The following is a 57,671-nucleotide window of genomic DNA, read 5'->3' as shown; positions in this document are numbered from 1 at the left end:
TTATTAGCGACATTGGTTTTGATATGAGCTTTAGCTTTATTTACAGTGCACGCCCAGGTACACCAGCGGCAGATTTACCAGATGACGTAACAGAGCAAGAGAAAAAAGAACGCTTATACTTACTACAAAACCGTATTACACAAATGGCGCAGCAAATTAGCCGCCAAATGTTCGATACAGAGCAACGTATACTTGTTGAAGGTCCTTCTAAAAAGAACCCAATGGAATTACGTGGCCGTACCGAAAATAACCGTGTAGTAAATTTTGTTGGCCCACACACAGTGATCGGACAGTTTGTTGACGTACGTATTACCGAAGCACTACCTAATTCTTTACGTGGTGACTTAATTCGTACAGAATCAGAAATGAACTTACGACGTGAAATCGCGCCTTCAGCTATTTTAACTAAAGCTGCAGCTGCAGAGCCAAAACCAGACACTGTTAACGAAATTGGCGTAGCTACTTTCGTTCCTTAGTCAAAATTATTAGCGCCAGTTAATACTGGCGCAGTACTATAGGAAGCAATTTTGAGTAATCAGTTAAAAACGTTAGAGATTTATTTAGAACCTGCCGATAACAAACGCCTTTCTTCTTTATGTGGCCCGTTTGACGAAAACATCAAACAAATTGAACGCCATCTGGCTGTTGAAATAATTCACCGTGACAACTTTTTTAAAGTAACCGGTAAATTACACAACTGCGCCGGCGCTGTAGAAATCTTAAAAAACCTTTATGTTGATACTCAGCCAGTACGTGGTGTGTTAGGCGAAATAGAACCCGACGCCGTTCATTTAGCTATTACCGAATCAAAAGCCCTAGAGCAAGACGCATCAAGCAGCGCTTATGGCAAAGATATGGTGATTAAAACACGCCGTGGTGTAATTAAACCACGTAACGATAACCAAGGTGTTTATGTGGCTAATATTTTACACCACGACATTACCTTTGGTATTGGCCCTGCTGGTACTGGTAAAACCTACCTTGCCGTTGCTGCCGCCGTTGACGCCCTTGAGCGCCAAGAAATACGCCGTATATTATTAACGCGTCCTGCTGTAGAAGCGGGCGAAAAGCTTGGCTTTTTACCCGGCGATTTAAGTCAAAAAATAGACCCATACCTGCGCCCTCTTTACGACGCGCTTTTTGAAATGCTAGGTTTTGAAAAAGTAGAAAAGCTCATCGAAAAAAATATCATTGAAGTCGCACCGCTTGCTTACATGCGCGGACGTACTTTAAACGATGCATTTATTATTTTAGATGAAAGCCAAAATACCACCGCCGAGCAAATGAAAATGTTTTTAACTCGCATAGGGTTTAACTCAAAAGCGGTTATTACAGGCGATATTACACAGGTTGATTTACCACGTGGTACACGCTCAGGCCTTCGCCATGCAATGGAAGTACTTGATGGTGTAAACGAAATTAGCTTTAACTACTTTAAAGCCCAAGACGTAGTACGCCACCCTGTTGTAGCACGCATAGTTGAAGCCTACGAGCGTAACGACGAAAGCGAGCGACTAAAGCGCATTGAAAAGCAAAATGCAAAAGACGCACTTGCTGCTCTTCAACAGCCTACTACTAAAGAGTAATACTTTGACAACCGAACTTGATTTACAAATAGCGTGTGAGTTTGACAACCTCCCAAGCGAAGAGCAATTTGCACTGTGGGCCGACAAAGCCCTTAGCCAATATCGTGATGAGTCAGAGCTCAGTATTGTTATTAGCGACGAAGCGCAATCGCAACAGCTTAATAACGACTATCGTGGTAAAAATAAACCGACCAACGTACTGTCGTTCGAATTTGAAGCACCACCAGGAATAGATATTCCCTTGGTTGGTGATTTAATTATTTGCCCAGCCATTGTATTAGCTGAAGCAATTGAGCAAGAGAAGTCATTTCATGACCACTTTGCTCATATGGTTATTCACGGATGCTTGCATTTGCTTGGATTTGACCATATAAAGAGTGACGATGCTTTAGAGATGGAAAGCATAGAAAAGCAATTACTTGCAGAGCTGAACATAGCAGACCCATACCGGGACGATATTTAAATTAACGGAGCAATTAGACGCAATGAGCGACGGTAACTCGCAATCTAGCCAGGGTTCTTCTGGCAAAACGTGGTTGGGCAGAATAGCTCAAATGTTGCAAGGGGAACCCCAGAATAGAGAAGAGCTGGTCGAAGTTATTGCCGATGCGCAAGAACGAGACGTAATCGATCCAGAAACAAAAGAGATGATAGAAGGTGTGCTTGGCGTGTCTGAGCTTAAAGTGCGAGACATAATGGTTCCGCGCTCACAAATGATCACTCTTGAGATCGACAAACCGCTTGAAGAGCTAATTCCAATGATGGTTGACTCAACTCACTCACGCTTTCCGGTGGTGATTGAAGATAAAGATCATGTAGAAGGTTTTTTGCTCGCTAAAGATTTATTGCCACTGATCTTAAATAAAGACGAGCACTTACCATCAATACGCGATTATTTACGCCCAGCAATGGTAGTACCTGAAAGCAAACGTGTTGATACACTGCTAAACGAATTTCGTCAGCAACGCTACCATATGGCTGTTGTTATTGACGAATACGGCGGCGTATCGGGCTTAGTAACGATTGAAGATATTCTTGAAATAATTGTTGGCGAAATCGAAGATGAGCACGACGAAGAAGAAGAACATCAAGATATTCGTCGACTTGCTAAACATGTTCACGTAGTGCAAGCACTCACACCTGTAGATGACTTTAACGAGCATTTTAAAACAGGCTACAGCACAGACGAAGCCGATACTATTGGTGGAACTGTACTGCACGCATTTGGCCACATGCCAAGCCGTGGGGAAACGATTGACATAGAAGGTTACCAATTTAAAGTAACCAACGCCGACAATCGTCGTATTTTGCAACTGCAAGTCACCGTTCCTAAGGATGATGATAACGACAGTGAAGAAACTGCTAACTAGACTTACCCTATTAGCAAAAGATAAAAAAGCATGGCTCGCACTGGTTGCGGGCCTTGTTTTAACTTTTGGCTATGCCCCCTTTGAAATTTGGCCCATTGTATTTATTAGCCTTGGTGCCATAATTTTTTGCATTAACCCTAATAATACCGGTAAAGCACACGCAAAAACCGCTGCTAAATATGGCTTTATATTTGGTCTAGGTTGGTTTGGTGCAGGTATAAGCTGGGTCCATGTTTCTATTGCCACCTTTGGCGGTATGCCGCTTATAGCGTCGCTCTCGTTAATGGCTTTTTTGTGCTCATACTTAGCGTTATTTCCAGCCCTTGCCTTTTGGGCAACCACACGCTTTGCCACTGGCCCTAAAAGCTTTGGTGCATTACTCATTGCTTGCTTTGCAATTAGTGAGTATTTACGTGGTACCGTACTTACCGGTTTCCCGTGGTTAAGTTTTGGCTATACACAAACCGACGGACCACTCAGGCTGCTTGCCCCTTATATTGGCGAGTTTGGCTTAACCCTCGTGTGTATAGCAATTGGTTTTTCACTTTATCGCTTAACCCAAAAAGATTTTAAAACCCCTGTTGTTACGGCCATTGCTGTTGCGCTCATTTTTACAGGCGCAAATACCACAGGCAGTATTCATTACACAGATAAAAACATGTCGGTATTACTCGTTCAAGGAAACATACAACAACACCTGCGCTTTGAGCCAAGTGAGTTTTGGACCACCATGAGCAAATACCAAGACATGACGCGCCCTCACTGGGATGCCGACTTAATAGTATGGCCAGAAGCCGCAGTGCCCGAAATAGAAATGCTTGCTGATTCCTACCTAGCCAATTTAGACAGTGCAGCCTCGTTTAATAAAACCGCCCTTGTAACCGGTATTGTTGACTACCAACGCGATACTAAAAACATATTCAATACACTTATTGTGGTCGGTAATAAAGAACGCGACGACGAGCATGGGCATTACCGTTACCTAGATAAAAACCGCTATCAAAAACACCAGCTATTACCTATTGGCGAATTTGTACCGTTTCAAGATTTACTGCGCCCTATTGCCCCGTTATTCGATTTACCTATGTCGTCGTTTACGCGTGGCGATAAAGTACAAAACAACTTACGCGCCAATGGCTTTAACCTACTACCCGCTATTTGCTACGAAATTGTTTTTGCCGATTTAGTACGCGGTAATTACAAAAGCGACTCCGACCTACTCTTTACTGTAAGTAACGATGCCTGGTTTGGCGACTCCATTGGGCCTTTGCAACATATGCAAATAGCCCGTATGCGCGCGCTCGAACTACAACGCCCTCTAGTGCGTGTTACTAACAATGGTGTAAGCGCCGTATACGACCCTATAAGCCACACACAACAAACCATGCCTCAGTTTGAAGCTACCATATTAAAAGCCAACATTAAGCTTATAAAAGGCGATAGCGTGTACAGCCAGTATGGAAACATGTTTGTGTGGGGATTTGTGTTGTTGATGGGAGTTATTGGGTTTGGGGCTAGGTTCAGAAAATAAGTTAATACTGATCGCTGTTGAAGTTCAGCTCTCAGTATTAAATTAGAAGTCAAAGCTCAAAATTTATGATGCTAACCTCACCCATACACTACTGTATACTGCTATGAATCCGATAAACATTGGACTATATAACTCTAAAAAGTCACGTTGACGAAATTGTTCCAGAAACCAGTGAGAAAACATAATACCGAGTGCGAATAAATACTGAAATTTATCTTTCGAGTCTATTAAATAAAACTTATATAGACGTGGGTTGCCATGCTCGTCATATTCAGTAAGGTCGATATAAGCATTAAAAAATAACCTTACTTTAAGGTCATAGTCTAAATAGCTATGACTGCTGTGTTTGTATTTATCATCATTAAGATATATTTTTTTTGGTTTAAGCAAATCAGGGATAAATCCATCAACTACATCATTGTAACTGTCATACCTTCTAAAAAACTTATTATCCAAAACTCTTGTAGCGAATTGTTTTTTATAATTATCTGTATAGAAGTGAGATATAGAATTATATCGGAGTAATAAATATCCAATCGATAACAGTAAAAGAGTATTAATACCTGTAGGGTTAGTAAATGTAATTTTAAAAATAAAAGTATTTGCCTCTGTAACCTTCGCGCCTGAGAAAGTAAGGGCTAATAACACTGATGAAATAATTACTAGCGTTTTTTTACAACTTGCTAAAGCAGTATCGATAGGCGGAGCTAAATTTAAATCTGCATTAATTGCTTTGTTTAACTCTTTCACAGGTTCAATCACTTAACTACGCTCCATTTTTTTGTTTAATAATAAAGGTGACTTTAGCTTTAAGCTTAAATAAATTAAAGATCATTAACACTTCATAACTGCAATAATTTTCTCAACCCATAATACCAGCTAAGCGCAGCGACTGTGCCATGAGTTTCACCTTCAAAGTAACGTTGATTTATATGTAAATTATTACTTGAATGCATTTTTAATCTTTTAGCAAACTCTAAGCCCCATTGGTAATTTGTTTTGCCAATCTCACCAAACGCTTCGGCATTATTTGCAAAGGTAAAATACACATTACCTTTAAGCAGCTTATTTATTAGTTGCTTCTCATCAAAATAACGATTGAGATAGTTATTATCCCAAAGATACGTGGCATCAATAATTAAGTAATCTGTAAATAGCGCATGGTTGATAAGCAATACATAGCTGGCAAACAAGCCACCGAAAGACTCGCCAATTAAAACTCGTTTATTTGATGTGCGATATTTTTTATTAATGAGTGGAATGAGTTCCTTTTCAAAAAAGGCGCTGTAATTTGCGGCGTTGCCAATATTTTCAAACTTTTCGAGTAGCTGACCGTTAAATGTCCAATCTACATTTGTAGGGGTAAAGTCGCGCTCTCTTATCGCATTTTTACTGTTAGGAATAGCAACAATAATAGCTTCTTGTATTTGCTGCTCTAGCCGCTCTGTACTGAGCGCTTCCACCAGTCCAGCAACTGCTTTTAAATGGGTTGGGTCACCATCAAGCAAGTAAATCACAGGATATACTTGATTCGGGTTTTCACTGTAGCTTAGCGGTAAATAAACACTATAATTACGCTGTTCATTTAAAATAGTAGATTTTAGCTGATAGGTTTTGGCTAAAATAATAGACTCTGAGGCATTTACATTTACTGTAAAAAATAAATATAAAAATATTATTGATAAGACTTTCATACATATCCTTGTATTAATAACAAACCAAGAAGAAACGTCTGGCTTTCTTTCAACAATCAAAACACCGCTTTTATTGCTATTCCTTAATTCGCGACGCTAACTTTTTATATATCGCATCTTTATCGCGCTTACCAATTGCAAGTACATAAACCACAACTTCGTTGTCAATAACTTCGTAAGCTAAGCGATACCCTGCCGTACGCAATTTTATTTTGTAAACATTATCAAAGCCTCGCAACTTGGATGCAGGCACATGTGGGTTGTCTAAGCGCTCAGTAAGTTTCTTTTTAAACTGACTTTTAAGTGGGGCCGCTAGCTTCCCCCATTCCTTTAACGCCGCAGGTAAAAACTTTAACTTATAAGTCATCTATACTAACTTCAACCGCTTGAGATAAATCACCTCTGCGGCTCTCAACAACTTTAGTTAGTTCATAATCATCCAGTTGTTCCATAATTAGCTCATACATTGGTGCAGGTACTAAGTAAGCAGCAGGCTTGTTATGATTTAATATGGCTATTGCAGCGCCATCTGCTTCATTTAAAAGCGCTGTTGGATTTTTTTTAAGTTCTGAAATACTTGCCGAACAATCAGCTAAAACTTGTCTCATGAAACACCTAAAAAGAACTAAATTAAGCCCTAATTTTAGACCTTTTTTTATTTATAGCTATTCTTTTTTATAATCTTGTTAGTTTTTATTACTCTTTCACTGCATCTACAACGGTTTCAACATCCACAACTTGATTCAAGTTACCTTTAATAACCACTGTCGCCGATATTTTATCTTGAATGGCTTGTCTGTTTGGATCCCAGTATATCTGCAGGAACCCTAATAGCCCGGTTGCAAAGCCTGCGCCGTAGCCGCCATAGCGACCAAAACAATCTAATAAACCTAATGGCTCACCGCTTAGGGCGACCACGCGAATATTACATGCTTTTTTACCTGGTGTTTGCCCGCGCCAAAGTAACGAGAACAACGTAAAGTAAACAGCAGCCCAGCCAAACCCTAAGCCTAGGTCTTGAATAATGCCTTTGCTCCACTGCAAAATACTGTTAGTAGTTGTTTGTGCTGGCTTTTCTTCTATTAACTGTGCCGGTTGTATTTCGTTATTTTCACTGAGCACTAATAGCTGTAAAAATACGGTAGCAAGTTGTGGGCTTTGTAGGTCATTCATTTTTGCTAATTTGGGTACTTCCCCTATTAAATTATCAAGCGCATTTTGCTGGCAAGGTTGATCACAGCTTTCATCGGCTGTTTGCGCTAAATAAGTATTTACCCGTTGCTTTTCTGTGGCGGTAAGCTGAATTTCATCTTGTATTTTTACGCCCTGAACAGCTAGACCTTGATCAGCGTTATCGTCTTCTAGGTAATCTATGCCAATTGAAAGCACAGTAAGTGCGCTTACAAATAAAAAACTTGCTGCAAAAATTTTTAGGGTTCTTCGCCAAAACGACGACATTTTAGGTAAGTACTGTTGCGCAGTGCCTTTATAAAAAGCCATTGCAGCGACAAATGCGATTAAAGCCGCACTGAGCTTGGCTGCTAAAAATATAAGTGCAACATCAATTATAATCGCTAATGCACGCCTACTTGGTGTAGCTAAAGGCAAGCCTAGTAATGCACTGTCAATTTTAAAGGCGTAGGGGGTAACAACTTCTCGGGTTTCAGAATTTGATAATTCTAATTGTTCTATCTCTTTGGCTTTCATTATTTTTCTTGTTATTAAAATAGGTAACCCGGTTAACTTACGCGTTTTTTATTTTTTGCTCAAGGTAAACCTAAAGTAAATAAAACAACGACAACTCCTAACTGTTAGTGAACTAAATGTAATTTAATTACTCATAACAGCACTAATAAGTTGAGGATTTAATGTGAGTAAAGGGAATGCATGGCCGTGGGTCATCTCGTTATGTATACACGCTATAGTGTTGTACTTTTTGTTTTCGCAATCTATTAACGTTGCGCCGCCAAAGGAGGAAAAAAGCGCAATAATACAGGCCTATGTTACGGTTAATTTAGCAAGCCTACCTAAGCCAAGCTCAATTGTTACAACAACTAATGCGCCTGATATAAAACCTGTAAATACTAAAACTGATGCACCAAATGCAGCGACCTCTAACACTACACCTATAAAAAAAGATTCTACAAAAGCCAAAGTAAAGGTGACTAAAAAAACGCAAGCCAAAACCACCACGTTACCACAGGCACAAACTGAGCTTAAAAAAGAGCCTGTAAAACCTGTTGAACCCCAGTTAGCCGCGCCTTCAGAGCCTACAACAAAAGTTTCTCAAACATTTAAAAAGCTAAATCCATACGCGCCGCTATTTGGCTCTCCTGTAAATAATATGACTCATAAAAAAATGGTCTCCTTTGGTGAAGATAAAAGCTCTGAAAATGATGAGATAAACAATAATCCCACTATTAAAACGCCAGTAAAATCTGCTAATTCAGAAGTTATTAGCCAAAATACAGCAGGCACACGACGATTAGAAAAATTTAACGGTAAATGCTATTTAATTGATACTTCAACCGTATTTGGTAGTAATGGCATGCCTCAAGGTAGCGGTAAACCCTGTCCTGAGGATAAAACTGATAAAGAAATTATGTTTGAAAAAATCATGGAAAAATGGAGCCGTAAAAATAATTAGCTTTAAATAAGTGAACAAATAATATGTTTATCCGTATTGGTAAGCTTAAAGTACTTAGGAGTAAACCATGATCACCAAACAACTATCATCACTTTTTGTATTTAATTTATTAGTTGTAAGTGCACAAGCTAATGCAAACCAGCGCTGGTACGTTGTTAACGACTCAGTAATGGGCGGTGTATCTAATAGCCAATTCACACAAACTCAAGAAAGTTTGCTGTTTACAGGCAATGTTTCGCTTGATAATAACGGCGGTTTTGCATCAATACGTACAGAGCTAAATACACAAAGCCAAAATACTAAAGCTATAGCACTGCGTGTTAAAGGCGATGGACAAACCTATCAGCTTAGACTCAGAACTACCAATTACCTTGATGGCGCAGCGTACACCCACTCATTTAAAACAGTAAAAAATGAATGGGTAGATATAAACTTTGCTCCGAGTGATTTTACTTTAACGTATCGCGGTCGCGTGCTTGAGCAACAACCGATTATTGATTTTGATGACATAAAACAGCTAGGCTTTATGATTGCAGGCAAGCAAGAAGGTAGGTTTAAACTTGAAGTGGGTAAAATTGAGTTTAAAAGCTAGCCCACCAGCATGTTGATGGCGCTAAATAGTATAGTCGTCACCTCGCCTTTTCATTTCACTAATAACCAACTCAACCATTTGTTGCTTTACTGCCGCTTGCTCTGATTTTAGCTCTCCAAGTTGCAGCTCTAGCATGTCTATTTGCTCTTGTTGTTGCGTGTTTTTATATTGTTTTGCACCTAGATGCTCTGCATCTAAAGTTAAACTCGCATCACTTTTATTCGGCTCACTTGCAGAAGTATTTATAGTTAAACTACGTTGTACGGGACTTTGTTTAAGCTTGCTAATTTGTTCTTGCAGCGCAATAACTCGCCCAGTAAAGTGCTTGTATACTTTTTCTAGATTTTTATATTGATTGCTAAACGTAGCGTTATCTTCACTATATTCTTGCGCTTTGGTATCTAGAAACTTAGATAACACATATTTTGGCTCTTCTTCATTCTCTTCCTCGCTATTTTCTCCACTCGCTTTTTCAACAGATAGTTTATCTGATTGCGCTAAAGGTTGAGTATTTGGGTTGTGTACTTGGTATGGAATGGGAGTCGGTGAAATCTTCATTATTTTATCCCTAAAATAGCTTTGTAACTATTATAGGTATCGACCTCGTATTAAAATCCTTAAGTAAATTTTATTGTTAGCTAAAAGCAAAAAGCCCCACTTTATTAAAGTAGGGCTTATACCAATTTATTAAACTAACTCGTTACTTAGTGCTCTGGCTATCTTGCGAGAGTGCAATAAGAGCAAGGGCTGCATTTAGGCGAGTATTTAAATTATTATAAATAGTCATGGCAAACACACCGATAATACAAACTATTAAACCCATTTGTAGGTTAACGCTCATCTCTAGTAAAAAAACAGCTGCAATTAGTAAGCATAGCGCTAATGCATAAATAATAGATTGAAAGGTAAAGTTAATATCACCCTTGGCTATTTTAAGTAATTCATCTTTATTCATAATTTACTTCCTTGTTATTTGATCACTAAGACTCAATTGCCAGTAACTCTACTTCAAAAATAAGTACTGAGGCAGGAGGAATACTCCCTACACGTTTTTCGCCGTACGCTAATTGATGCGGTACGTATAACGTGTATTTGTCGCCGGGACTCATAAGCTGTAAGCCTTCAGTCCAGCCTTTAATAACTTGGTGTAAACCAAAGCTAATCGGTGTTTTACGCTCTACTGAGCTGTCAAACACAGTGCCGTCGATTAGCGTGCCATGGTAATGCACGTTAACCATACTTTTTGGGGGTGGTGTGTTTTCACTATCGCTTTTATGGATTACTTTATACTGTAGGCCAGATGCGGTTTCGACCACGCCCTCTACTTTTGCGTTAGCCGCTAAGTAATCTGCACCTATTTGTGCATTTATGCCTGCTTGTTGTTTTGCTTTTTTACTATTTTGAAATATTAAAAAACAAAAAATGGCGATAACCACCGCCAAAATTATATTGATCATCATTAACCTTTTTCGTTGTTTTACTTTTCGTTATCTGGCTCTTCGTCTTTTTCGTCGTCATCATCGCCATTAACTATGTCGGCAATTTCTTTAAGACGAGCAAGCGCAATGCCATTTACTGAGTTTTCTGGATACTGGTCATCAATAATATCGCCAGCTTCTATATCCATTAATAAGTTAAGCGCTTGGTCTACGGTTTCTACTGCGTAAATATTAAATTTACCCGCTTCAACCGCATTAAGTATTTCGTCATCAAGCACTAAGTTAACTTGGTTTGATTTAGGAATAATAACGCCTTGCGAACCTGTTAAACCACGCATTTTACACAGTTTAAAAAAGCCTTCTATTTTTTCGTTTACGCCACCAATGGCTTGAACATCACCATGTTGGTTTATAGAGCCTGTAAGCGCAATTGATTGGCTAATAGGTAGGCTTGTAATAGACGAAATAAGCGCACACAGCTCTGCTAAAGATGCGCTATCGCCATCTATGTAACCATAGCTTTGCTCAATGGCAATATTAGCGCTAAGCGTTAAGCTAAAGTGCTGCGCATATTTATTACCTAAATAACCGGTAAGCAACATAACACCTTTTGAGTGAATTGCTTTACCAAGCTCAGCTTCGCGTTCAACATCTATTACGCCATCGGCGCCAGCATAAACCGTTGCCGTAATACGCGCAGGGGTACCAAATGAGGTATCGCCAATGTGTAATACGGTTAAGCCATTTACTTTACCAATGGCTTGGCCGTCGGTTGCAATAAGTGTGTGGCCTTCTTTTATATCACTGAGCATATTTTCGCTAATTTGGCCGGTACGGTATTGCTTGCCTTCAATGGCTTCGTCAATATGGTGCGCGTCAATAACGGCTAATTTGTCTTGTTTTGCGTAGTAACTCGCTTCTGCAATAAGTTCAAGTACATCAGCAAAACGCGCTGATAATTTATTTTGATGCTCAGCTTGGCGGTAACTAAATTTAAGTAAACGCACCATAGCAGCCTGCGTTGCAGTGCACTTTAATGTTTGCTCGCAATACTCGGTTACTTTAGTAATAAACTGGTATTGCAATTTATCGCTACTTGGCAAGTAGTAATCAAAGTCGGCTAATACTCTAAATAGTTCTGCAAATTCTTCATCGTATTCACCTATGGTGTAGTACAACTCGCGCGAACCTAATAAAATAATTTTAACATCAAGCGGTATAAGCTGCGGGCGAAGTGTAAAGCTAGTCCCTACTGTGCTGTCTTGGTACGGTAAATCGTTTTTAATTTGATGTGTTTTTAACGCGAGTTTTAAACCATCCCACACTTGTGGGTTTGCCATGATTTTTTCAGCGTCCATAATTAAATAACCGCCATTAGCACGATGCAATGCACCAGCCTGAATTGAGCGATAACAGGTAATTAAAGAGCCTTGCGATGTTGAATACTCAATTTTGCCAAATATATTGCCAAACGTTGGGTTGGGCTCGTACACAACCGGTGCTGCGTCGTCCTCTTTAAACTCAACTAAAATGTTAGGTGCAAAAAAGTCGGTAAGCATGCCTTTGCGATCAAAGTCTTCTTTGCTTTCTTCACTTTCATCTTCGTCATCTAGCCATTCAAGTACCGCGTCTATAATTTCAACGCGTATATCTTTTAAATAGCGCAGTACACCAATATGCGTGGCATATTTATGTTCTAAGTCTTTTAAAAGTGGTTTAGTGGCTTGCTCTGCAGTCGATTTTTTAAGGTTGCGTTGTTTTTCTTTTGATTCGCGTTTCCAACGTGGCAGTTCTATTAATGCTTCTATTAATGCATCTTCTAGCTTTTCAATTTTTTCAAAAAACTCTTCACGTAACGTTTCTTCAAGTTCGCCAAATTCGCTGTCGCTTAATTGTTTACCATCTACAAGTGGTGCAAACCCGACTGAATTTTTTTCTTCAACTAATGCAACGCTTTGCTCAAACGCCGCAATTTCTACTGCGGTAATAGCACTGTCGTAGGCGTCGTTAAATTCACGGTCGATTGATTTTTTCTTACGTTGGTACGCTGGGTTGTCAAATGCAGCTGGAAAGGTGTCGAGCACTTCATCTAAAAATGAATCTATATCGTCACTAAGTTGCTTGCTTTGCCCTGGTTGCATAAACAGCGCAATGGGCTCTCTGTGATCATCGTAATTATTTACGTATAACCATTCGTTTGGCGTTGAGCGGTCTTTTGCGTGTTGCTTAAGTTTATCTTTAACAAGCGTAAAGCGCCCGTGAGCAGCCTCGCCCATTACATAAACGTTGTAACCCGGCAGTTCCATCCCTAATGAAAAATCTAAAGCACTTTGGGCGCGTTGTTGGCCTATAAACGTAAGTTGCTCTGGGTATGGATTGCTCATGCACGTGTTTACGTGATTAGTAGAAATACTCGGTGCGAGCTTTGAAACAGATAGTGGCAGCAATTTTTTCGTCATTCTAACTTCTTTTTTTACCAGCATATTCGCTGGCCTTTGGGCGTATTAAGTGGCCCGCAGCCACTTAATACTTATATTTAAGGGTGCAGTGCCTTACGACTAAAATAGATTCCATCACATTCAATACACGGTGTAATTTGTGTAGCGTGATAAACATCGTAACTATGGGTGCAATTCTTACATACTAATGTGCCCATGGCTATCCATTCGCCTGCGTGATACACACCATTGTGCTTAAAATCTTGACTTAAAGATTGCCACTCAAGCTGGGTTTTATCTTCTATATGCGAAAGTTCAAACCAAAGAGACTCTTTAAGCTCTTGCCATGCAAGCGAATTATAGTGTGATTCGTTCTCTACTATATGTTCAATATCATTCTTTAAATAGCTTTTATAGAGCTCATATCTTTCTTGACTTAAATCTTTAAGCGCCTGCTCAGATTCAACAAACCCAGAAACCACATCTTTTAAACCATGCTCTTTTACATCTTTTATCCAATGGGTAAAACTGCTAAGCCATGTTTTGTAATCAGTCATTTTTTACTCCTTCAAAATTGCTGTTAAATCAGTCTGTAACTTATGTCTTTAGCTAACCACACTATAAAAAAGCAGGTTAACCTGCACTGAAAGTTACAATTTAATAAAAGCATGTTTTTGACGCTGTGAATAGTGTTTTATTTGGGGTATCCTAACGGCAATTTTTTATTAGTTTGCAAGAAGTCTGGAACCATAGATGCAAGAGCAATATAACCCGCAAGATATAGAGTCAAAAGTACAAAGCTACTGGGAAGAAAACCAGGTATTTAAAGTCACTGAAGATGAGAGCAAAGAAAAGTATTACTGCCTTTCTATGTTCCCTTATCCGAGTGGTCGACTGCATATGGGTCATGTGCGTAACTACACCATTGGTGATGTTGTTTCTCGTTTCCAGCGCCTGCAAGGCAAAAACGTAATGCAACCTATGGGTTGGGATGCGTTTGGGTTACCTGCAGAAAACGCTGCTATTAAAAACAAAACAGCACCCGCTAAGTGGACTTACGAAAATATTGATTACATGCGTACCCAACTTAAGCAATTAGGTTTTGGTTATGACTGGGATCGCGAAATTGCGACGTGTCATCCAGAATACTACAAGTGGGAGCAGTGGTTTTTCACTAAGCTTTATGAAAAAGGCCTAGTGTATAAAAAAATGTCGACGGTTAACTGGGATCCAGTGGATCAAACCGTACTCGCTAACGAGCAAGTTATTGACGGTCGCGGTTGGCGTTCGGGTGCTGTAGTTGAGCAAAAAGAAATTCCACAGTGGTTTATTAAAATTACTGACTACGCACAAGAGCTACTTGACGATTTAGACAAGTTAGAAGATTGGCCAGAGCAAGTTAAAACAATGCAGCGTAACTGGATTGGCCGCTCTGAAGGGTGTGATATTGAATTTAAACGCACCGATAACGACGAAACATTTAGCGTATACACAACTCGTCCAGATACCTTTATGGGTGTTACGTATGTTGCTGTTGCCGGTGGCCACCCTATTGCACAAGAAGCCGCTAAAAATAGCGATGCTATTGCAATGTTTGTTGAAGAATGCAAAAACACCAAAGTTGCCGAAGCAGACATGGCAACAATGGAGAAAAAAGGCATAGCAACAGGCTTTTACGCCACTCACCCATTAACGGGCGAGCAAGTACCAATTTGGGTTGCTAACTTTGTATTAATGCATTATGGCTCAGGCGCTGTAATGGCAGTACCTGCACACGATCAACGCGATTTTGAGTTTGCAACGGCGTACGGCCTAGATATAAAACAAGTTATTGCACCTGCTGAGGGTTCAGACCTTGAAGTAAACCTAAAAGAAGAAGCGTTTACTGATAAAGGCGTACTTGTAAATTCGGGTGAATTTAACGGCCTTGATTTTGAAGCTGGTTTTAAAGCGATTGCCGACAAATTAGAAGCACTAGGCGTTGGTGAGCGTAAAGTAAACTTCCGCCTGCGTGACTGGGGTGTTAGCCGTCAGCGTTATTGGGGTTCTCCAATTCCAATGCTTAGCGATGAAGATGGTAAAGAACTTGCCGCAACAGAAGATATGCTACCCGTTCGACTACCAGAAGATGTGGTAATGAACGGTGTAACTTCACCACTTAAAGCAGACCCAGAGTGGGCTAAAACAACCGTAAATGGCGCACCTGCGTTTCACGAAACTGATACGTTTGACACCTTTATGGAATCGTCTTGGTACTACGCACGCTACTGTAGCCCACGCTACGACGAAGGCATGCTAGATCCAGCGGCTGCTAACTACTGGTTACCAGTAAACCAATACATTGGTGGTATTGAGCATGCAATTTTACACTTATTGTACTCGCGCTTTTTCCATAAATTATTACGTGACTTTGGTTTAGTAAATTCAGACGAGCCGTTTGACCGCTTACTTTGTCAAGGTATGGTACTTGCTGAAACATTTTATCGTAAAGATGAAAAAGGCGGCGACATTTGGATTTCGCCAACTGATGTAAACACCGAAACCGACGATAAAGGCCGTGTAACTAAAGCATGGCACAAAGAAGATGGTGAACCGGTATTCTCATCAGGTATGAGCAAAATGTCTAAGTCTAAAAACAACGGTATAGACCCACAACATGTAATTGCCCAGTATGGTGCAGATACAGTGCGTTTATTCATGATGTTTACAGCACCACCAGAGCAAACGCTTGAATGGTCAGACTCGGGCGTAGAAGGCGCACACCGTTTCTTAAAGCGTGTATGGAAATACGCGGTAGACGTTAAAACAGTAGGTTACCAAGCACTTGATAAATCAGCGCTAACTAACCCACAAAAAGTATTACGTCGCGACTTACACAAAGCCATTGCTAAAGTGACTGATGATGTTGAACGTCGTCAAACCTTTAACACCGCTATTGCCGCTATTATGGAGCTTTCTAATAAGTTATTAAAAGCACCACTGAGCGACAAACAAGATGTAGCGATTGCTAATGAAGCACTTGAAGCATTAATTATTATGCTTGCACCAATTACTCCGCATTTATCACATGAGCTTTGGAAAGAGCTTGGTAAAGAAGGCGAGATTTTAGATGCTGCGTGGCCAAAAGTTGACGAGTCGGCTCTTGTAGAAGATGAAAAATTAATCATCGTGCAAGTAAATGGCAAACTTCGCGCTAAGTTAACCGTGGCAGCTGGTGCAACTCAAGAGCAAGTAGAAGCCCTTGCGTTTGCTGAATCTAACGTCACTAAATTTACAGATGGCTCAACTATTCGTAAAATTATTTACGTACCAGGCAAACTACTTAACGTGGTAGCTAACTAATATGGCTGCATTTAACGCCATTAAAAATGGACTAGCCTTAGTGCTAGTCTGTTTTTTGTTATCAAGCTGTGGCTTTCATTTAAAAAAAGCCTCTAGCTTGCCTGATAACTTAAAACAGCTAACACTTGTAGGCGATGACGAAAAATCGACTTTATTTACTGAGCTTAAAAAAGAACTTAAAGCGAGTAATGTAAAGCTAGTATCGTCAGCTAAAGATAAAGCTCAATTGTATTTACGTAAAGAAACTATCGAACGCCAAACACTTTCGTTGTTTCAAAATGGTCAGGTTGCTGAATACGAGCTCGCTTATGGCGTATCGTATGTAGTTAAACGACCAGGTGAAAAAGCGATAGAAAAACGCTTTGAACTGTACCGTAATTACCAAGACGATCCGGATCATGCATTAGCAAAAGCAAAAGAGCTTGAGCTACTCATTAGCGAGATTCGTGAGCAAGCCAGTCGTCGTATTGTTAGAGAGCTGTCGCAACTATAATGCGCTGCTACGCTAATCAATTACCGAGTGAACTAAGTAAAGGGCTAAAGCCTTTTTATTTAGTGTTTGGGGAAGAGCCTTTTCAAGAAACGCAATGCGTACAGCAAATTCGTGACGTTGCTAAGCAGCAAGGGTTTGATGAGGTAATTAAGTTTACTTTAATGCAAGGGTTCGATTGGCAAGAAATTATAGCCCAGTATCAAAGCATGTCGCTGTTTAGTGCGCGCACTATTATTGAGCTTGATTTGAACCAACAAAAGCCAGGCGTTATAGGCAGCAACACCTTTAAAAAAGTAGTTGAGCTGGTTAATCCCGATACTATTTTAATTGTTAAAGGCGCTAAAGCCAGCCAAGAAGTACAACGTGGTGCATGGTTTAAAGCCCTTGATAAACTAGGCGTATTTGTTCCTTGTTACCCGCTTACAGGCACGCATGTAAAACGATGGCTTGACGATCAATGCCAACGTTTATCGCTCAATGTACAAAACGACGCCAAAGTAAGCTTAATTAATGCCACTGAAGGTAACTTATTAGCGTGTTTTCAGGAGCTTGAAAAACTCTCACTACTGCACGGCAATACTTTAATTACTCAGCAATTAGTAATGCAAGGGCTTTTAAATCAAGCCAAGTTTGATATTTTTGATTTAAGTGATGCACTATTAAATGGTCACGCTAAACAAGCTATAAAAGTATTAAACAAACTTGCGAGCGATAACACCGAAGTGGTGAGCATTTTGTGGGCAATTACCAAAGAGCTTAATACACTAATAAGTGTGCAACTTGGTTTACTAAATGGCGAGCCTATCGCTAATTTATTTAAACAAAAGGCTATTTGGAAAAACCAACAAGGCCCAGTTCAAAATGCTATTAACCGGTTAAACATGCACACACTAGAGCAAATAAATAGTGATGTAGCGTTGTTTGATGCCAGTTATAAGCAAGGTAAGTTAATAGCACCTTACCAAGCGCTTGCACATATTTGCATTAAATTTTGCCAGCCGCTTAACATTCCTATGCCGTGCCACACGGCTAATTAATAAATAGCTAATGGGTGTTAAATGATCGCAATTTTTGGTGGTACCTTTGACCCAGTCCATTTAGGCCATATAAATATGGCGCAGCAATGCGTTAATGCGTTTAATTTAGATACGCTTTATTTTATGCCGTGTGCACTCCCTGCACATAAAGCTGCGCCGGGTATTAGTACGCAGCATCGAGTTAATATGCTCAACGCAGCTATTGCACCTTATCCTCATTTTGAACTCGATTTAAGAGAACTTAACCGAACGGGTCCATCGTACTCGTTACTTAGTTTGCAAGAACTTCGTAAAGAGCACCCCACTACACCTATTTTATTTTTAATTGGTATGGACTCATTTAACAACCTAGATAAGTGGTTTGAGTGGAAGGCAATAACGCAGCTTTGCCATATTGTGGTGTACCAGCGCCCTGCTCAACATTGCACTGTAACAGGTGAGCTCAAAAGCTATATGCAACGCGCAAATGCCGGCGAAGTAGCGGCACTTAAACACACACTTGCAGGTAAACTTTATTTTTTACCGGGCGAAATGCTCGATGCGGCCTCAAGTACTATTCGCAAGCAGCTAAAAATAAGTAATAAAAAGAATGAACTATTGCCCGATGCAGTGAGTCATTACATAGAAGCGCATCAGCTCTATCAAATTGATGCTTAAAAACTCCTAGCGTGTTAAAATGCGCGCCATTAAATTTTTAAATTGAGACAAAACCTTGGATTCAAAACAACTACTCGCCTTTGCAATGGATAAAATTGACGATATGAAAGCGCGTGACATCGTTCATATTGACGTAACTAAGACATCAGATATCACAGATTACATGGTAATTTGTTCTGGTACTTCTAAACGTCACGTACAGTCAATTGCTGATCACTTAGCAAAAGAAGCGCGTCATGCAGATTCAGAACCACTAGGTTATGAAGGTGAAGGCGACGGCGAATGGGCACTGGTTGATTTAGGTGATGTGGTTGTACACGTGATGCAAAGCGAAGCACGTATCTATTACGATCTAGAAAAACTGTGGGGCTAAACGCTCACTCATTTTAGACAATGCTTGGAAGTAATACGTGAAAATACAAATGATTGCTGTTGGTACCAAAATGCCAGCATGGGTAGAAACGGGATTTGCAGAATATCAGCGCCGTTTCCCTAAAGATATGGCCCTTGAGTTAATTGAAATTCAAGCCGGAAAACGTGGTAAAAATGCAGATATAAAGCGTATTTTACACATTGAAGGTGAAAAAACATTAGCGGCTATTCCAAAAGGCAATCGTATTGTAACGTTAGAGGTAACAGGGAAAGCGCTGGATACTCACCAACTTGCTAAAAATATGGAAAAATGGCAACTCGACGGCCGCGATGTAAGTTTACTTATTGGCGGACCTGAAGGACTTGCTCCAGAGTGCATTGCAGCGTCTGAGCAAAAATGGTCGTTATCTAATTTAACATTGCCGCACCCATTGGTGCGTATTATTGTTGCAGAGAGCCTTTACCGAGGCTGGAGCTTAAATAACAATCATCCTTATCATCGCGAGTAACGCCTTGCCATGCTAAAACATAGACCCACTATTCGTGACCACTCCGCAGAGGCAAACTTATTTGCTAGGCGAGCATTCGTGGGTTTTGTTTTTGTATTGGGATTAGTCGCTGTATTGCTTTCTAATCTTTACACTATTCAGGTAGAAGATCACCAAGACTACCAAACCCGCTCTAACGACAACCGCATTAAAGTTATTCCTATTGCACCCAATCGTGGTTTAATTTACGACCGTAACGGTGTACTACTTGCTGAAAACAAACCTGTTTACAACCTTGAAGTCATCCCCGAAGAGGTAGATGACCTTGACGAATCGCTTGATCAAATAAGTAAAATAATTGCGATTACAGAGCAAGATAAACAAGACTTTTTAAAAGATATAAAACACACCCGTCGTTTTAAATCACAAGTATTAAAAGCCCGCTTAGACGAAACAGAAGTGGCGAAATTTTCGGTTAATCAGCATAAATTTCCTGGTTTTAGTATTGAGGCACGTCTGGCTCGCTACTACCCATTTGGCGACACGCTAACGCATGCGCTTGGATATGTTGCCAAGCTTAATAGAAAAGAGCTAAACCAATTAGAACAAGAAGATCGTGCAACCAATTACCGTGCTACATATGATATTGGCAAGCTCGGATTAGAAAAATACTATGAAGAGACATTGCACGGTAAAGTGGGCTCACAACGGGTAGAAGTTAATAACCGTGGCCGTGTAATTCGCACTCTAAGCATGACCCAGCCACAACCTGGTAGCGATTTAGTACTTACCTTAGACATTGGCTTGCAACAAATTGCACAGCATGGGCTTAAAGATATGCGTGGCGCTGTTGTAGTTATGGATGCAAAAGATGGTGGCGTGCTGGCACTTTATTCAAACCCAAGTTACGACCCAAATTTATTTGTACACGGCATTAGCAGCAAAAATTATAAAGCGTTACTTAACCAAGACCGTCCGTTAATAAACCGTACTACGCAAGGTCGTTATGCGCCTGCCTCTACGGTAAAGCCCTTAATGGCTGTATTAGCGCTTGAAGAAAATATAGTAAATGAATCAACATCAATGTGGGATCCTGGCTTTTTTCAAATTCCAAACGTTGAACACAAATGGCGAGACTGGAAACGGTGGGGTCATGGTCATGTTGATGTATACAAAGCGATTGAAGAGTCTTGCGATACTTACTTTTACGATGCGGCTTATCGATTAGGCATAACTAAAATAAGCGACTTTATGGCGCGTTTTGGTTATGGCGATTTATCTGGTATTGATATTCACGAAGAAACCACCGCTATTCTACCTTCAAAAGAATGGAAAGAAGGTCGCTTTAAAGAGTCTTGGTGGCGCGGCGATACTATTTCGGTAGGTATTGGACAGGGTTATTGGACTGCTACACCAATTCAAATTGCAAACGCAACTAACATATTGGTTAATCGTGGTATTAATCACCCGCCTCATTTAGTGCAAGTGGTTAAAAAAGATAGCGATGTAACGCAAATAAATAACGAAGAAAAACCCCCTGTTATTTTAAAAGATCCACGTCATTGGCAGGTATCGTTAGATGCTATGCATAACACGGTCCGAAAAATATCTGGTACAGCGCACAAAGCATTTAAAGGCACTAACTACGATTCGGCGGGTAAAACCGGTACCGCGCAAGTAGTAAGTATTGCACAAGGTGAACGTTACGATGCTAAATCGCTTAAAGAGCGCCAACGTGACAACACTATTTATGTAGGGTTTGCACCTTATAACGATCCAAAAATTGTGGTTTCTGTTGTATTAGAAAACAACCACGGCGGTATTCAAATTGCTCGCCAACTTATGGATTATTACTTTGCAGCCAATCCAGTTAATCTTGCAAGGAACGATACACCATGACCGACTTGCACGATAAACGCTCTATTTGGATGCGCATGCACCTAGACCTACCACTGCTTATCGCATTACTTATCATGATGGCTGGTAGCATAATGGTTGTATACAGCGCCAGCGGGCAAGACTCTTCAATGATGATTAGGCACATGACCCGTATGGGCGGTGCGATTGTTGCTATGGTTATTTTAGCCCAGTTTTCGCCTGCCACACTAAAGCGTTTAGTAATCCCACTTTATTGCGTTGGTTTATTAATGCTAGTGGGTGTACTTTTGTTTGGTGTAAGTTCAAAAGGCGCACAGCGCTGGCTTGATTTAGGCGTTACACGGTTTCAACCTGCTGAACTAATGAAATTAGCAGTACCGATGATGGTTGCTTGGTATATAGGGCGTAATCACCTACCTCCTCGTCCATTGCACTTAATTATTGGTTTTATGATTGTAATGCTCCCTACATTATTAATTAAAGAACAGCCCGATTTAGGTACCGCCATACTTATTGCTAGTTCAGGTATATTTGTATTGTTTTTGTCGGGCTTAAGTTGGCGTTTAATCGGCTTTTTAAGCTCTATTGTAGCGCTTGCCGCATGGCCATTTTGGCACTACGGTATGCACGATTATCAAAAGCAGCGTGTACTCACCTTTTTAGACCCTGAGAGCGATCCGCTCGGTTCGGGTTATCATATTATTCAATCTAAAATTGCTATTGGATCAGGCGGTATAGAAGGTAAAGGCTGGCTGCTTGGTACGCAATCGCAATTAGAATTTTTGCCAGAGCGCCACACCGACTTTATATTTTCGGTTTTAAGCGAAGAATTTGGTTTATTTGGCGTATGTGTTTTACTAAGCCTGTATTTGTTTATTATTGGCCGTGGTTTATACATTGCTGTTAATGCACAAGATGCATTTGGTAAATTGCTCGCAGGCGCACTCACCCTCACCTTTTTTGTGTACGTATTTGTAAACATAGGCATGGTGTCGGGTTTATTACCTGTTGTAGGCGTACCTTTACCACTGATTAGTTATGGTGGTACATCGATGGTGACGTTAATGGCAGGATTTGGCATTATTATGTCAATTGCGACAGATAAAAGGATGCTTTTAAAATAATGCGACACACTAATCAGCTTATATTTACTACATTATTAATTTTACTTTTAAGTGCTTGTAGTAGCGGATCAAGTAGCCGTTATAGTATGCGTCATGATGCAGCGCCATTAAGAGCCCCAACTACACTTGAGATGCAAGACGCTATAGTAACCGAAACCACTAAAAGTGCTAGCGCTAGCCGCCCATACACAGTGCTTGGTAAAAGCTATTCCCCGATGCTTGATGAAACAGGTTATTCTGAGGAAGGTATTGCCTCGTGGTATGGTCGTAAGTTTCATGGTTATCACACCTCAAATGGTGAAACCTACGATATGTTTGCCATGACCGCAGCGCATAAAACACTGCCATTACCTAGCTTTGTTAAAGTAACCAATACCGCAAATGGTAAATCGGTAATAGTGCGCGTAAACGACCGGGGCCCGTTTCATGACGATAGAGTGATTGACCTTTCGTACGCAGCCGCTTATAAGCTTGGTTATTACACTCATGGTACAGCAAAGGTTAAGCTAGAGGCCGTTACGCTTGCTGGCTCTGCTGTAAATCAAACCTATATTCAAGTAGCTGCAGGTAGTACACTAACAAACATTGAAGCGCTAGCAAGCACGTTAAGAAGTCAGTATAAATTACCAACAAATATCGTTCAAAAGGACGCTATTTATAGATTGCACCTCGGCCCTATTAAAGATGCCCAGCATGCAAAAGAAGTATTACAAAAATTAAAACAAGATCAATTTCAAAACGCGTTCTTGCTATACACTCAGTAAGACTAATACCCAAACTACCCCAGGATGCTCGCATCTCAGGGTAGTTTGGGTATAAAATGGCGTAACGCGAATCTTTAACTTTAACCATTAATGAGTATGATGAAATCTATTAAACATAAAATCCTCAAAGGTGTATGCGGCCTAGTTTGTACAGCCGCCGTATTCTCAGCCAGCGCCCAAATTATTCCGGCACCACCTCAAGTTAATGCAAAAGGTTATTTTTTAGTCGACTTTACAACTGGTAAAGTAATTGCTGAAGGTGAAGCTGACACACAGCTAGCACCTGCAAGTTTAACTAAAATGATGACCAGTTATGTAATTGGTACTGAAATTAAAGCCGGTAACATTGCCAATACCGATATGGTAACGGTAAGCGAAAAAGCATGGGCTAAAAACTTCCCAGAATCTTCTAAAATGTTTATTGAAGTAGGTAAGCAAATTAGTGTTGATCAGCTTAACCACGGTATTATTATTCAATCTGGTAATGATGCATGTGTTGCAATGGCTGAGCATATTGCTGGAAGCGAAAGCGCATTTGCTGATTTAATGAATGCACATGCTGCTAAATTAGGTATGAGCAACAGCCACTTTATCAACAGCCACGGCCTTGATACTGACGAGCACTTCACAACTCCGCGCGATATGGCGACACTTGGTGCTGCACTTATTCGTGATGTACCCGATGAATACGCACTTTATAAGCAAAAGTCATTTACTTATAACGGCATTAAGCAATATAACCGTAACTCATTATTGTGGGACGAAAGCTTAGATGTTGACGGTATTAAAACTGGCCATACATCAGAAGCAGGCTACAGCCTAGTTACCTCAGCAACTAAAAACGATATGCGTTTAATTGCTGTTGTTATGGGTACTACCAGCGAACGTGCTCGTAAAGTAGAAAGTAAAAAGCTACTTAACTATGGTTTTCGTTTTTATGAAACAATTACTCCGTACAAAGCAGGCGATAGCTTTGCAGAACAACGTATTTGGATGGGTAACAAAGAAAATGTATCTTTAGGTATTTTAGAAGATACACCGATTACTATCCCACGTGGTCAGCATAAAAACCTTAAAGCTAACTTTGAGCTAGATAACACGCTTGAAGCACCACTTGCTAAAGGTACTAAAGTAGGTACGTTATTCTTACAACTAGAGGGCGAAGATATTGCTCAATACCCGCTAGTAACACTTGAAGAAGTGGAAGAAGGCAGCTTCTTTAGCAAAATTTATGATTACTTACGTTTACAGATAATGCAGTAATTTACAGTTGCCCTACTAACGTGGGTAACTAATTTAAACGTCTCCACTGTGAGGCGTTTTTTTTTGCTTGAAAAATGTTAGAATGCGCCCCATATAAGCAAGACTGCTAATTGCCTATCTGTATTAAGCTTCGAGCTTGCATAGAGTCCACACTTTTGTATGAGGAGTCACCGTCGTGGTTCAACCTGTTAAAGATACTAAATTTGATGAGTACCTAGAGTACCCTTGCCCATTTACATTCAGAATAATGGGTTTAGCTAATGTAAACTTAACTGATCAAATTTTAGCTAAGTTACAACCAATAGCACCTGGCGATTACGCCCCTAAAGTAAAACCAAGCAGTAAAGGTAATTACGAGTCAGTAAGCCTTATAGCAACAGTTACTAGTGGCAAACACATTGAAGAAATTTACAACGTGATCAGCAATATTGATGACGTACGCCACATGCTTTAATCCATAGTTGAGATTTGTTGTGAACGAAAACACTTTGATCGTACGCCAACTGGGTCGCCAGCGTTATATGCCAATTTGGCAAAAAATGCAGGACTTTACCGACACCCGTGATGAAAATACGCCAGATGAAATTTGGCTTGTAGAGCACGAGAGTGTATTCACCCAAGGTCAAGCTGGTAAGGACGAACACTTACTTGCTCCTGGCGACATTGAGGTGATTAAAGTTGACCGTGGCGGGCAAGTAACTTATCACGGCCCTGGCCAGCAAATGATGTATGTATTATTTAATCTACGTCGTTTAAAAATTGGTGTACGTGAACTAGTTACGTGGCTTGAAGAGTGCATTATTGAATCACTCGCCGAATACGGTATCAAGGCGTATGCTAAAGCTGATGCACCAGGTGTTTACGTTAACGACAGCAAAATTGCATCTCTTGGGTTAAGAGTTCGTCGTGGTTGCTCGTTTCATGGCTTAGCATTAAATGTTAATATGGACCTAAGTCCATTTTTACGCATTAACCCATGTGGTTATGCGGGCATGAATATGGTGCAAACTAAAGAATTAGATGGTCCTCAAAACCTAGAAAGTGCGGGTGAAGGATTGGTGAAACACATGATCAATAAGCTTAATGCAACACAGGTTAAGCATACTGAAGGGTTTGAAAACGAATGAATAAACCAGTCAAAATGGAACCAGGTGTAAAACTACGCGACGCAGAAAAAATGGCGTTGATCCCAGTAAAAGTTTTACCTACAGAAAAAACTGAAATGTTACGTAAGCCAGAATGGTTAAAAATTCGCTTACCTAAATCTACCGATCGCATTGACGGCATTAAAAAAGCGCTACGTAAACATGGCTTACACTCGGTATGTGAAGAGGCTTCGTGCCCTAACCTATCAGAATGTTTTAACCACGGTACAGCTACTTTTATGATTTTAGGTGCAATATGTACTCGCCGTTGCCCATTTTGTGATGTTGCCCATGGTCGCCCATTAAAACCTGATGCCACTGAACCTGAAAAGCTAGCACTTACGATTAAAGATATGAAGCTAAGCTACGTTGTAATCACTTCGGTTGACCGTGATGATTTACGTGATGGTGGTGCACAACACTTTGCTGATTGTATTCGCGAAATTCGTAAGCACAATCCAACAATCACTATCGAAATTTTAGTACCAGATTTTCGCGGTCGTATGGACCGTGCACTAGAGATATTAATCGAGACGCCACCTGATGTGTTTAACCACAATCTTGAAACTGCGCCACGTTTATACAAACTAGCTCGTCCAGGTGCTGACTACAAATGGTCATTAGAATTACTTCGTCGCTTCAAAGAAGCTCACCCAGAAGTTAAAACTAAATCAGGCTTAATGGTAGGTTTAGGTGAAGAGATTAGCGAAATTGAAGAAGTGCTTCGCGATTTACGTGCACACAACGTTGACATGCTAACTGTAGGCCAATATCTACAACCATCTAAGCATCACTTACCGGTTAAACGCTACGTGCCACCAGTAGAGTTTGACGGCTTAAAAGCGTATGCAGACGAAATTGGCTTTACTCACGCGGCTTCAGGTCCGTTTGTACGCTCAAGCTACCATGCTGATCAACAGGCAGCGGGCAAAGAAGTAAAATAACCACTTTTATCAAAGAATAAAAAAAGCCGTTAATAATGCATAATTATTAACGGCTTTTTCATGCTAATTGATAAAATAGCTTACTGCGCTAACTTACCTCTTGTGATAGAAAAATCAGCAAACCTAACACGTTCTTCATCAACTTGAAGGCTGTCGGTTTCAACAATTGAGCGGTATATTCCCCACTTAGGACGAGCAAAATCATCATCATTAAAGCCGCGCCACATATCTATGTTTTGCTCGCTTATATTAAATATCTCTGCGTTGTCGCTTAAGCGCGTTAATGTCATATCAAGCTTACCACTTTCACTAAATGTAGCTTGTACGAATACCTCGACCCATTCATCAGTAATAACTGACCAGTCGGTTTCAATTAAGTTTCTATCCAGACCCGTGCTGTTACCGTTTTCATCAAAGCCTGCACTATATCGCACTTGCAGCTGATTACCTGTACTGTTTTTTTGCGCCCCAGAAAGCGTGATAATAGGCTGATCGTCATTACCATTGGTGTTGTCGTTGCTATCATTTCGGGCTTTCATTTGAAAAAAATGGCTAAACTTACTCGTAAGCTCAAGCTCGCTGCTTACTTTAAATTTCCAACTGTATTGAAATGTTTCACCCTCAAACGCCAGTGTTTCTTGTGGTGATTTATCGTAGGTTTTTATTTCGTTACGTTGTCTATCACTTACGCCTTTGTCTTTATCTTGGTCATCATCTCGGTGAGCTAAAAAGACAAAATGGTTACCAATTATCGTATCGGTATCTTCAATAATATGGACAACACTTTCATGATTGCCAGCGTATAAATCTGGGGATTCAATTGACCCTTCGCCGAAGGCATTTTCAATAAGCGTGTATGCGTCAAGCCCCGAATTAACGCCATCTGATTGCAATAAAACGTGTGATATTTTCTCAAAGCCATCAGCTTGAGCTATTGGTGCACCAACAATTGTTATGACAACTTGCACGCTAGTATCATCTAAAGAGTTTACAGTTATTGTGTCTTGCAGTGTTTCATCTTCACTTAAAGATGTTATTGAAGCATTTAAATCATCAAGTGTGTATGACCAATCTCCACCAGCATTTAAGCTAAAAAAACCATAGCTTGTAGCGCTATTTTCTTGTGCTATAAAAGCAGCCTCACCGGATTGTTGATCAGTAATGGTTAATGAGCCTGTTATTGCATCATTACTATCACTAATAACTTCGCCTCGGCTATTACCACCAATTATTGCAGGAGTTTGTAAAGTAACCGCTTCATTATTTTGCACCGTAGAATCAGAGCCAGAGCTGCCACAACCAACAACTAAACAAGATAGAAGTGCGGTTGTAATTACATTACGCAGTTTAAGATTATATTTAGGCATTGTTAGTTTTATAGTTAATAGTAAGTTAATAAAACATAAACTTACCAATTAACTATGCAAATAACCACAACTCAATTACCAATTAACATGACCAATTTGATGGCAATCTATTTAAAATTATAAAAGCTATGTTTTTTCAGTGTGATACAAACAATTATTCCTATAGAACGTTTATTTATATATGTTTTAAAATAAAATTAGGTTAAAGCTGAGTTACTTGAGATAATTAATACTGACATAATTATTTAGGTTCATTATGAAACTATTAGTTCGTAACTTGTCTCGTGCTACCACTGAGCATGAGCTTCGTACTTTATTTGCAGAGCACGGTAAAGTGACTACCTGCAACTTGGTACTTGATAAAGAAACTGGCCAATCTAAAGGCTTTGCCTTTTTAGAAATGCCAAACGACATAGAAAGTAAAAGCGCCATTAAAGCACTTAACCAATCTACTGTTGATAAAAGTAAGATCCGCGTAAAGCTTGCAGACGCATAAAGCTAACTGCAACTTATACTAAAAAACCAGCTAATGCTGGTTTTTTGCTTTTAGTGCCAAGTATTGTATTTAAGCTTTATATTTAGCTAAAAAAACTAAGCGGTTATTAAGCCGCTTTTTTTATACTTATAGTGCCCTATATTATAAAAGAAGCAGACAGCACAAAAAATGTCTCCTGCTCAGCTAATATTGCAGCAGCAAAAAATGCAATGCCACTAGCTATAAATAAATACCCACTTTTTTTACATTGGCTCATTATGTGCTCCTTTAGGTTGTTCGTTATTTATACACATTATAAAATCAATCTGCAATTGAATGAAAAGTTCTCTATAAAAATTCGACATCGCTGCGGTGCTTCCTTTATATTGAAAGCCTAATTAAATAACAATATGAAGACTATGGCATCTACTCTTTTAAAAAGCGCTAGCCTAAGCCTGCTAGTTGCACTCTTTGGCTGCTCAGAGCCTGCAAGCCAACAAACCCCATTAGAAAATACAGCCGGTGTAAGCCTTAGCAATATTAAACAGCATATTAAAACGCTAGCCTCTGATGACTTTCAAGGCCGAGGCCCGCTTACTCATGGCGAAGTGAAAACAGTAGGCTACTTAAGCGAGCAATATAAAGCGCTGGGTTTAACCGGTGCTTATAAAGGTAAATACTTACAGCCTGTAAAAATGGCAATGGTGACAGCTAATCAGGACATGCAGTTAAAGGTAGGTGATTTGAGCTTTGAATCAGGCAAAGACTTTACCGCACGTACCGAGCAACTTCAGCCATTAATTGATGTAAGAAGCTCTGACGTTGTATTTGTTGGCTATGGCATTAATGCGCCAGAATATAGCTGGAATGACTATAAAAATATTGATGTAACAGATAAAACAGTGGTTGTGCTAGTTAACGATCCAGGCTTTGCTACTCAAAACAATGCCCTTTTTACTGGTAATGCAATGACCTACTACGGTCGCTGGACTTATAAATATGAAGAAGCCGCTCGCCAAGGTGCAAAGGCTGTATTTATTGTTCATGAAACAGCACCTGCGGCATACCCTTGGGGCGTAGTTGAAAGTTCAAACACCGGCACTAAATACACGTTAATGGATAACAATTTAAACGCGTCTAAATTACCGGTTATGGGCTGGCTAACACTTGATGCGACTGAGAAAATGTTTAACGCCGCAAAGCTTAACTATCAAGATTTAAAACAAGCAGCATTAAATGATGACTTTAAAGCGACGCCACTTAACTTAAAAGCAAACCTTGCCTTTAAAAACGAAGTATCTCATGCAAAATCGCATAACGTAGTTGCACAAATTACAGGTAGCGAATCACCTGACGAATACGTTGTTATTAGCGCTCACTGGGACCACTTTGGTACTAAACAAACGGATACTGGCCCTAAGATTTATAACGGCGCAGTAGATAACGCTTCAGGCACTGCAGCCACGCTTGAAATAGCACGCATCATGAGCAAAATGAATAAGCAAAAACCATTTAAACGCTCAATTATTTTTGCTAACTTTACAGCAGAAGAAACGGGGTTAATTGGTTCTGAAGAATTTGCATCGGGTGCGGTTGTACCTACAAAACAAATGGTCGGTCTATTAAATATTGATGGCATGAACGTGCTTGATGGTACTGACTACATTTTACAATACGGTAAAGATTTATCGACAATGGAAAACTATTTAGCAAAGGCTACAAAATCACAAGGCCGTGTTGTTAAAATGGATCCTCGTCCGCAAAATGGCTTATTTTTTAGATCTGATCATTTCTCACTTTCTAAGCAAGGCGTGCCTAGTTTATTATTTATGAGCCTGGGCGATACCGATCCTGAGTACATTGCGCATAAGTACCATAAAGAAGCAGACGACTACTCTGCTGATTGGTCGTTAGGTGGTGTTAAGCAAGATATAGATCTTATTGTTGATATAGCCACTCAACTTGCAAACAATGGCGATTGGCCAAAGTGGACGAGCGAGTCTGACTTTAAAGCTAAGCGCGCACAAGATAAGTAGTAATAGCTATTACTGAGTAATATAAAACCCTCCTACTTGGAGGGTTTTTTCATTAAGCCATATATAAATGCTTTTATTGCCCAAGTACCACTTTAAACATGATTACCTGCACCCTATTAATAAAATAGTTAGCACAGTAAATCTGTCTATAGTGACAAACTATAAAAATTTTTACGAAAAAAGCAACTAAGTATTAAATACTTAGTTGCTTTGTGAGTATGACTGGTAAGGTTTTACAACTAACTCAAATATAAAGCCTGTTACTGAACCGTTGAAAACTCTTCTTTAGATAACTCGCCATTTCCATCTGTATCTAATTGATCAAATAACTGTACTAGTTGCGAGTTTACTTGTGCTTCTGATTTGCTAATTACGCCGTCGCCATCAGTATCAAAAGAATCAAAATCTACCGCAGCAAACGCCGCTGAAGAAGAAGCTAGGGCTACAAGTGGTAGGGCGTGTTGATCTTTGGTGGGTGAATTTGCAGCAGTCTGTTTGGTTTTTAGGCAAGGCAGAGCCTATGTAGTGTGGTTATTCCCCATAAATAGGCGATAACGCAGCATAAATACCAAACATGCGCTGCCCTTTGGGTTCTTTCTAGGGACTATTAACTCTTTGTTGCTCGGTTTTTACTTAGCCCACTAGGTTACAAACCTCGCGCCGCGATTTAATCGTTCCTAGATTGAACAAATTTCAATCCACAAAGATCAATACGCCCTAAAGTTTTGTGTAATGTTTTCATAAGCGTTTCCTTAGGCTTTGTGCCTGATAAGAGAGAGGTAAGAAGTCCTTTTCAAAGATCCTTTAGGAGTAAAGTTTGAATAAATTAATATTCAAAAAAATCATTTTCTGTCGGACCACCACTACTTTGAACATTCAGCTCGTCAAATTGCTCTATCACTTGCGCCGATTCTTCAGCTTGGCTAATTAAAGCGTTGTCGTCTGCATCGAGTGTTTCAAAGTGTGTGTTTGCAAATACTACTGACGAGAAAACAATAGCCATAAGTACAAATATTGATTGTAGCTTTTTCATAATTTAATCCTTCAAAAGTATGCGGTGTCCTAAATAAATTTGCTCTATAGTGCTCTCTAGTAACTTCCTAGTTATTCTTTTTAGTAGGCTCCCTTGCCTACTTAGGTTGTCTTTGGCAACTCAGAATTTAGATAACATCACAGAGCATTAACTGTTTAAGGCTTTAATTTTAGGCCTTAGAAAACTCATCTTCAGATAGCTCACCATCTTGGTTTGTATCGAGTTCTTCAAATTTGCTTAAAAGCTCAGCATCTACTGAAGCTCCGGCTTGGCTAATTGCGCCATTACCATCTACGTCTAGCGTATCAAAATCTGTTGCTGCAAAAGCCGCTGATGAAGAAGCTAGCGCCATTAGTACTAATGTTGATTGAAATGTTTTCATAATAGTATTCCTTCATTGGGTTGTTGCGATTAAGGCCTTTGGCTTTCATCACGTTTTGCTTAATACACTCTAGGTATTACAACTTCGGTGCCACTTTTTATTTGTTATTTAAAAACAATGGGTTAAACGATATAAAGCGAGAGAAGCTAAATTTGGGGAGGTGCTTTTGTTGCTTTTTAGCAACAGTCATTTAACTAAAAAAAATAAGCCAATATAAATCAATAAGTTAACTTTAATTAAAAAGACACACTTTAGCTAAAAAGCCAGTGACGGGAGCATTTAGGTTCGTCTTCAAAATAAACTGAATATGAACATGGAAATTACATAGGATTTATTCAAGTTTATTAAAAAATAAACTTATTTAAAATTAGATAGTTATATTTTTTTGAGGTATTTTATAAAAATTGTGAAGTGATATTTTGAAATTAACTGTTTTGTTGCCAAATGGCGAATTTATCTAGAAAGGTTGCAATGTGAAAGCTAAGTTATAGCATTGAGTTCATAACTTAATGCGCCGTAAAATATAGGTTCGCTTGAGTTAAGCAAACCTACATCGTGTGCCAGCCATCTGCAAAAGTACCGCTAAAAGTGCCACTATTTGAGGGAGGTAAATTATATAGATTTAAACTACTTCCACCCTTGTAGCCACTTTTGGTTGTCTTTTAAATCTCGCCAACTAATTGGATATTGATTTTTTGACATAACAGCCTCGGTAATACACTCAATTACATTGCCGTCTTCATCAAATTCCACCTCAACAATAATAAAGTGCTTTTCTTTATTTATAGCAGGTGTTGCGGTCCATTTACTATTCAATAATTTTTTAGGGTTTAATTTATTCATTTAATATAGCGACTCCTGCTAATATCACAGCTTATATAAAGCAACTATACGACCCCAACACCTACTTAGTTCAGGTTACTGCGCAACTAGCTTACCTTTGTACATTTGCATTTGGCAATGAAAGTCATATTCACCAGCTTCAAGCGCAGGTAGTTTAACTGTATTACCATCACCCATTGCCAGAGCTTTACTTATATCAAGCTGTGGAAATATCACTGTTTCGGCGCACGGTGCGCTGTCTTTTCTATCAAAGGTAAGTACAACCTCTTTGTTGGCAGCCACTTGAATATGGCCAGGCTTATAGATACCGTTATCAACGACTATCGTTACTTTATTGTCATCACTTTGTGTTTGCTCTGGTTTGTATAGCCAAAACCAATAAATAATTGCGGCTATTAACAGTGCACCACCTATATTAATCATCAACATAATGTACTCCTTAGCTTAAATTACGATTTATTTGGTTTGAAAAAACGTAAGCGATTAGCGTTACTTACCACAGTAAGCGATGAAAGTGCCATAGCAGCTCCTGCTACAACGGGGTTAAGTAATATGCCAAAAAATGGATACAACACGCCGGCTGCAATCGGAATACCCGCCACGTTATAAATAAAGGCACCAAATAGGTTTTGTTTAATATTTGAAATAGTTGCATTACTCACGGCAATTGCATCAGCAAGGCCATGTAACGAGCCACGCATTAAGGTAATGTCTGCACTTTCTATTGCTACATCAGTACCTGTACCAATTGCAAAGCCTACATCGGCTTGCGCAAGTGCGGGAGCATCGTTAATACCGTCACCAGTCATACCCACTATTTCACCATTGGCTTGGCGTTTTGTTACTTCGTTTACTTTGTCATCGGGCATTACTTCTGCAATAAAGTCATCAATACCAACTTGCTTAGCAACAGCTTGTGCAGTGGCTTTGTTGTCACCAGTTAGCATAACTAGGTGGATACCTTTATTTTGCAGGCGTTTAATCGCTTCTACTGAATCCTCTTTAATAGGATCTGCTACAGCAATAATAGCGTGGAGCTTATTATTACTTGCAAAATACATGGGCGTTTTAGCATCACTGGCAAGTGTTTGAGCTTGCTCGGTTGCATCATCAACACTCACATTGTATTTATCCATTAGCGCTTTGTTGCCAAATAACAATGTTTGCCCGTCAACACTGCCAGTTACGCCTTTACCTGTAATGGCATCAAAGTCGGTAACTTTACTCAGTGTTAAGCCATGCTTTTTAGCGTATGCCGTAATTGCTTCAGCCAGTGGATGCTCTGAGCTACTTTCAAGGCTTGCAACACATTGCATTACTGTATTTTCGTCGCTGTTGTTAAATGTAACCACATCGGTAACTTGCGGTGTGCCTTGAGTAATAGTGCCTGTTTTATCTAAAATCATGGTGGTGATTTTAGATGTAGTTTGCAGCGACTCGCCATTTCGAATTAATATTCCCGACTCAGCGGCTTTACCAATACCCACCATAACCGACATAGGGGTTGCGAGTCCCAGCGCACAAGGACAAGCAATAATAAGTACCGTGGTTACAGCAACAACGGCATAAGCAATTGATGGCTCAGGTCCAAAGTTTAACCATGCAAGGCCAGCAAGTACTGCTATAATCATGACTGTTGGTACAAATATCCCTGATATAACATCAGCTAAGCGCCCTATTGATGGCTTAGAGTTTTGTGCACGCTTTACCATATTGATAATATTGGCAAGTGTGGTTTCGCTACCAATGTGCGTGGCTTTAAATAATAAAGTGCCACTTTTATTAATACTTCCGGCAACGACTTTGTCGCCCGTTTTTTTGCGGGCAGGCATTGGCTCACCAGTAAGCATTGACTCATCAACCGTACTGCTGCCTTCAATAACGTCGCCATCTACAGGGATTTTTTCACCCGGGCGAACACGTACTTCATCATTTTTTACAACATCACTAATGTCGATGTCTTGCTCTTGATCATCGCGTATTACGCGTGCAGTTTTTGGTTGCAGACCAATTAAGCGTTTAATTGCCTGTGAGGTTCGCCCACGTGCTTTTACTTCAAAAGCGAGCCCTAAACTAATTAAACCGATGATCATCGATGACGCTTCAAAATATACGTGTCTTGCGACTTCTGGTAATAAATTTGGTGCGATTACTACAAACATCGAATACAACCACGCAGTACCTGTACCAAGCGCTATTAATGTATCCATATTTGCCGCATGGTTTTTAAATGCTTGCCATGCGCCGTTGTAAAATTGTTTACCTGATATAGCCATAACTACAAGCGTGACTATACCCACTAAAAACCACGCTATTCGTTGTGTGTCGGTGGTTACACTCATGTCAAAAATAAGCCCGTATATCATTAACGGTGTACCGACTCCTAACGCTAATATCATATTACGCATTAGCTTTTTGTAATGTGCCTCGTCTGACTTTGCTTTTTCATCAAGTGCATCTTGATCAGATTCATTACTCATTGGCTTAGCTGAATAACCAATGTTTTCGACTGCTTTAATAAGCGTGCTTTCGTCGGCTTTACCTTCTACACGTACAGTACGCTCAGCAAAGTTCATTTCTACGCATTGCGCACCTTGAACACTATTGAGGGCTTTTTCAATTTTGGCCACACAACTGCCACAATTAGCACCTTCAATAATAAAGTTTTGCGCGGTGTCTTTTGTATTAGTCGTCATTACGCTGCTCCTTATTTGCAGAATCGTTTATTGGATCAACAAAAGATTCTATTAAACTACACACGTCACTGGTATTTGCACCATCGGCTGATGTATCCCATTGCTCCAGAGCTGCATGCATTCTGTTTCGTAATTTTAATGTTTCTTGAAATAGTGCTTCGGTTTCTTCTAGGCGTTTAGTAATGAGTTTACGCGTTAACGGACAAGGACAATTCCCCTGCTCTGACTCGCCTATAATCTGTTGAATATCTTTGAGTGAAAAACCAAGTTGACGAGAGCTAATAATAAACTTTAAACGTTGCTGGTCTCGCTTTGTATATTCTTGATAGCCATTTTCTTCACTGCGTATTGGATTAAGTAACCCAACACGCGTGTAATGACGAACAGTATCGGCAGTCACGCCCATTAACTTGGCGAGTTGTTTAACATACATAATTTAGCTCCGTCATGTTTCAGTAGTTTCATAATAAACCTAGGTGCAACACATAGGTCAATAGCATCATTAAAATGCAATGACTTTTCCCTACAAAAAATATAATAGTATAAACTTAACTCGTATTTTTAATCGAAAGTTGGATATAGTGCAATTAAACGCATACTATAAACTCCCTAACAAATTGATTATTTTATGTTTTGCTAAAATACCTTATCATTTTTATAGGTTGCCTATATAGCAATCTAGGCATAGCAGAAAATGCTAAAAATAATATTCTGATCATTCATTCTTATCATAGTGAGCATGAGTGGACCAGTATGCTTAAAAAAGGATTTGAAGATTCTTTTAAAGAAGAAAAAAGTACGCATTTATTCCATGAATTTATGGATGCTAAGCGCTATCCTCAAGGAAAATTTAAAGAACAATTTTTGACCTACCTCCAACACAAATACATATCTACTAATTTAAGCCTTATTGCTGTAACAGATGACTCTGCACTCGAGTGGGTGACAGGTCACAGGGCTACATTTTTCCCTTCATTACCAATTGTATACAGTGGTATTAACCAAGTTACACCTGAAATTTTAGCAAAAAAAAACATGACAGGTGTTTTCGAAAATAGAAACCTTGCCCAAACAGTATTCGATATAAAGAGAATGACGGGGAAAGAACAGTTAATTGTTATTTCCGACAGCAGTATAACCGGTAAAATAAACTTAAATAAAATTAGAGCAATTAATAAGGACCCAAAAGCACCTAAACATATTTATGAGGTCATCGATTTAAATGAAATAGATATTGCAACAACACTTACCCCATACTCTAAAAACATTCCAATACTGGTGATCGGACAACTCATTAATCCCAATCAAAGAAATGAACTTATTCGCTGGAGCGAGAGTAGCTCTTTACTAGCTAAGCATACTACTAGACCCATATTCACTATTGCAAAAGTTACGTTAAATAATGGCGCAACTGGCGCACACGAACTTGACGGTATTCAGCACGCAATGCAGACGAGTCAGCTCATTAAGAAAATATTAAATGGTACTGAGGCTTCACTGTTACAGCCTATTTTACAGGCGCAAAGCATATGGGTTTTAGATGTTGGAAAATTAGAAGAAATTGGTATTAATTTAGCTTTAACCCCCACACCTAAAGTTCTTATTAATCAAAAAACAAGCTTTTATAAAAAGTACAAAACCTACGTTTGGCTTACTATTACAGCATTTAGCACAGCACTGTGCATCATTATATTAATGGCTGAAATAATTCGACGTACAAAGCAAAACCAAAAAATATTAAATATAAATCAACAGCGTTATAAAGACTTAGCTCAAGCTGGCGCAAATGTATTTTGGGAAACAAATCAATTAGGTGAACTTTGCTATATTTCTGGTAATACAACGTTATTTTTTAATTTATCTCAGCAAAAAATGCTTAATCATACCTTTGAGTCATTATTGAAAAATAACAATAATATTGAGTTTCCTTGGGAAAATTATAAAGTAGCTACTGAGAAAAAAAATAAAATAAAAAACCTAATTATAAAAATAAAATTATCCAGTAAAGATCTTAAAATTTTAATGCTCGTGGCTAAGCCAACCTTTGATCAAAACAGTAATTTTTCGGGTTACCGCGGAATAATTAAGGATATCACACAGCAACATCAGCTTTCGGAACGAGTCGTATATCAAGCAAGCTATGACCAACTTACTGGGCTTATAAATCGCCAAACCTTTAATGAAAAACTGAAAGCTTACTTATCTAATAAGCAAAATAATCAAGCTCCACGCTTTTTATGTATACTCGATTTAGACCGCTTCAAATTAGTTAATGACAGCGCAGGTCACCTAGTTGGTGATGCCATGTTATGTGAAGTCGCGACACTTATAAAGCAAAGCATTACTAATAAAGACTTACTTGCACGTTTAGGCGGGGACGAATTTGCTTTATTAGTTAATGATTCAACTTTAGAGCAAGCTCAGCTCACCTGTGAAAAAATAATTAGTACGATTAGAAGCTATAAGTTTATATGGAATGAACGAATTTTTGACTCAGGTATTAGTATAGGTATGGTGCCTATAACATATGGACTAAATGCGACAGAGTTACTTAGTAAAGCAGATCTAGCGTGCTATAAAGCTAAAGAACTAGGCCGAGGTCGTGTTTATATTACCGATCACGGTAACAATAGTTTATACAACGAAGCACTTCAAATAGGCTATATTGCGAATATTAGCCAAGCTATTACTAATAATCAGTTTTTTTTAGTTAAACAGCAAATAGCTCCACTAAGCTCTTCTATAAGTGAACAAGCCCACTACGAAATTTTAATTCGCTTTAAAGCGCTTGATAATAAACTAATTCCCCCTGATTTATTTATTCCAGCTGCAGAAAAAAATGGCTTAATAACATTAATAGATCAATGGGTAGTGAGTACTTTATTAGTGAGATATAGAGAGTTTTTCCCTGATAATAATACCCTTGTATCTATTAACTTATCTGGGATTAGCCTAAGTAATGAGGCGTTTGTACAACACATAATTAAACTCATAAAAAAAAGTGATATCAATGCTAAGAATATTTGTTTTGAAATCACCGAAACAGCTGCTATATCTCAGATAACTAAAGTTCAAAATTTTATAAGAGAGATGAAAGTACTTGGTATTAAGTTCGCAATCGATGATTTTGGCAGTGGCGCGTCTACTTACGAATATTTAAAAAACCTACCAGCTGATTATCTTAAAATAGATGGCAGTTTAATTAAAAATATTGAACGCAGCCAAGTAGATCAACAAATAGTCAAATCTATTAATGAAATAGCCCATATGATGGGAATGCAGACCATTGCAGAGTTTGTAGAGAATGAACAGATTAACCAAATACTTGAGACTATCGGTGTTAACTATGTACAGGGCTACCATATTGGTAAACCCTGCCCATGTGATGAAAAATAAAAGTTTAGATAAATATCAGCCTTACTTATTTTCACCCTCGCGAGATACTTTTAATTCGTCACTTAGTTGCTGCGCTAAAGCTTGTATTTTAGGCATTGCATCTTGCATTAAGCTTTGTGACATTTGCATAGATTCTTGCATTACAACTGGCATTTTAGCGAGTATTTTTTGCCCAGTATCTGTTTTATAAAAAGCTAACATATCGGCAATTTCTTGTTCATTAAAATGCTTGTCATACACGTTAACCATCATTGGCTGCATTTTAGCCCAGCTCATTTGCGTTTTTAATACTGCTGTCATATCTGCGTAGTATTTATCAAAAATTGGCTGCTCAGAAGGCTTAACGCCCATTTGGTCTGACATGCCTTTCATCATACCTTCAACCTGGCCGTACATAGAGTCAACCATTGAATCTAAATTCATTACACTAATAAGTTCATCTATTTTTTGCTGCTTAGTATTTTGTTCAGCATATAAACTACTAGAAAAAATCAGTAATGATAAAAGTAGTACCTTACCCATAATAATATCCTTTCATATAAATAATCGTTTTATAGTTACATTATTAATTAGTCTTGTAAAGGGTACAAGCAATCACTAAAAAGGCCGAGTAAAATGAATTTATTCGGCCTTTTATAAATATATTTTTATGTTAATCGTCTTCTACATTATCTAGGCCTTTAGTGCCTTCTTTGGCTTTTAGCTTATGATGAATAGCTGACTTTATTAGCATGTAACCACTAATCGGTGCCGTAATTAGTAAAAATATAGTAATGAGTATTTCTTTAACACTTAGGCCATGCCCTGAATTTGCAAAATAAACCATAGCTGCAATTAGCATACTTGCCATGCCCAACGTTGTTGCTTTAGTTGGCCCATGCAAACGCATAAAAAAGTCAGGTAGTTTAACTAAGCCTATTGAGCCAATTAAAATAAACGTACCACCAAATAACAATAATATTGATACAACCCATTCGCTGATCATGTTTTCACCTTATTCAATTATATCGCCACGTAGTAAATACTTACACACTGCAACTGTACTTATGAAACCTAGCATGGCAATAAGCAGTGCAGCTTCAAAATAAAGCCCTGTATCCATACTAATGCTATATAAAATAATCAGTGCAATGACGTTAATGTACATTGTATCGAGCGCTAAAACACGATCAGGCACTGATGGACCAATGATCAATCGCCATAAATTAAGCAATAATGATAAGCCAATCATCGAAAAAACAATGAGTAATACGGTGTCTAACATTGAAATATCTCCTTTAGTGGAGCTTCGTAGCGTTGTTTTATTTGTTTGATAAGTGCTTCTTCATCTTTAAGGTCAAGCACATGTATTAATAAGTAGCGTTGTGTTGGCTCTTCACCCTCAGGTAACGATTCAGCAATTGGGTAAACCTCTGCACTCACTGTACCGGGTGTAAGCGATACACTACTGGCCAATATGGTAATTGGCATATCATGAGTTAAATCTATCGGTACTTTTATAAATGCCGGACGCAAATTTTTAGATGGCCCAAGTATAAGTAAAGCCACTTGTAAATTTGCTACGACAATATCGTACAGCACAATAAGCAACTGCTTAAGAGCCAAGCCCGGCTTTAAAATTAGTGGCTGAGGCTCGCGAAGCGAAAAACTTAATATCGGGATAAGTATTGCAAAAATAGTCGCTAATACTAAGTGCCCTACCGACACGCTATTATTTAACAATAGCCAAACCATAAACAAAAATAAGCTACGAAATGGCGTTGGTAACCAACGAAAACGGGCTTGTAATCTCATCACATGCCTCCTTTAAGTACAGCATTAATACCGCCGCTTATATCATGTAACTGAGTAGCAGCACCTAGCATGTATTCACTTATTGGTCCGCCAAAAATAACGAGCAATGGCGAACACGCAAGTAAACCTATAATTACAATTACCTGCAACGGGTGTGCATTTGCACAATCTGCGTTTTCGCTATTTTTACTTTTATGCTCCCAAAACAAGGTCGTGCCAGCACGCGAAAGCGCTACCAACAACGCGAAGCTTGTTACTAAATATACAGGCCAAAATAGTAAAGCTTGCTCACTATTTAATGTGGCTTTAAGTATCCAAATTTTACCTACAAAGCCTGATAGTGGCGGCATACCAACTACAGTTAAAGCCGCAACAATAAAGCACACACCTAATAAAAATGGTTGTTTAACAGAGCGACCCGCTACTAGCCTATCACCAACTTTACCGCGCTGGATTGAAACTAAGTCTGCTAGTAAAAACAGTGCGGCACTAACAAGTGTTGAATGCACTAAATAATATAAAAGTGCAGCAGTGGCATTTACATTTTGCAATGCAATTAGCGCAACCAACGTACCTACCGATACTAATACTAAGTTAGAGGTGAGTTTACGTAAGTCTTGCGCTGCCATAACGCCAATGGCACCCACTATAATGGTGGCAATTGCTAAGCCCCAAAGCCAAGGCTGCGCCATATGTTCAAGCGCTCCTGCTTGTTCGCCAAATATCACCGTGTAAACACGAAGCATGGCGTAAACGCCTACTTTGGTCATAATCGCAAACAATGCAGCAACCACAGGTTTAGCGCTTGAATACGTATTTGGAAGCCATAAATGCAGAGGTAATAGTGCGGCCTTTAAAGCAAATACAATTAATAGTAATAAACCACCTGCTTTTGCTAGGTATACATCATCGCCCGAAAGCTGTGATACTTTTTGCGCCATATCTGCAATATTAAGCGTACCAAGTACACCGTACAAAATACCCAAACCGATTAAAAATACGCTTGAGCCAACTAAATTTAATATTACATATTGCAGTGCCGCACGAGTGTTTTGTTTATCACCTGCGTGCATTAACAGTGCATATGATGCAATCAGTAACACTTCAAAAAATACAAATAGGTTAAATAAATCGCCAGTTAAAAACGCGCCATTTACACCCAATATTAAAAAATGAACAAGTGGATGATAAAAGCTGCCCTTTTCATCATCGCCAGCACTACCATATAAAATAGCGCCCAAACCTAAAAGTGAAGTTAACGTAACCAATAAGGTAGATAACATGTCAGCGACTAAGACTATCCCAAATGGTGCAGACCAACTACCAATAGCGTAAACATTAATACCTGTATTATTAATATGTACAAGTAAAAGCACACTAATGGCAAAAGTAGCTATTGCCATTACAATTGAAACTAAGCGGCGAATTTTGACGCTTTTACCACATGGCGGCAGCAATAAAATAACTGCCGTCAACATAGGTAATAAAATAGGTAGCGAAGCTAAATGTTGGATCATTTTTGCTCCTTATTATCTGCAGAGGTGTTAGGCACATAACCATCAACATGGTCACTACCTAAATCGGCGCGCCCACGTATTGCCAAAATAACCACAAATGCGGTCATCGCAAAACCAATCACTATTGCAGTTAGTACTAATGCTTGAGGTAGAGGATCGGCGTATTCTGTGCCAGTACCAAGTACTACCGCTTTATTAATAGTAAGGCGACCTGCTGAAAACAAAAATAAATTAACAGCGTATGAAATCATAGTAAGCCCAAGTACTACAGGGAATGTACGAGCTCTCAGCAGTAAAAACACACCGCAACTGACCAATACTCCAACGCAAGATGCGTACAATAATTCCATTAAATATTTACCTCTTTTTTCTGGGTATCTGCTGTCATATTACCTAAGCTTGCTAAAATCATTAACGTAGCGCCTACAACAGTTAAGTAAACACCTAGGTCAAATGCAATCGCGCTGGCAAGCTCTGTTTTACCGACAAACGGAATATCAAAGTAGTCAAACCAAGTTGTTAAAAATGGCTTATCGAAGAACCAACTACCCACACCTGTAAACAAAGAAATACCGATGCCTGAGGCTATAATTTTGCGATAATTAACATCAAAGCGTTCGTTTATCCATGCTGTACCATGCGCCATGTATTGCAAAATAAACGCGATTGACGTTACCAGTCCTGCAATAAAGCCACCACCAGGTAAGTTATGTCCACGTAGGAAAATATATGCAGAAACTAATAACGCAAGCGGTAATAAACTTTGTGAAATACTCGCCAGTAATATTGGATGACGTTCTTTAGCCCATGGGCGCCCTTCGCTGTCGCTTGCTGGCATAAATAATGGAATTCGAGAAAGTACTTTAAATATACCTAATGCGGCAATACCTAATACGGTAATTTCTCCAAGCGTATCAAAGCCCCTAAAGTCGACCAAAATAACGTTAACCACGTTGGTACCACCGCCACCTATTTTAGCGTTAGCAATAAAGAAGTCTGAGATTGAATCTAATGGACGTGTAAGTAATGCGTAACAAATACTCGCTATCACTACACCTAACGTAGAGGCTATTGCTAAGTCTCGAAGTACGCGTAATGAACTTGATTCTTTTGGCGTATGCTGCGGCAAGAAAAACAATGCCAACATAAGTAAAATAATAGTAACAACCTCAACGGTTAGCTGCGTAAGCGCTAAATCTGGAGCAGAAAAGCGTGTAAATACAACCGACACCATTAATCCTACAATTGAGAGCATTAATAGCGATACCATTCGAGAGCGATGCCAAATAACGGTGGCAAGAGCACCAATAATCAATAAGCCTGCACCAATTGCATTGTGCACATCAACAGGGGTAAGTGGCATGCTTCCGGCAAGTTGTTGCATTTCAAATAACGGCCAACCTGCACACAGTAATACTACCGCTAACATAATTACAAGGTAGCGCTGCAGCGATCCATTTTCTGTACTGTTTACTTTTGACTGACACCAAGCAACAATATTTAAGATTACACGTTCAAACGTTTTTTTAGCGTTTAGAGGTGGTAGTGATGCTTGAAATTGAAATAGATATTTACGATTAATATAAATAAATAAGCCGCCAGCAATCGCCATCGCACTCATTAGTAGAGGCAAGTTAAACCCATGCCAGATAGCTAATTCGTAAACAGGCATTTCTTTTCCAAGTACAGCTAAAGACGCCGCAGATAAAATGCCATCAATTGTAAAGTGCGGGAACATACCCACTAACAAACAAATCACAACAAGTATTTCTATTGGTACACGCATATAGCGCGGTGGCTCATGCGGCGTACGAGGTAAATCAATTGGTTCACCATTAAAAAACACGTCATGAATAAAGCGTGCTGAGTACGCAACAGCTAATGCACCTGCAACAGTTGCCAGTACTGGAATTAACCACGACATAGAACCAAGCACTTGCTGATGCAGCGTTTCTGCAAAAAACATTTCTTTAGACAAGAAGCCATTTAGTAAAGGAACTCCTGCCATTGCAGCCGCCGCGACCATCGCAAGCGTTGCAGTGTATGGTAAGTATCGCCACATACCATTTAATTTACGCATATCGCGCGTGCCCGTTTCGTGATCAATAATACCAACGGCCATAAATAACGACGCTTTAAACGTCGCATGGTTAATTATGTGAAAAATAGCAGCAACAGTCGCAAGTTCAGTATCAAGTCCGAGTAATAGCGTTATTAAACCCAAATGGCTTATTGTTGAATAGGCTAACAAGCCTTTTAAGTCGTGTTTGAATAGTGCTATATAAGCGCCAAACAACAGCGTAGCTAAACCCGTTAACCCAACGAGCAAGAACCAAGTATCGGTGCCGGCTAAAGCAGGATGAAAACGTGCTAACAAAAATATACCGGCTTTTACCATCGTCGCAGAATGTAAATACGCGCTTACTGGCGTAGGCGCTGCCATTGCATGAGGAAGCCAAAAGTGAAATGGAAATTGTGCCGATTTAGTAAACGCACCCAGTAGCACCAATACCAATGCTACTTCGTATAAATCATGAGATTGAATTATTGCTTTACTCGCTAGAATAACATCTAGGTCGTAACTACCAACAATATCACCTAATAGCATCAATCCAGCAAGTAACGCTAAGCCGCCCGCGCCTGTTACAGCAAGCGCCATACGTGCGCCTTTTCGCGCTTCTGATTTATGCCACCAAAAACTAATTAATAAAAATGAGCTGATGCTCGTTAATTCCCAAAACAACCACAGTTGAATGACGTTGTTAGACATAACAATACCAAGCATTGCAGTCATAAATAGCATTAAGTAACTATATAGCTTAGCCATTGAGTCATTAGCGCTTAGGTAGTAACGGGTGTAGAGGATAACGAGCAAGCCTATGCCTAAAATCATAAACATAAACAATAAACTGAGGCCGTCTAACCGCAGAGACAAATCGAGTCCTATTGACGGGATCCAAGCTAAAGAATAACGAATGGTTTCGCCCGCTAAAACGGCAGGTGCATGGTATAGAGTAATCCCCAAAGCCGTCAAAGGCGCAAGAGCCGTTAAACTAGTGCTTAAATTGCGGGATAACTTACCTGTGCATGCAGAAATAACACTGCCAATTAAGGATAACAAGGGTATCCAGAGCAAAGTCATAATGTAGGGCCTTTTATTATCATAAGTTTATTAGGGCATCTCTTTTTAATACTAAGTGATGCTTTTACTGCCTGTTTTTAAACGACATTAATGACTATAGTTATACTGAAAAACACTGATTTTGTCTATAAAAAGCGGTTCTGTATGGGTGTTTTTTAAACAAGAACTAACAATTTATTAAGCCTAAAAAAACAATTAATTAATACTGATAATTGTTAATTTAATATGGCCTTATTTGCAAATGTAAGCGCGCCAGGGTGACGATGAAAGTTACCATTGGTCATATCTAAATGTTTCAACCAAAGTTGTCTATACTGCGCTGAGAGCCCTAACTGCTGATATTGCATAATAGACCAATTTTCACTAGGTTTATAAGCAATACCTCCTACCTGGCAACTCTTTGCTTTATGCCAACCTGTTGGCGGTGACTCACCATGAGAAATAAATAAATTAGGTGCAACAAAACCCGTTTTTGCACACAACCATGCTTGCTTAGTTTTAGGCAAAGCGTATTCATCTTCAAAACCGTTAAAATGCATCAGCTCATGCAAAAATATACTGTATTTTGCTTTTGAGTTTATTAGCATTGTTCCCTTCGTGACATTAGCCGTTCCATCTTTAGGCATCATCACTATAAAATCAAAATTGTTAGGAAGCTGGCTATTAAGTTTAGATGATTGCCAGTCACACTTTGCTATTTGACTAGTACTACTTTTACACTCAAGCATACCCGCAACGTAAACGGGTTTTGAAAAGCAAAAAATATTTTCACGGGGCTCTGGTTGTTTATTATAAGCATTAATAAACTCTGTAAGTTTATATAAGCCACTGCGATGATCGCTCATAGTCAGCACGTTAAACATACATTGCTTATTAGGTTTGCTTATATTTCTTAAAGATGAAAAACCGAGATCGTGGATAAACGCGGTAGATATTTTACTCTGTGGTATTTTTAACTGAAGTTTTAGATGATTTAGTACATCCCCTGCTGGTAATTTGTTTTTACTAGCGAGTAACTCTAAATCGCTCCAACGTGATTGCTCAAGTAACTTTGTTGCTAATATTTTACGCTCTGGGATTGTTAAGTCATTTATAGCGGAGAGCCAAAATTGTTTTGCAGTATCACTCTGACTGCTTTTAATAAGCTTAAGAGAATACATATATTGTGCTGAGGAAATTTTACTGCGAGCAAGTATAGCTAAAGAGGTCTTTGGTAACTGCTCTAGGTGATCAGAAAAATAAGCTGGTGAATTCCAATAACTTTGTAGAACATTGGCTTTTGTATTTAAAACATGCCAAAAGCCAATAGCGCCAAGGTAATTACTCGAGCCTGTAATTAACAAACAACATAGTAATACACCTATTAATTTAAAATGCTTAACTTGCGTCAACACCTTCCATCAACTCAAGTTCTAAACGCGCATATTTGTACTCAATAAACTCATGTACATTGGTTGCTAGCGCAAGCCTAAAATAGTCTGATGCTAAGTACAGCTCACCCGCTGCTTGATGCATTTTGGCTAAGTAAAAATAAGCTTCACATAAACGTTGCGCATATTCTTGCTCAGTTCTAACACCATCACTAATGCCTGATAAAAATGCATGTTCACTCATATCGCCCGTATAAAGAGAAATTAACTGATACGCCCATTGTGAATCATCAAGCGCAGTCGCATTTTGTTTAAGGGCATCAAGTGCGATTACTTTATCCTCTTGTGCCTGGGCTAAATAAACCCATAAAACACGGTACGGATCGTTAGGAGAACGGGCTAAAAACTCATTAAAGTCATTTTTAGCAAGGCCAGCTCTATCGCCGTAATACAGTGCAATTCCTCGATTTAAATAGGCGTATTCATGCTCTTCATCAAGTTCTAGAGCTGAATCGAAAAACTCATAGGCTTTTTCGTACTGCTGCATAAGCGTATGTTGAATACCTAAAAAATTATACACTTCAGCTAAATCAGGCTTAAGTTTTACTGCGCGGTTAAAATCAATACGCGAAAGAGTGGTCATACCTAGACTATCGAAAAGTACACCACGGTCGTAATAAAGCTTAGCTTGTTGCTCTTCGCTTAAGTCAGCCCTATTCAATAACTCTGAGTAGCGTGCAATAGCAATTTCACTTCTAAAGTCAGAGGCTAAAGGTGCAGTAAATGGCACATTAACAATCGGGGTTGGTTCTGATTCTGTTGTAGTTTGGCAAGCGCTTAAAGACAAAATAGCAAAAGATGCCAAAGCTAAATGTTTGAGTATCATTAAAATCCTTAATACCAAGATATATCGCGATTAATATAAGACAGACCTTGTCCAATAAGGTTTCATTAAAGCATAAAAAAAGGGGCTAAACAGCCCCTTTTTTATCATCTAGCTAATATAACTAGATTAATAAGTTAACAATTACGCGTCAGTTGGCGCGTCAGCTGCAGGTGCTGCTGATTCCATTGCTTCTTTAATACTTAGACGTACACGGCCTTGGCGATCTACTTCTAGTACTTTAACTTTAACTTCTTGACCTTCAGAAAGGTGATCAGCCACGTTATTAACGCGCTCAGTACTAATTTGAGAAATATGTACTAGACCATCTTTACCAGGAAGAATGTTTACAAACGCACCGAAATCAACAATACGTACAACTTTACCTTCGTAGATAGTACCTACTTCAAGTTCAGCTGTTAATTGCTCAATACGGCTAATTGCATTAGCTGCACTTTCGCCATCTGTAGCGGCAATTTTAATCGTACCGTCGTCACCGATTTCAATCGTTGTACCAGTTTCTTCAGTAAGCTGACGAATAGTTGCGCCACCTTTACCGATAACTTCAGCGATTTTCTTCTGTGGGATTTTCATTGTGTATATGCGAGGAGCAAACATTGATAGCTCTTCAGAAGGAGCAGAAATTGCTTCGTCCATCACTTCTAAGATATGTAAACGTGCAGCTTTTGCTTGTTTAAGCGCAATTTGCATGATTTCTTGAGTGATACCTTCGATTTTGATATCCATTTGAAGTGCAGTGATACCTGCAGCTGTACCAGCAACTTTAAAGTCCATGTCACCTAAGTGATCTTCATCACCTAAGATGTCAGAAAGAACAACGAATTTATCGTCTTCTTTAACTAGACCCATCGCAATACCAGCAACAGACGCTTTAATTGGAACGCCAGCATTCATAAGTGCAAGTGAAGTACCACATACAGAAGCCATTGAAGATGAACCGTTTGATTCAGTGATTTCAGATACTACACGGATTGAATATGGGAATTCAGTCAATGTTGGCATTACAGCAGCAATACCACGCTTAGCAAGGTTACCATGGCCGATTTCACGACGCTTAGGAGAACCAACAAAACCAGTTTCACCTACACAGAATGGAGGGAAGTTGTAGTTAAGCATAAAGTGGTTTTTATGAGTACCCGTTAAATCGTCGATTAACTGTGAATCACGTTCTGTACCAAGTGTAGCTGTTACTAACGCTTGAGTTTCGCCACGAGTAAAGATAGCAGAACCGTGAGTACGCGGTAATACGCCAGTCATTACATCTAGTGCACGAATCATATCTGGTTCACGACCATCGATACGTTTTTCGCCAGAAGCGATACGGCCACGAACGATTTTCTTCTCAAGTGAACCGAAGATTTTACCAATTTCTTGCTTATCTAAAGACTCGCCTTCAGCAAGTTCAGCTGTTAACACTGCAACAACTTCATCTTTAGCTACGCCAAGTGCTTCTTTACGCGCTACTTTATCAGTGATTAAGTAAGCTGCGCCTACTTTATCAGCAGCAATTGCTGCAACTTTATCTTCTAGTGCAACGTTTTTAGCTGGTGCAGTCCAATCCCAAGTAGGCTTGCCTGCTTCTGCTTTAAATTCTTCGATTGCAGTGATGATCGCTTGAGATTGCTCATGACCATATACAACAGCGCCAAGCATTACGTCTTCTGCAAGTACGTTAGCTTCTGATTCAACCATAAGTACCGCTTTATCAGTACCGGCTACCACTAAATCAAGTTGGCTTTCTTCAAGCTCTTTTAATGTAGGGTTAAGTACATATTCGCCGTTGATGTAACCAACGCGAGATGCACCAATTGGACCACTGAACGGGATACCAGAGATAGCAAGTGCTGCTGAAGTACCAATCATCGCAACCATATCAGGTTGGATTTCAGGGTTAACAGAAACAACAGTAGCAATAACTTGTACTTCGTTTACAAAACCGCTTGGGAAAAGTGGACGAATTGGACGGTCAATAAGACGTGCAATAAGTGTTTCGCCATCGTTAGGACGACCTTCACGCTTTAAGAAACCACCTGGGATACGACCAGCAGCATACATACGCTCTTGGTAGTTAACTGTTAGTGGGAAAAAGTCTTGGCCAGGTTGTGCTTCACGCTTACCAACAACAGTTACTAAAACTGAAGTGTCGCCAATGCTTGCAAGTACAGCGCCGTCTGCTTGACGAGCGATTGCACCAGTTTCTAGAGTCACTGTATGTTGACCTAGTTTGAATTCTTTAATAATTGCTTGCACTTAAAATATTCCTTAAATGTATTCTAATAAGTTGTCATCAAAGTACCAATTACAGTACATAATTGTATTCAGTTGGAAATCAATTAAGTACTACAATTGGCAATGATGTGAATAAGCGTAGATAAACCTTTTTACCTACGCGCATAGTATATACCAAAGCTGCTTCAAAATGCGAGTCTAGGGTGTGTTGATCTTTGTGGATTGAAATTTGTTCAATCTAGGGTCGATTTAATCACGGCGCGAGATTTGTAACCTAGTGGGCTAAGTAAAAATCGAGCAACAAAGAGTTAATCGCCCCTAGGATGAACCCGCAGGGCAGCGCATGTTTGGCATTTATGCTGCGTTATCGCCTATTTATGGGGAATAACCACACTACATAGGCGCTGCCTTGCCTAAAGACCAAACATACAGCTGCAAAATTAATCACGAAAGGTCAACACACACTCGCTACTAGATTTAAACTGGGCTAATTAGCGGGTAAATACAACAGCTATTGGTAGTCTATGAAATGGGGGTTTTATATTATAATTCAATAGGTTTAAGAATTTTCTTAATTTGGAAACACAAATTTTAGGCACAAAAAAAGGAGCTAAAAAGCTCCTTTTTCTATAATCTAGTTCTTAGCGACGTAGGCCAAGTTCTTTGATTAACGCAGTATAACTAGTGATGTCTTTACCTTTAAGGTAATCAAGTAGTTTACGGCGAGTGCTTACTTTACGAAGCAGACCACGACGTGAGTGGAAGTCATGCTTGTGATCAGCAAAGTGACCTTGAAGCTTGTTGATGTCAAAAGTAAGTAATGCTACTTGTACTTCTGATGAACCTGTATCGCCTTCTGCACGTGCAAATTTAGCAATGATATCGATTTTTTCTTGATTGCTTAGTGACATAGTAACTCCAAAAATTAAATTTAAAAGGTGTCTTAGCCGATCACTAATTCAGCCAAAACGATTAAGCGGGCGTATTCTACCAACTGTAGGAATAACTACAAGCTAATTATCCCCAACTACAACTAATAAGCCACCGTTAGGCACATTAGTTGCTTATTCAGGCTTTACGTAATCGTCTTGCTGACTAGCAAGACCACGTTTAACCTTTAAATGACCGTTTGAGTTGCGCTCACCAGTACCAATAAATATATTATCCGCAACAACTTTAATTGCACCATCAGGTAAAGCGATTGATAATTCTACAGCTTGCCCGTGACTAAAAATCCCCCCTTGTTCTTTTGTAATTTCAACAACGGGTAAATCAGTTAAAGCAGTATCAATTGGTAGCAATAGCGAGTCTAAATAAGTTGAAGGCGCAAGCTCTTCTTCTTTCGCTTTAGCAAGCAACGCTTCAATCTCATCAAGCGAGACCATTTTATCTGCCGGATACTGACCAACAGCGGTTCTGTGGAGCATAATAACGTGTGCGCCACAGCCTAGGTTTTCGCCTAAATCATCAACGATTGTACGAATGTAGGTCCCTTTAGATACATGGGCCGTCATTTGTAATACGTTGCTTTGTTCATCAAATTCGTCAAACGATAAGCTAAACACGTTTATTTTTCTGCATTTACGAGGAACTTCAATACCTTCGCGCGCGTACTTATATAACGGTCTACCTTGGTACTTAAGAGCTGAGTACATTGACGGATATTGTTCAGACTCACCAACAAAAGCAGCTATTTCTTTTGTTAGCTGTTCACGCGTAACGTTCACATCTTTAGTGCTAACAATTTCGCCATCAGAATCTGATGTTGTTGTACGCTCACCCAGTTGTGCTCGAACGATATAGGTTTTATCTGTATCGAGTAAAAACTGCGTAAACTTAGTCGCTTCACCAAAACAAATTGGCAGCATACCTGTGGCAAGTGGATCTAAAGCACCTGTGTGTCCAGCTTTTTGCGCAAAATAAACACTTTTTGCTTGCTGTAATGCTTTATTTGATGAAATGCCTTCAGGTTTGTTTAACAACAAAATACCGTCAACTGCACGGCCTTTACTGCGCTTTGCCATCTGTATCAGTGCCTTCTTCGCTATCTGTATCGTCTACGTGATCAGTACCTTCTTCGCTATCTGAAACATCAGCAGCATCAACACTTTCTACGTCTTCATCTACATGCTTTGCGTTATCTTCGCGGATAATAGAATCCACTAAGTTAGAAATACGCATACCTTCCATTAATGAGTTATCAACTACAAACTTTAACTCAGGCATTATACGTGCACGGATACGCTTACCAAGTAACGAGCGAATATAGCCCGTTGCTTCATTAAGTACTTTTGCGCTTTGCTTTGCTGCGTCTTCATCTTGTGTGTTAAACACAGTAATGAAAATTTTGGCATAAGATAAATCGCGCGATACTTCTACCGCTGACACTGTCACCATACCTAAGCGTGGATCTTTAATTTCGCGTTGTAAAATTACAGCAATCTCTTTTTGGATTTGCTGTGCAACACGATCAGTGCGAGAAAATTCTCTCATTATACTTGTCCTAAAATAATAACTTATTGAAATTAAATAATAAGTTAACTAAATAATGGATATGCAAATGGGGGCTAAGCCCCCATTTAAAATCTTAGCGTAGGGTGTGTAGAACGTCCGGCGTTAACCTGAGCGTTCAATACTCCCTAGTAACAATTATAGAGTACGTTGTACTTCAACTGTTTCGAATACTTCGATTTGGTCACCAACACGTACGTCATTGTAGTTCTTAACGCCGATACCACATTCCATGCCGTTACGAACATCAGCAACATCGTCTTTAAAGCGACGAAGTGACTCAAGTTCACCTTCATAGATAACAACGTTTTCACGTAGTACACGGATTGGAGCGCTACGTTTAATAACACCTTCAGTAACCATACAACCAGCGATTGCGCCAATTTTTGGAGACTTGAATACGTCACGAACTTGAGCAAGACCAATGATTTCTTGTTTAAACTCTGGCGCTAACATACCTGACATTGCTTGTTTAACTTCGTCAATCAAGGCATAAATTACGCTGTAGTAACGTAGGTCTAAGTTTTCAGTCTCGATAACTTTACGAGCTGAAGCATCAGCACGAACGTTAAAGCCAACTACAATTGCGTTAGACGCTGCAGCTAGTGTTGCATCAGTTTCGGTAATACCACCAACACCTGAACCAACAATCTTCACTTTTACTTCATCAGTAGAAAGTTTAGTTAGTGAATCAGAGATTGCTTCGATAGAACCTTGAACGTCAGCTTTAAGTACCACGTTAACTTCAGAAACATCGCCTTCAGTCATGTTAGTAAACATGTTTTCAAGCTTAGCTTTTTGTTGACGTGCTAGTTTAACATCGCGGAACTTACCTTGACGGTATAAAGCAACTTCACGCGCTTTACGTTCATCTTTAACTACAGTCGCTTCGTCGCCCGCAGCTGGAATACCAGAAAGACCTAAAATCTCAACTGGAATAGATGGACCAGCAGACTTAATGTCTTTACCGTTTTCATCGCGCATTGCACGAACACGGCCATACTCAAGACCACATAATACAATGTCACCTTGGTTAAGCGTACCAGATTGAACAAGTACTGATGCTACTGGACCACGGCCTTTATCAAGACGAGATTCAATAACAACACCAGCCGCCATACCTTCAGTCGGTGCAGAAAGCTCTAGAAGCTCAGATTGGTTCAATACTGCTTCAAGAAGGTCGTCAATACCTAAGCCAGTTTTAGCTGAGATATGAACGTACTGCGTATCGCCGCCCCATTCTTCTGGAATAACGTCTAGTACAGCAAGTTCGTTTTTAACACGATCTGGATCTGCGCCTTCTTTATCCATTTTGTTTACAGCAATGATTAAAGGAACGCCAGCTGCACGTGCATGCTGTACCGCTTCTTTAGTTTGTGGCATAACGCCATCATCTGCTGCAACCACTAGGATTACGATATCAGTCGCTTTAGCACCACGAGCACGCATTGATGTAAATGCAGCATGTCCTGGAGTATCTAAGAACGTAATCATATTGCCGTTTACATCAACATGGTATGCACCAATATGCTGTGTAATACCACCGGCTTCGCCAGAAGCAACCTTCGCAGAACGAATGTAATCTAGCGTAGATGTTTTACCATGGTCAACGTGACCCATTACAGTTACTACTGGAGCACGAGGCTCTGACTTACCATCTTCATGGCGGTCATTAAGTACTGTTTGCTCTAATTCGTTTTCTTTAACAATGATAACTTTGTGACCCATTTCTTCTGCAACTAATTGTGCAGCTTCTTGGTCAATCACTTGGTTAATAGTAACCATGTCACCCATTTTCATCATTGTTTTAACAACTTCAGCGCCTTTAACGGCCATGCGTGATGCAAGCTCGGCTACTGTAATTGTTTCGCTAATACGCACTTCATTTTTAACATCAACAGTTGGTTTTTGGAAACCATGTTGTAATGATGCTGGCGCTTTTAGCTTAGACTTGTTACGGCCTCTTGACGCTGCAAATTTATCTTTTGCTGGCGCTTTTTTCTTTTTCTTAGCACGGCGTGTACCTTGCTCATCACGAGCATCGGCAACATCTTCTGCTTCACGTGCATAAGTAGAAGTCGTAAGATGGTGATCCGCTGTTTCTTCGCGTTTCTTACGTTCTTCTTCTTCTTTCTTCCAGCGTGCTGAATTCTCTTCAGCTAGCTTTCTTGCTTCTTCTGCTTGACGTTTCGCTTCTTCTTCAGCTTTCTTCAATGCGGCCTCTTCTGCTTCTTTTTGCAGACGCTCAGCTTCTATGCGATCTTTCTCAGACTTAGCACTTTGCTCTGGGGTCATCTGCTTTTGTTTCGCTTTACGCTCTGCATCAGCTTTGCGTTTAGCTTCTTCTTTGGCTTTACGGTCAGCGTCTTCTTTCGCTTTGCGTTCTGCCTCTTGTTTCGCTTTTAATTCTGCGGCTTCTTGGTCAGCTTTTTGCTGCTCTTCAAGGCGCACTTTTTCTTCAGCAGCTAAGCGTGCTTGCTCTTGCTCTTGTTCCATTGCGCTTTTCTTCACGTAAGTACGTGTTTTGCGAACTTCAACTTGAACATCTTTTGCTTTACCCGTAGAGCCAGTCACACTTAGCGTGCTTTTGCTCTTACGTTGTAAAGTCATGCGCGCAGGGCCATCTGAACCTGTACCGCCATGATGCTTACTTAAATGATCAAGTAACGTTGCTTTTTCAGCTTCTGTTACATTATCAGTTGCTTGCTTAGTGATACCTGCTTGTGAAAACTGCTGTAGCAATTTATCAACAGTCGTACCTATATCGCCGGCTAGTTTTTCAACATTTACTTCTGCCATAGTGTGTAATACCTCCGTTAATAAATTACTCGTCTGCAAACCAACAAATGTTTCGTGCAGCCATAATCAGTTCACCCGCTTTTTCAGATGAAACTTCTGTGATATCAACTAATTCGTCAATACCTTGTTCTGCCAAGTCTTCAAGTGTAACAACACCCTTGCTTGCCATCACAAATGCTAAGTGACGTTCTAAGCCTTCAAGCGCAAGTAAGTCTTCAGCTGGCTCTGCGCCATCTAAGCTTTCTTCCGTTTTAAGTGCTTTAGTAGTCAATGCATCTTTTGCGCGTGAACGCAGTAAATCTACAGTCTCTTCATCAAGACCATCAATTTCTAAAAATTCAGACGCTGGTACATACGCCACTTCTTCAAGTGTAGAGAAACCTTCGTTGATAAGTAATGATGCAAACTCATCATCAATTTCTAAATTTTCAGTGAATAAGTTAAGTAACTTATCAGATTCAGCTTCATTTTTAGTACGCATGTCTTCAACAGTCATTACGTTTAGTTCCCAGCCAGTTAACTGACTTGCTAAACGAACGTTTTGACCATTACGACCAATTGCTTGCGCTAGGTTATCTGCTTCTACAGCGATATCCATTGAGTGAGTGTCTTCATCCATTACGATTGAAGCAACTTCTGCTGGCGCCATTGCATTGATAACAAATTGTGCCGGGTTGTCATCGTAAAGTACGATATCAACACGCTCACCGCCAAGTTCTGACGATACAGCTTGCACTCGTGCGCCACGCATACCAACACATGCACCAATTGGGTCAATGCGTTTGTCGTTAGATTTAACAGCAATTTTAGCGCGTGAACCTGGATCACGTGCTGCAGCACGTAATTCAATCATCTCTTCGCCAATTTCTGGCACCTCAATGCGGAATAATTCCATTAGCATTTCAGGTTTAGAGCGCGTTACAAATAATTGTGCACCGCGTGCTTCAGGCTTAACTTCATATAAAAAGCCACGAATACGGTCACCCGGGCGGAAGTTTTCACGTGGTAACATGTCATCACGGTAAATTACTGCTTCTGCGTTATTGCCTAAATCAAGAACAATAGAGTCACGCGTTGCTTTTTTAACAACACCCGTTACCAACTCACCTACTTGATCTTTGTATGCTTCAACAACTAAAGCACGCTCAGCTTCACGTACTTTTTGTACGATAACTTGCTTAGCCATTTGTGTTGTAATACGGTCAAATTTGATTGAGTCGATTTGCTCTTCAACATAATCACCCATTTGCAAATCAGGTTCTTCAACCTGTGCTGCTTCTAGAGTGATTTCGCTGTATGGATTCTCTAAAGAACCATCTTCTAATACAGCGGCAATCTGCCAACGACGGAACGTATCGTAATCACCAGTTTTACGGTCAATTGCTACGCGTACTTCAATTTCGCCATCGTGTTTTTTCTTTGTAGCTGTCGCTAAAGCGAACTCTAGAGCTTCAAAAATCTTTTCTTTTGGAACCGCTTTCTCATTGGAAACGGCTTCAGCAACCAATAATATCTCTTTTGCCATGGGTAATGCCTCGCTTGCCCTATTCCTTCGCACTCGAATTTAAAACTTCGCGATTAAATTCGCACGTTCGATGTTACTAAGCATGATCAGATGCTCTGCACCATCGCTAGATAGTGTGATCATATCGCTGCTAACTGCTACTAAGTCGCCTTTAAAATTACGACGACCATCCTGTGGAAGTTTAGTACGCACGCGTACTTCCTCTCCTTGCGCCTGCTCGTAGTGATCTTGTTTGAATAATAGACGATCAACACCAGGAGACGATACTTCCAAATCATATTCATTTGTAATTGGGTCTTCGACGTCTAAAATCGCACTAATTTGGCGACTTGCATCCGCACAGTTATCAACTGAGATCCCATCCTCATGAGCAATATATACTCTTAAGGTAGAATGGCGACCCGCTTGCACAAATTCAAGACCATGCAATTCAAAGCCTAACATTTCTACCGCAGGCGTTAACATGGTTACTAAATCTTGTTCAAGTTTTGTCACGAAAATCCTCCATACAAACAAAAAAAGGGCTTATAGCCCTAAAATACTGAGTTTAAGTTTTAATTTGATGACAATTGCCACAAATCGCAAGGTGCAGATACAACAACGCCCCGAACCAAGCGGGGCGTCACACCAATAAAGCATAAAACTGTGTGGCCTAGGGCCAAGCTTGGTTGCGAGTCAGTAAACTGACCTAATTAAACTACATAGTCTAAAACGCAAAACGCGCATTACTTAGAATGCGCGATATAAATTAGTAAGGTAATACCTACTAGTAGAATTGGTTGCGGGAGCCGGATTTGAACCGACGACCTTCGGGTTATGAGCCCGACGAGCTACCAGACTGCTCCATC

Annotated in this window: 56 protein-coding genes and 1 pseudogene (1 of these 57 running past the window's edge); 23 read left to right on the top strand and 34 right to left on the bottom strand. The window is 39.7% G+C overall.

Annotation, left to right across the window (positions count from 1 at the left end; genetic code table 11):
* The 5 genes in view from miaB to lnt are tightly spaced (at most 51 nt apart) and all read left to right on the top strand, a layout consistent with a single transcriptional unit that may run on beyond the window.
* Positions 1 to 476: the end of a tRNA (N6-isopentenyl adenosine(37)-C2)-methylthiotransferase MiaB gene (gene miaB, locus I6F50_RS14380; RefSeq protein WP_165728902.1), read on the top strand. It extends 973 nt beyond the left edge of the window; the window shows 476 of its 1,449 coding nt (coding positions 974–1,449); the start codon falls outside the window, past its left edge; it ends in the stop codon at positions 474 to 476.
* 51 nt (positions 477 to 527) lie between these two features.
* Positions 528 to 1,586 (top strand): PhoH family protein, encoded by a 1,059-nt coding sequence (locus I6F50_RS14375; protein WP_165728903.1) that lies wholly within the window; start codon positions 528 to 530, stop codon positions 1,584 to 1,586.
* 4 nt (positions 1,587 to 1,590) lie between these two features.
* Complete coding sequence (gene ybeY, locus I6F50_RS14370; RefSeq protein WP_002958542.1) at positions 1,591 to 2,049, top strand: rRNA maturation RNase YbeY; 459 nt, start codon at positions 1,591 to 1,593, stop codon at positions 2,047 to 2,049.
* A gap of 22 nt (positions 2,050 to 2,071) precedes the next feature.
* Positions 2,072 to 2,956: a CNNM family magnesium/cobalt transport protein CorC gene (gene corC / locus I6F50_RS14365; protein ID WP_165728904.1), complete on the top strand. Its 885-nt coding sequence runs from the start codon at positions 2,072 to 2,074 to the stop codon at positions 2,954 to 2,956.
* Positions 2,937 to 4,487, top strand: coding sequence for an apolipoprotein N-acyltransferase (gene lnt, locus I6F50_RS14360; protein ID WP_197176554.1), 1,551 nt, complete (start codon positions 2,937 to 2,939; stop codon positions 4,485 to 4,487). Before corC ends, lnt begins: the two co-directional genes overlap by 20 nt.
* Positions 4,488 to 4,550: 63 nt before the next feature.
* On the opposite strand, the gene I6F50_RS14355 is transcribed toward lnt, so the two are convergent.
* From I6F50_RS14355 to I6F50_RS14335, 5 genes are all read right to left on the bottom strand, one after another.
* Entirely contained in the window at positions 4,551 to 5,249 is a 699-nt protein-coding gene (locus I6F50_RS14355) for a hypothetical protein (RefSeq protein WP_197176553.1), read from the bottom strand.
* 80 nt (positions 5,250 to 5,329) lie between these two features.
* Complete coding sequence (locus I6F50_RS14350; protein WP_197176552.1) at positions 5,330 to 6,181, bottom strand: alpha/beta hydrolase; 852 nt, start codon at positions 6,179 to 6,181, stop codon at positions 5,330 to 5,332.
* A 76-nt stretch (positions 6,182 to 6,257) separates the two neighbouring features.
* Positions 6,258 to 6,548 (bottom strand): type II toxin-antitoxin system RelE/ParE family toxin, encoded by a 291-nt coding sequence (locus I6F50_RS14345; RefSeq protein ID WP_197176551.1) that lies wholly within the window; start codon positions 6,546 to 6,548, stop codon positions 6,258 to 6,260.
* Entirely contained in the window at positions 6,538 to 6,789 is a 252-nt protein-coding gene (locus I6F50_RS14340; RefSeq protein ID WP_033029102.1) for a type II toxin-antitoxin system Phd/YefM family antitoxin, read from the bottom strand. The genes I6F50_RS14345 and I6F50_RS14340 overlap by 11 nt, the downstream gene beginning before the upstream one ends.
* Before the next feature lie 88 nt (positions 6,790 to 6,877).
* Positions 6,878 to 7,888 (bottom strand): RDD family protein, encoded by a 1,011-nt coding sequence (locus I6F50_RS14335; RefSeq protein ID WP_197176550.1) that lies wholly within the window; start codon positions 7,886 to 7,888, stop codon positions 6,878 to 6,880.
* Positions 7,889 to 8,051: 163 nt separating this feature from the next.
* On the opposite strand from I6F50_RS14335, the gene I6F50_RS14330 reads away from it, so the two are divergent.
* Both I6F50_RS14330 and I6F50_RS14325 read left to right on the top strand, forming a co-directional pair.
* Positions 8,052 to 8,828, top strand: a complete 777-nt coding sequence (locus tag I6F50_RS14330) for a hypothetical protein (RefSeq protein ID WP_197176549.1) — start codon at positions 8,052 to 8,054, stop codon at positions 8,826 to 8,828.
* Positions 8,829 to 8,895: 67 nt separating this feature from the next.
* On the top strand, positions 8,896 to 9,420 hold the full coding sequence (locus I6F50_RS14325) for a CIA30 family protein (RefSeq protein WP_197159981.1): 525 nt from the start codon (positions 8,896 to 8,898) through the stop codon (positions 9,418 to 9,420).
* 21 nt (positions 9,421 to 9,441) lie between these two features.
* On the opposite strand, the gene I6F50_RS14320 is transcribed toward I6F50_RS14325, so the two are convergent.
* From I6F50_RS14320 to I6F50_RS14300, 5 genes are all read right to left on the bottom strand, one after another.
* Positions 9,442 to 9,978 (bottom strand): hypothetical protein, encoded by a 537-nt coding sequence (locus tag I6F50_RS14320; protein WP_197159986.1) that lies wholly within the window; start codon positions 9,976 to 9,978, stop codon positions 9,442 to 9,444.
* 142 nt (positions 9,979 to 10,120) lie between these two features.
* Positions 10,121 to 10,375 (bottom strand): hypothetical protein, encoded by a 255-nt coding sequence (locus I6F50_RS14315; RefSeq protein ID WP_197159988.1) that lies wholly within the window; start codon positions 10,373 to 10,375, stop codon positions 10,121 to 10,123.
* A gap of 25 nt (positions 10,376 to 10,400) precedes the next feature.
* A complete protein-coding gene (locus I6F50_RS14310) occupies positions 10,401 to 10,877 on the bottom strand; it encodes an FKBP-type peptidyl-prolyl cis-trans isomerase (RefSeq protein ID WP_197176547.1) in 477 nt (158 codons plus the stop codon).
* 20 nt (positions 10,878 to 10,897) lie between these two features.
* Positions 10,898 to 13,318 (bottom strand): Lon protease family protein, encoded by a 2,421-nt coding sequence (locus I6F50_RS14305; protein WP_231609626.1) that lies wholly within the window; start codon positions 13,316 to 13,318, stop codon positions 10,898 to 10,900.
* Between the two features lie 77 nt (positions 13,319 to 13,395).
* The gene (locus I6F50_RS14300; RefSeq protein ID WP_007585575.1) at positions 13,396 to 13,854 is read right to left on the bottom strand and encodes a zinc ribbon-containing protein; all 459 of its coding nucleotides are present in this window, start codon (positions 13,852 to 13,854) and stop codon (positions 13,396 to 13,398) included.
* Positions 13,855 to 14,050: 196 nt separating this feature from the next.
* Here I6F50_RS14300 and leuS point away from each other — a divergent pair, with 196 nt between their 5' ends.
* The 13 genes from leuS to lipA all read left to right on the top strand — a co-directional run bounded on the left by leuS (position 14,051) and on the right by lipA (position 26,804).
* Positions 14,051 to 16,639, top strand: coding sequence for a leucine--tRNA ligase (gene leuS, locus I6F50_RS14295; RefSeq protein ID WP_166419146.1), 2,589 nt, complete (start codon positions 14,051 to 14,053; stop codon positions 16,637 to 16,639).
* A gap of 1 nt (position 16,640) precedes the next feature.
* Positions 16,641 to 17,132, top strand: a complete 492-nt coding sequence (gene lptE / locus I6F50_RS14290) for an LPS assembly lipoprotein LptE (protein WP_197159992.1) — start codon at positions 16,641 to 16,643, stop codon at positions 17,130 to 17,132.
* On the top strand, positions 17,132 to 18,169 hold the full coding sequence (gene holA / locus I6F50_RS14285; protein WP_197160000.1) for a DNA polymerase III subunit delta: 1,038 nt from the start codon (positions 17,132 to 17,134) through the stop codon (positions 18,167 to 18,169). The genes lptE and holA overlap by 1 nt, the downstream gene beginning before the upstream one ends.
* A 21-nt stretch (positions 18,170 to 18,190) precedes the next feature.
* Positions 18,191 to 18,826: a nicotinate-nucleotide adenylyltransferase gene (gene nadD, locus I6F50_RS14280; RefSeq protein ID WP_197176545.1), complete on the top strand. Its 636-nt coding sequence runs from the start codon at positions 18,191 to 18,193 to the stop codon at positions 18,824 to 18,826.
* Between the two features lie 55 nt (positions 18,827 to 18,881).
* Positions 18,882 to 19,199 carry a ribosome silencing factor gene (rsfS, locus tag I6F50_RS14275; protein ID WP_165728920.1) on the top strand — a complete coding sequence of 106 codons (318 nt, stop codon included), beginning with the start codon at positions 18,882 to 18,884 and terminating at the stop codon, positions 19,197 to 19,199.
* 37 nt (positions 19,200 to 19,236) lie between these two features.
* Positions 19,237 to 19,707 (top strand): 23S rRNA (pseudouridine(1915)-N(3))-methyltransferase RlmH, encoded by a 471-nt coding sequence (gene rlmH, locus I6F50_RS14270; protein WP_007585562.1) that lies wholly within the window; start codon positions 19,237 to 19,239, stop codon positions 19,705 to 19,707.
* Between the two features lie 9 nt (positions 19,708 to 19,716).
* The gene (mrdA, locus tag I6F50_RS14265) at positions 19,717 to 21,585 is read left to right on the top strand and encodes a penicillin-binding protein 2 (RefSeq protein ID WP_197176543.1); all 1,869 of its coding nucleotides are present in this window, start codon (positions 19,717 to 19,719) and stop codon (positions 21,583 to 21,585) included.
* The gene (gene rodA, locus I6F50_RS14260) at positions 21,582 to 22,688 is read left to right on the top strand and encodes a rod shape-determining protein RodA (RefSeq protein WP_197176542.1); all 1,107 of its coding nucleotides are present in this window, start codon (positions 21,582 to 21,584) and stop codon (positions 22,686 to 22,688) included. The genes mrdA and rodA overlap by 4 nt, the downstream gene beginning before the upstream one ends.
* Positions 22,688 to 23,452, top strand: coding sequence for a septal ring lytic transglycosylase RlpA family protein (locus I6F50_RS14255; protein ID WP_165739928.1), 765 nt, complete (start codon positions 22,688 to 22,690; stop codon positions 23,450 to 23,452). Before rodA ends, I6F50_RS14255 begins: the two co-directional genes overlap by 1 nt.
* 99 nt (positions 23,453 to 23,551) lie before the next feature.
* A complete protein-coding gene (locus tag I6F50_RS14250; RefSeq protein WP_165728924.1) occupies positions 23,552 to 24,715 on the top strand; it encodes a serine hydrolase in 1,164 nt (387 codons plus the stop codon).
* A gap of 175 nt (positions 24,716 to 24,890) precedes the next feature.
* Positions 24,891 to 25,169 carry a DUF493 family protein YbeD gene (gene ybeD, locus I6F50_RS14245; protein ID WP_197176541.1) on the top strand — a complete coding sequence of 93 codons (279 nt, stop codon included), beginning with the start codon at positions 24,891 to 24,893 and terminating at the stop codon, positions 25,167 to 25,169.
* A gap of 19 nt (positions 25,170 to 25,188) precedes the next feature.
* On the top strand, positions 25,189 to 25,842 hold the full coding sequence (lipB, locus tag I6F50_RS14240) for a lipoyl(octanoyl) transferase LipB (protein ID WP_166419152.1): 654 nt from the start codon (positions 25,189 to 25,191) through the stop codon (positions 25,840 to 25,842).
* Positions 25,839 to 26,804 carry a lipoyl synthase gene (gene lipA / locus I6F50_RS14235; RefSeq protein ID WP_002958515.1) on the top strand — a complete coding sequence of 322 codons (966 nt, stop codon included), beginning with the start codon at positions 25,839 to 25,841 and terminating at the stop codon, positions 26,802 to 26,804. The genes lipB and lipA overlap by 4 nt, the downstream gene beginning before the upstream one ends.
* Before the next feature lie 80 nt (positions 26,805 to 26,884).
* Here the strand turns inward: lipA and I6F50_RS14230 are convergent, their stop codons facing one another.
* A complete protein-coding gene (locus I6F50_RS14230; protein ID WP_165739930.1) occupies positions 26,885 to 28,171 on the bottom strand; it encodes a VCBS domain-containing protein in 1,287 nt (428 codons plus the stop codon).
* Between the two features lie 256 nt (positions 28,172 to 28,427).
* On the opposite strand from I6F50_RS14230, the gene I6F50_RS14225 reads away from it, so the two are divergent.
* On the top strand, positions 28,428 to 28,667 hold the full coding sequence (locus I6F50_RS14225) for an RNA-binding protein (RefSeq protein WP_007585551.1): 240 nt from the start codon (positions 28,428 to 28,430) through the stop codon (positions 28,665 to 28,667).
* Between the two features lie 398 nt (positions 28,668 to 29,065).
* On the top strand, positions 29,066 to 30,682 hold the full coding sequence (locus tag I6F50_RS14220) for a M28 family metallopeptidase (protein WP_197176539.1): 1,617 nt from the start codon (positions 29,066 to 29,068) through the stop codon (positions 30,680 to 30,682).
* A gap of 260 nt (positions 30,683 to 30,942) precedes the next feature.
* Here the strand turns inward: I6F50_RS14220 and I6F50_RS14215 are convergent.
* The 7 genes and pseudogenes from I6F50_RS14215 to I6F50_RS14185 form a co-directional block, all read right to left on the bottom strand.
* Positions 30,943 to 31,131: pseudogene (locus tag I6F50_RS14215) on the bottom strand (EF-hand domain-containing protein); the annotation flags it as partial.
* Between the two features lie 377 nt (positions 31,132 to 31,508).
* A complete protein-coding gene (locus tag I6F50_RS14210; protein WP_197176537.1) occupies positions 31,509 to 31,715 on the bottom strand; it encodes a calmodulin in 207 nt (68 codons plus the stop codon).
* Positions 31,716 to 31,884: 169 nt separating this feature from the next.
* The gene (locus tag I6F50_RS14205; RefSeq protein WP_197176535.1) at positions 31,885 to 32,097 is read right to left on the bottom strand and encodes a calmodulin; all 213 of its coding nucleotides are present in this window, start codon (positions 32,095 to 32,097) and stop codon (positions 31,885 to 31,887) included.
* A gap of 627 nt (positions 32,098 to 32,724) precedes the next feature.
* Positions 32,725 to 32,940: a TIGR02450 family Trp-rich protein gene (locus tag I6F50_RS14200; protein WP_002958506.1), complete on the bottom strand. Its 216-nt coding sequence runs from the start codon at positions 32,938 to 32,940 to the stop codon at positions 32,725 to 32,727.
* Between the two features lie 75 nt (positions 32,941 to 33,015).
* The gene (locus tag I6F50_RS14195) at positions 33,016 to 33,369 is read right to left on the bottom strand and encodes a cupredoxin domain-containing protein (protein WP_165728929.1); all 354 of its coding nucleotides are present in this window, start codon (positions 33,367 to 33,369) and stop codon (positions 33,016 to 33,018) included.
* A 20-nt stretch (positions 33,370 to 33,389) separates the two neighbouring features.
* Positions 33,390 to 35,636 (bottom strand): heavy metal translocating P-type ATPase, encoded by a 2,247-nt coding sequence (locus I6F50_RS14190; RefSeq protein ID WP_197176533.1) that lies wholly within the window; start codon positions 35,634 to 35,636, stop codon positions 33,390 to 33,392.
* A complete protein-coding gene (locus I6F50_RS14185) occupies positions 35,626 to 36,069 on the bottom strand; it encodes a MerR family transcriptional regulator (protein ID WP_165741484.1) in 444 nt (147 codons plus the stop codon). The genes I6F50_RS14190 and I6F50_RS14185 overlap by 11 nt, the downstream gene beginning before the upstream one ends.
* A 320-nt stretch (positions 36,070 to 36,389) precedes the next feature.
* Here I6F50_RS14185 and I6F50_RS14180 point away from each other — a divergent pair, with 320 nt between their 5' ends.
* A complete protein-coding gene (locus I6F50_RS14180) occupies positions 36,390 to 39,032 on the top strand; it encodes an EAL domain-containing protein (protein WP_166419157.1) in 2,643 nt (880 codons plus the stop codon).
* Positions 39,033 to 39,053: 21 nt separating this feature from the next.
* Here I6F50_RS14180 and I6F50_RS14175 read toward each other — a convergent pair whose 3' ends face one another.
* The 16 genes from I6F50_RS14175 to rimP all read right to left on the bottom strand — a co-directional run bounded on the left by I6F50_RS14175 (position 39,054) and on the right by rimP (position 57,318).
* A complete protein-coding gene (locus tag I6F50_RS14175; protein ID WP_165742258.1) occupies positions 39,054 to 39,554 on the bottom strand; it encodes a DUF2059 domain-containing protein in 501 nt (166 codons plus the stop codon).
* Between the two features lie 130 nt (positions 39,555 to 39,684).
* Entirely contained in the window at positions 39,685 to 40,017 is a 333-nt protein-coding gene (locus I6F50_RS14170) for a Na+/H+ antiporter subunit G (protein WP_007585525.1), read from the bottom strand.
* Between the two features lie 9 nt (positions 40,018 to 40,026).
* A complete protein-coding gene (locus tag I6F50_RS14165; RefSeq protein WP_007378493.1) occupies positions 40,027 to 40,296 on the bottom strand; it encodes a K+/H+ antiporter subunit F in 270 nt (89 codons plus the stop codon).
* Complete coding sequence (locus I6F50_RS14160) at positions 40,290 to 40,826, bottom strand: Na+/H+ antiporter subunit E (RefSeq protein ID WP_007585523.1); 537 nt, start codon at positions 40,824 to 40,826, stop codon at positions 40,290 to 40,292. The genes I6F50_RS14165 and I6F50_RS14160 overlap by 7 nt, the downstream gene beginning before the upstream one ends.
* On the bottom strand, positions 40,826 to 42,343 hold the full coding sequence (locus I6F50_RS14155) for a monovalent cation/H+ antiporter subunit D (RefSeq protein WP_010554686.1): 1,518 nt from the start codon (positions 42,341 to 42,343) through the stop codon (positions 40,826 to 40,828). The genes I6F50_RS14160 and I6F50_RS14155 overlap by 1 nt, the downstream gene beginning before the upstream one ends.
* A complete protein-coding gene (locus I6F50_RS14150; protein ID WP_010554685.1) occupies positions 42,340 to 42,693 on the bottom strand; it encodes a Na+/H+ antiporter subunit C in 354 nt (117 codons plus the stop codon). The genes I6F50_RS14155 and I6F50_RS14150 overlap by 4 nt, the downstream gene beginning before the upstream one ends.
* Entirely contained in the window at positions 42,693 to 45,485 is a 2,793-nt protein-coding gene (locus I6F50_RS14145; RefSeq protein ID WP_165728932.1) for a monovalent cation/H+ antiporter subunit A, read from the bottom strand. Before I6F50_RS14145 ends, I6F50_RS14150 begins: the two co-directional genes overlap by 1 nt.
* Before the next feature lie 215 nt (positions 45,486 to 45,700).
* On the bottom strand, positions 45,701 to 46,876 hold the full coding sequence (locus I6F50_RS14140) for a hypothetical protein (RefSeq protein WP_197176531.1): 1,176 nt from the start codon (positions 46,874 to 46,876) through the stop codon (positions 45,701 to 45,703).
* Complete coding sequence (gene nlpI / locus I6F50_RS14135) at positions 46,863 to 47,741, bottom strand: lipoprotein NlpI (protein WP_010554683.1); 879 nt, start codon at positions 47,739 to 47,741, stop codon at positions 46,863 to 46,865. Before nlpI ends, I6F50_RS14140 begins: the two co-directional genes overlap by 14 nt.
* Positions 47,742 to 47,882: 141 nt before the next feature.
* The gene (gene pnp / locus I6F50_RS14130) at positions 47,883 to 50,009 is read right to left on the bottom strand and encodes a polyribonucleotide nucleotidyltransferase (protein ID WP_007585511.1); all 2,127 of its coding nucleotides are present in this window, start codon (positions 50,007 to 50,009) and stop codon (positions 47,883 to 47,885) included.
* Between the two features lie 620 nt (positions 50,010 to 50,629).
* The gene (gene rpsO, locus I6F50_RS14125) at positions 50,630 to 50,899 is read right to left on the bottom strand and encodes a 30S ribosomal protein S15 (protein ID WP_007585509.1); all 270 of its coding nucleotides are present in this window, start codon (positions 50,897 to 50,899) and stop codon (positions 50,630 to 50,632) included.
* A 153-nt stretch (positions 50,900 to 51,052) separates the two neighbouring features.
* Complete coding sequence (gene truB, locus I6F50_RS14120; protein ID WP_007585508.1) at positions 51,053 to 52,012, bottom strand: tRNA pseudouridine(55) synthase TruB; 960 nt, start codon at positions 52,010 to 52,012, stop codon at positions 51,053 to 51,055.
* Positions 51,996 to 52,481, bottom strand: coding sequence for a 30S ribosome-binding factor RbfA (gene rbfA, locus I6F50_RS14115; protein WP_007585506.1), 486 nt, complete (start codon positions 52,479 to 52,481; stop codon positions 51,996 to 51,998). Before rbfA ends, truB begins: the two co-directional genes overlap by 17 nt.
* A 156-nt stretch (positions 52,482 to 52,637) precedes the next feature.
* Positions 52,638 to 55,298 carry a translation initiation factor IF-2 gene (gene infB, locus I6F50_RS14110; RefSeq protein WP_197141542.1) on the bottom strand — a complete coding sequence of 887 codons (2,661 nt, stop codon included), beginning with the start codon at positions 55,296 to 55,298 and terminating at the stop codon, positions 52,638 to 52,640.
* A gap of 25 nt (positions 55,299 to 55,323) precedes the next feature.
* The gene (nusA, locus tag I6F50_RS14105; RefSeq protein WP_197141540.1) at positions 55,324 to 56,823 is read right to left on the bottom strand and encodes a transcription termination factor NusA; all 1,500 of its coding nucleotides are present in this window, start codon (positions 56,821 to 56,823) and stop codon (positions 55,324 to 55,326) included.
* Between the two features lie 39 nt (positions 56,824 to 56,862).
* The gene (rimP, locus tag I6F50_RS14100; protein WP_002958482.1) at positions 56,863 to 57,318 is read right to left on the bottom strand and encodes a ribosome maturation factor RimP; all 456 of its coding nucleotides are present in this window, start codon (positions 57,316 to 57,318) and stop codon (positions 56,863 to 56,865) included.
* Between the last annotated feature and the right edge of the window lie 353 nt (positions 57,319 to 57,671).

Origin of the sequence: Pseudoalteromonas sp. NZS127_1, assembly GCF_015864295.1 — a bacterium.
In the GTDB taxonomy this organism is placed as follows: Bacteria; Pseudomonadota; Gammaproteobacteria; order Enterobacterales; family Alteromonadaceae; genus Pseudoalteromonas; species Pseudoalteromonas arctica.
The sequence above is the reverse complement of the archived record's forward strand: the minus strand, read 5'-3'. Positions and strand labels throughout refer to the sequence as shown.

Coding starts and splice junctions, on each gene's coding strand:
- I6F50_RS14350 (WP_197176552.1), bottom strand. CDS start 6,181: ATGAAAGTCTTATCAATAATATTTTTATATTTATTTTTTACAGTAAAT.
- I6F50_RS14185 (WP_165741484.1), bottom strand. CDS start 36,069: ATGTATGTTAAACAACTCGCCAAGTTAATGGGCGTGACTGCCGATACT.
- nadD (WP_197176545.1), top strand. CDS start 18,191: ATGATCGCAATTTTTGGTGGTACCTTTGACCCAGTCCATTTAGGCCAT.
- I6F50_RS14310 (WP_197176547.1), bottom strand. CDS start 10,877: ATGATCAATATAATTTTGGCGGTGGTTATCGCCATTTTTTGTTTTTTA.
- I6F50_RS14190 (WP_197176533.1), bottom strand. CDS start 35,636: ATGACGACTAATACAAAAGACACCGCGCAAAACTTTATTATTGAAGGT.
- I6F50_RS14305 (WP_231609626.1), bottom strand. CDS start 13,318: ATGACGAAAAAATTGCTGCCACTATCTGTTTCAAAGCTCGCACCGAGT.
- I6F50_RS14200 (WP_002958506.1), bottom strand. CDS start 32,940: ATGAATAAATTAAACCCTAAAAAATTATTGAATAGTAAATGGACCGCA.
- I6F50_RS14160 (WP_007585523.1), bottom strand. CDS start 40,826: ATGAGATTACAAGCCCGTTTTCGTTGGTTACCAACGCCATTTCGTAGC.
- I6F50_RS14345 (WP_197176551.1), bottom strand. CDS start 6,548: ATGACTTATAAGTTAAAGTTTTTACCTGCGGCGTTAAAGGAATGGGGG.
- I6F50_RS14145 (WP_165728932.1), bottom strand. CDS start 45,485: ATGACTTTGCTCTGGATACCCTTGTTATCCTTAATTGGCAGTGTTATT.
- nusA (WP_197141540.1), bottom strand. CDS start 56,823: ATGGCAAAAGAGATATTATTGGTTGCTGAAGCCGTTTCCAATGAGAAA.
- I6F50_RS14230 (WP_165739930.1), bottom strand. CDS start 28,171: ATGCCTAAATATAATCTTAAACTGCGTAATGTAATTACAACCGCACTT.
- I6F50_RS14320 (WP_197159986.1), bottom strand. CDS start 9,978: ATGAAGATTTCACCGACTCCCATTCCATACCAAGTACACAACCCAAAT.
- I6F50_RS14155 (WP_010554686.1), bottom strand. CDS start 42,343: ATGATCCAACATTTAGCTTCGCTACCTATTTTATTACCTATGTTGACG.
- I6F50_RS14170 (WP_007585525.1), bottom strand. CDS start 40,017: ATGATCAGCGAATGGGTTGTATCAATATTATTGTTATTTGGTGGTACG.
- mrdA (WP_197176543.1), top strand. CDS start 19,717: ATGCTAAAACATAGACCCACTATTCGTGACCACTCCGCAGAGGCAAAC.
- I6F50_RS14205 (WP_197176535.1), bottom strand. CDS start 32,097: ATGAAAACATTTCAATCAACATTAGTACTAATGGCGCTAGCTTCTTCA.
- I6F50_RS14175 (WP_165742258.1), bottom strand. CDS start 39,554: ATGGGTAAGGTACTACTTTTATCATTACTGATTTTTTCTAGTAGTTTA.
- I6F50_RS14315 (WP_197159988.1), bottom strand. CDS start 10,375: ATGAATAAAGATGAATTACTTAAAATAGCCAAGGGTGATATTAACTTT.
- rodA (WP_197176542.1), top strand. CDS start 21,582: ATGACCGACTTGCACGATAAACGCTCTATTTGGATGCGCATGCACCTA.
- infB (WP_197141542.1), bottom strand. CDS start 55,298: ATGGCAGAAGTAAATGTTGAAAAACTAGCCGGCGATATAGGTACGACT.
- I6F50_RS14225 (WP_007585551.1), top strand. CDS start 28,428: ATGAAACTATTAGTTCGTAACTTGTCTCGTGCTACCACTGAGCATGAG.
- nlpI (WP_010554683.1), bottom strand. CDS start 47,741: ATGATACTCAAACATTTAGCTTTGGCATCTTTTGCTATTTTGTCTTTA.
- holA (WP_197160000.1), top strand. CDS start 17,132: ATGCGCTGCTACGCTAATCAATTACCGAGTGAACTAAGTAAAGGGCTA.
- I6F50_RS14195 (WP_165728929.1), bottom strand. CDS start 33,369: ATGTTGATGATTAATATAGGTGGTGCACTGTTAATAGCCGCAATTATT.
- corC (WP_165728904.1), top strand. CDS start 2,072: ATGAGCGACGGTAACTCGCAATCTAGCCAGGGTTCTTCTGGCAAAACG.
- I6F50_RS14340 (WP_033029102.1), bottom strand. CDS start 6,789: ATGAGACAAGTTTTAGCTGATTGTTCGGCAAGTATTTCAGAACTTAAA.
- I6F50_RS14210 (WP_197176537.1), bottom strand. CDS start 31,715: ATGAAAAAGCTACAATCAATATTTGTACTTATGGCTATTGTTTTCTCG.
- I6F50_RS14165 (WP_007378493.1), bottom strand. CDS start 40,296: ATGTTAGACACCGTATTACTCATTGTTTTTTCGATGATTGGCTTATCA.
- I6F50_RS14250 (WP_165728924.1), top strand. CDS start 23,552: ATGAAATCTATTAAACATAAAATCCTCAAAGGTGTATGCGGCCTAGTT.
- I6F50_RS14325 (WP_197159981.1), top strand. CDS start 8,896: ATGATCACCAAACAACTATCATCACTTTTTGTATTTAATTTATTAGTT.
- lptE (WP_197159992.1), top strand. CDS start 16,641: ATGGCTGCATTTAACGCCATTAAAAATGGACTAGCCTTAGTGCTAGTC.
- I6F50_RS14335 (WP_197176550.1), bottom strand. CDS start 7,888: ATGAAAGCCAAAGAGATAGAACAATTAGAATTATCAAATTCTGAAACC.
- rbfA (WP_007585506.1), bottom strand. CDS start 52,481: ATGAGAGAATTTTCTCGCACTGATCGTGTTGCACAGCAAATCCAAAAA.
- truB (WP_007585508.1), bottom strand. CDS start 52,012: ATGGCAAAGCGCAGTAAAGGCCGTGCAGTTGACGGTATTTTGTTGTTA.
- lipA (WP_002958515.1), top strand. CDS start 25,839: ATGAATAAACCAGTCAAAATGGAACCAGGTGTAAAACTACGCGACGCA.
- leuS (WP_166419146.1), top strand. CDS start 14,051: ATGCAAGAGCAATATAACCCGCAAGATATAGAGTCAAAAGTACAAAGC.
- I6F50_RS14150 (WP_010554685.1), bottom strand. CDS start 42,693: ATGGAATTATTGTACGCATCTTGCGTTGGAGTATTGGTCAGTTGCGGT.
- I6F50_RS14180 (WP_166419157.1), top strand. CDS start 36,390: ATGCTTAAAAAAGGATTTGAAGATTCTTTTAAAGAAGAAAAAAGTACG.
- I6F50_RS14300 (WP_007585575.1), bottom strand. CDS start 13,854: ATGACTGATTACAAAACATGGCTTAGCAGTTTTACCCATTGGATAAAA.
- I6F50_RS14220 (WP_197176539.1), top strand. CDS start 29,066: ATGGCATCTACTCTTTTAAAAAGCGCTAGCCTAAGCCTGCTAGTTGCA.
- I6F50_RS14255 (WP_165739928.1), top strand. CDS start 22,688: ATGCGACACACTAATCAGCTTATATTTACTACATTATTAATTTTACTT.
- rpsO (WP_007585509.1), bottom strand. CDS start 50,899: ATGTCACTAAGCAATCAAGAAAAAATCGATATCATTGCTAAATTTGCA.